52 protein-coding genes, 1 tRNA gene and 2 pseudogenes (2 of these 55 only partly in view) are annotated in these 56,937 nt (G+C 71.6%); 35 read left to right on the top strand and 20 right to left on the bottom strand.

What is annotated here, in order from left to right; all coding sequences use genetic code 11:
• From ACZ79I_RS14645 to ACZ79I_RS14660, 4 genes are all read right to left on the bottom strand, one after another.
• Positions 1–261, bottom strand: the start of a protein-coding gene (locus ACZ79I_RS14645) for a response regulator transcription factor (RefSeq protein ID WP_471504964.1). 489 nt of this gene lie to the left of the window's left edge; the window shows 261 of its 750 coding nt (coding positions 1–261); the start codon lies at positions 259–261; its stop codon lies beyond the left edge, outside the window.
• Positions 262–354: 93 nt separating this feature from the next.
• Complete coding sequence (locus ACZ79I_RS14650) at positions 355–1,068, bottom strand: peptidoglycan-binding domain-containing protein (RefSeq protein WP_471497652.1); 714 nt, start codon at positions 1,066–1,068, stop codon at positions 355–357.
• A 245-nt stretch (positions 1,069–1,313) separates the two neighbouring features.
• Positions 1,314–2,231 carry an FMN-binding protein gene (locus ACZ79I_RS14655; protein WP_471497654.1) on the bottom strand — a complete coding sequence of 306 codons (918 nt, stop codon included), beginning with the start codon at positions 2,229–2,231 and terminating at the stop codon, positions 1,314–1,316.
• Between the two features lie 68 nt (positions 2,232–2,299).
• A complete protein-coding gene (locus ACZ79I_RS14660; RefSeq protein WP_471497656.1) occupies positions 2,300–3,721 on the bottom strand; it encodes a ferredoxin reductase family protein in 1,422 nt (473 codons plus the stop codon).
• A 677-nt stretch (positions 3,722–4,398) separates the two neighbouring features.
• Between ACZ79I_RS14660 and ACZ79I_RS14665 the strand changes: the two genes are divergently transcribed.
• Complete coding sequence (locus ACZ79I_RS14665) at positions 4,399–5,469, top strand: PP2C family protein-serine/threonine phosphatase (protein WP_471497658.1); 1,071 nt, start codon at positions 4,399–4,401, stop codon at positions 5,467–5,469.
• Between the two features lie 48 nt (positions 5,470–5,517).
• On the opposite strand, the gene ACZ79I_RS14670 is transcribed toward ACZ79I_RS14665, so the two are convergent.
• The gene (locus ACZ79I_RS14670) at positions 5,518–6,378 is read right to left on the bottom strand and encodes a helix-turn-helix domain-containing protein (RefSeq protein WP_471497660.1); all 861 of its coding nucleotides are present in this window, start codon (positions 6,376–6,378) and stop codon (positions 5,518–5,520) included.
• Positions 6,375–7,139: a helix-turn-helix domain-containing protein gene (locus ACZ79I_RS14675; protein ID WP_471497662.1), complete on the bottom strand. Its 765-nt coding sequence runs from the start codon at positions 7,137–7,139 to the stop codon at positions 6,375–6,377. The genes ACZ79I_RS14670 and ACZ79I_RS14675 overlap by 4 nt, the downstream gene beginning before the upstream one ends.
• 352 nt (positions 7,140–7,491) lie before the next feature.
• On the opposite strand from ACZ79I_RS14675, the gene ACZ79I_RS14680 reads away from it, so the two are divergent.
• Complete coding sequence (locus tag ACZ79I_RS14680; protein ID WP_471497664.1) at positions 7,492–7,932, top strand: peptidoglycan-binding domain-containing protein; 441 nt, start codon at positions 7,492–7,494, stop codon at positions 7,930–7,932.
• A gap of 183 nt (positions 7,933–8,115) precedes the next feature.
• On the opposite strand, the gene speB is transcribed toward ACZ79I_RS14680, so the two are convergent.
• Positions 8,116–9,123, bottom strand: coding sequence for an agmatinase (gene speB, locus ACZ79I_RS14685; protein ID WP_471497666.1), 1,008 nt, complete (start codon positions 9,121–9,123; stop codon positions 8,116–8,118).
• A 269-nt stretch (positions 9,124–9,392) separates the two neighbouring features.
• Here speB and ACZ79I_RS14690 point away from each other — a divergent pair, with 269 nt between their 5' ends.
• Together ACZ79I_RS14690 and ACZ79I_RS14695 are read left to right on the top strand one after the other, a co-directional pair.
• Complete coding sequence (locus ACZ79I_RS14690) at positions 9,393–11,069, top strand: helix-turn-helix domain-containing protein (protein ID WP_471497668.1); 1,677 nt, start codon at positions 9,393–9,395, stop codon at positions 11,067–11,069.
• Positions 11,070–11,169: 100 nt separating this feature from the next.
• On the top strand, positions 11,170–11,967 hold the full coding sequence (locus ACZ79I_RS14695; protein WP_471497670.1) for a phosphatase: 798 nt from the start codon (positions 11,170–11,172) through the stop codon (positions 11,965–11,967).
• A gap of 32 nt (positions 11,968–11,999) precedes the next feature.
• Here the strand turns inward: ACZ79I_RS14695 and ACZ79I_RS14700 are convergent, their stop codons facing one another.
• From ACZ79I_RS14700 to ACZ79I_RS14710, 3 genes are all read right to left on the bottom strand, one after another.
• Positions 12,000–12,875: an acyl-CoA thioesterase gene (locus ACZ79I_RS14700; protein ID WP_471497672.1), complete on the bottom strand. Its 876-nt coding sequence runs from the start codon at positions 12,873–12,875 to the stop codon at positions 12,000–12,002.
• 34 nt (positions 12,876–12,909) lie between these two features.
• Positions 12,910–14,067, bottom strand: coding sequence for an acyl-CoA dehydrogenase family protein (locus ACZ79I_RS14705; protein WP_471497674.1), 1,158 nt, complete (start codon positions 14,065–14,067; stop codon positions 12,910–12,912).
• A gap of 130 nt (positions 14,068–14,197) precedes the next feature.
• On the bottom strand, positions 14,198–14,803 hold the full coding sequence (locus ACZ79I_RS14710) for an SACE_7040 family transcriptional regulator (RefSeq protein ID WP_471497676.1): 606 nt from the start codon (positions 14,801–14,803) through the stop codon (positions 14,198–14,200).
• 86 nt (positions 14,804–14,889) lie between these two features.
• Here ACZ79I_RS14710 and ACZ79I_RS14715 point away from each other — a divergent pair, with 86 nt between their 5' ends.
• From ACZ79I_RS14715 to ACZ79I_RS14760, 10 genes are all read left to right on the top strand, one after another.
• Complete coding sequence (locus ACZ79I_RS14715) at positions 14,890–16,521, top strand: carboxyl transferase domain-containing protein (RefSeq protein WP_471497678.1); 1,632 nt, start codon at positions 14,890–14,892, stop codon at positions 16,519–16,521.
• Positions 16,522–16,529: 8 nt separating this feature from the next.
• Complete coding sequence (locus ACZ79I_RS14720) at positions 16,530–18,569, top strand: acetyl/propionyl/methylcrotonyl-CoA carboxylase subunit alpha (RefSeq protein WP_471497680.1); 2,040 nt, start codon at positions 16,530–16,532, stop codon at positions 18,567–18,569.
• Complete coding sequence (locus tag ACZ79I_RS14725) at positions 18,566–19,504, top strand: hydroxymethylglutaryl-CoA lyase (protein WP_471497682.1); 939 nt, start codon at positions 18,566–18,568, stop codon at positions 19,502–19,504. Before ACZ79I_RS14720 ends, ACZ79I_RS14725 begins: the two co-directional genes overlap by 4 nt.
• A 5-nt stretch (positions 19,505–19,509) precedes the next feature.
• Complete coding sequence (locus tag ACZ79I_RS14730) at positions 19,510–20,670, top strand: acyl-CoA dehydrogenase family protein (RefSeq protein WP_471497684.1); 1,161 nt, start codon at positions 19,510–19,512, stop codon at positions 20,668–20,670.
• 387 nt (positions 20,671–21,057) lie between these two features.
• Entirely contained in the window at positions 21,058–22,113 is a 1,056-nt protein-coding gene (locus tag ACZ79I_RS14735) for an ABC transporter substrate-binding protein (RefSeq protein WP_471497686.1), read from the top strand.
• A gap of 1 nt (position 22,114) precedes the next feature.
• A complete protein-coding gene (locus tag ACZ79I_RS14740) occupies positions 22,115–22,990 on the top strand; it encodes a siderophore-interacting protein (RefSeq protein WP_471497688.1) in 876 nt (291 codons plus the stop codon).
• Between the two features lie 83 nt (positions 22,991–23,073).
• Positions 23,074–24,516 carry a pyridoxal phosphate-dependent decarboxylase family protein gene (locus ACZ79I_RS14745; RefSeq protein ID WP_471497690.1) on the top strand — a complete coding sequence of 481 codons (1,443 nt, stop codon included), beginning with the start codon at positions 23,074–23,076 and terminating at the stop codon, positions 24,514–24,516.
• A complete protein-coding gene (locus ACZ79I_RS14750) occupies positions 24,500–25,777 on the top strand; it encodes a lysine N(6)-hydroxylase/L-ornithine N(5)-oxygenase family protein (protein WP_471497692.1) in 1,278 nt (425 codons plus the stop codon). The genes ACZ79I_RS14745 and ACZ79I_RS14750 overlap by 17 nt, the downstream gene beginning before the upstream one ends.
• Complete coding sequence (locus ACZ79I_RS14755; RefSeq protein ID WP_471497694.1) at positions 25,774–26,322, top strand: GNAT family N-acetyltransferase; 549 nt, start codon at positions 25,774–25,776, stop codon at positions 26,320–26,322. Before ACZ79I_RS14750 ends, ACZ79I_RS14755 begins: the two co-directional genes overlap by 4 nt.
• Positions 26,319–28,091: an IucA/IucC family protein gene (locus ACZ79I_RS14760; protein ID WP_471497696.1), complete on the top strand. Its 1,773-nt coding sequence runs from the start codon at positions 26,319–26,321 to the stop codon at positions 28,089–28,091. The genes ACZ79I_RS14755 and ACZ79I_RS14760 overlap by 4 nt, the downstream gene beginning before the upstream one ends.
• Positions 28,092–28,150: 59 nt before the next feature.
• Here the strand turns inward: ACZ79I_RS14760 and ACZ79I_RS14765 are convergent, their stop codons facing one another.
• Positions 28,151–29,743, bottom strand: a complete 1,593-nt coding sequence (locus ACZ79I_RS14765) for a beta-N-acetylhexosaminidase (protein ID WP_471497698.1) — start codon at positions 29,741–29,743, stop codon at positions 28,151–28,153.
• 95 nt (positions 29,744–29,838) lie between these two features.
• Here ACZ79I_RS14765 and ACZ79I_RS14770 point away from each other — a divergent pair.
• The 3 genes and pseudogenes from ACZ79I_RS14770 (at position 29,839) to glmS (ending at position 32,972) form a co-directional block, all read left to right on the top strand.
• Positions 29,839–30,773 (top strand): annotated as a pseudogene (locus tag ACZ79I_RS14770) (DUF4429 domain-containing protein).
• A gap of 67 nt (positions 30,774–30,840) precedes the next feature.
• Entirely contained in the window at positions 30,841–31,098 is a 258-nt protein-coding gene (locus ACZ79I_RS14775; protein ID WP_471497700.1) for a hypothetical protein, read from the top strand.
• 56 nt (positions 31,099–31,154) lie between these two features.
• Positions 31,155–32,972 carry a glutamine--fructose-6-phosphate transaminase (isomerizing) gene (gene glmS, locus ACZ79I_RS14780; RefSeq protein WP_471497702.1) on the top strand — a complete coding sequence of 606 codons (1,818 nt, stop codon included), beginning with the start codon at positions 31,155–31,157 and terminating at the stop codon, positions 32,970–32,972.
• Positions 32,973–33,066: 94 nt separating this feature from the next.
• Here glmS and ACZ79I_RS14785 read toward each other — a convergent pair whose 3' ends face one another.
• Positions 33,067–33,633: a GPR1/FUN34/YaaH family transporter gene (locus ACZ79I_RS14785; protein WP_471497704.1), complete on the bottom strand. Its 567-nt coding sequence runs from the start codon at positions 33,631–33,633 to the stop codon at positions 33,067–33,069.
• A 270-nt stretch (positions 33,634–33,903) separates the two neighbouring features.
• The gene (locus ACZ79I_RS14790; RefSeq protein ID WP_471497706.1) at positions 33,904–34,431 is read right to left on the bottom strand and encodes a universal stress protein; all 528 of its coding nucleotides are present in this window, start codon (positions 34,429–34,431) and stop codon (positions 33,904–33,906) included.
• Between the two features lie 300 nt (positions 34,432–34,731).
• On the opposite strand from ACZ79I_RS14790, the gene ACZ79I_RS14795 reads away from it, so the two are divergent.
• The 14 genes and pseudogenes from ACZ79I_RS14795 to ACZ79I_RS14860 all read left to right on the top strand — a co-directional run bounded on the left by ACZ79I_RS14795 (position 34,732) and on the right by ACZ79I_RS14860 (position 47,931).
• The gene (locus tag ACZ79I_RS14795) at positions 34,732–35,052 is read left to right on the top strand and encodes a hypothetical protein (RefSeq protein WP_471497708.1); all 321 of its coding nucleotides are present in this window, start codon (positions 34,732–34,734) and stop codon (positions 35,050–35,052) included.
• Between the two features lie 379 nt (positions 35,053–35,431).
• Positions 35,432–36,664, top strand: coding sequence for a helix-turn-helix domain-containing protein (locus ACZ79I_RS14800; RefSeq protein ID WP_471497710.1), 1,233 nt, complete (start codon positions 35,432–35,434; stop codon positions 36,662–36,664).
• Between the two features lie 181 nt (positions 36,665–36,845).
• On the top strand, positions 36,846–37,448 hold the full coding sequence (gene orn / locus ACZ79I_RS14805) for an oligoribonuclease (protein WP_471497712.1): 603 nt from the start codon (positions 36,846–36,848) through the stop codon (positions 37,446–37,448).
• Between the two features lie 114 nt (positions 37,449–37,562).
• A tRNA-His gene (locus tag ACZ79I_RS14810) sits at positions 37,563–37,638 on the top strand.
• A gap of 520 nt (positions 37,639–38,158) precedes the next feature.
• The gene (locus ACZ79I_RS14815; protein ID WP_471497714.1) at positions 38,159–39,502 is read left to right on the top strand and encodes an endonuclease domain-containing protein; all 1,344 of its coding nucleotides are present in this window, start codon (positions 38,159–38,161) and stop codon (positions 39,500–39,502) included.
• 419 nt (positions 39,503–39,921) lie between these two features.
• Positions 39,922–41,253, top strand: coding sequence for a type III glutamate--ammonia ligase (glnT, locus tag ACZ79I_RS14820; RefSeq protein WP_471497716.1), 1,332 nt, complete (start codon positions 39,922–39,924; stop codon positions 41,251–41,253).
• 32 nt (positions 41,254–41,285) lie between these two features.
• Positions 41,286–42,197: a class II glutamine amidotransferase domain-containing protein gene (locus tag ACZ79I_RS14825; protein WP_471497718.1), complete on the top strand. Its 912-nt coding sequence runs from the start codon at positions 41,286–41,288 to the stop codon at positions 42,195–42,197.
• Positions 42,194–42,886: a glutamate synthase gene (locus ACZ79I_RS14830; protein ID WP_471497720.1), complete on the top strand. Its 693-nt coding sequence runs from the start codon at positions 42,194–42,196 to the stop codon at positions 42,884–42,886. Before ACZ79I_RS14825 ends, ACZ79I_RS14830 begins: the two co-directional genes overlap by 4 nt.
• Positions 42,887–42,897: 11 nt before the next feature.
• Positions 42,898–44,241, top strand: a complete 1,344-nt coding sequence (locus ACZ79I_RS14835) for an FMN-binding glutamate synthase family protein (RefSeq protein WP_471497722.1) — start codon at positions 42,898–42,900, stop codon at positions 44,239–44,241.
• On the top strand, positions 44,241–45,419 hold the full coding sequence (locus ACZ79I_RS14840; protein WP_471497724.1) for an NAD(P)/FAD-dependent oxidoreductase: 1,179 nt from the start codon (positions 44,241–44,243) through the stop codon (positions 45,417–45,419). The genes ACZ79I_RS14835 and ACZ79I_RS14840 overlap by 1 nt, the downstream gene beginning before the upstream one ends.
• A gap of 1 nt (position 45,420) precedes the next feature.
• Positions 45,421–45,867: a HutD/Ves family protein gene (locus ACZ79I_RS14845; protein WP_471497726.1), complete on the top strand. Its 447-nt coding sequence runs from the start codon at positions 45,421–45,423 to the stop codon at positions 45,865–45,867.
• Entirely contained in the window at positions 45,860–47,062 is a 1,203-nt protein-coding gene (locus ACZ79I_RS14850) for an allantoate amidohydrolase (RefSeq protein ID WP_471497728.1), read from the top strand. The genes ACZ79I_RS14845 and ACZ79I_RS14850 overlap by 8 nt, the downstream gene beginning before the upstream one ends.
• 26 nt (positions 47,063–47,088) lie before the next feature.
• Positions 47,089–47,289 (top strand): annotated as a pseudogene (locus ACZ79I_RS14855) (S-(hydroxymethyl)mycothiol dehydrogenase); the annotation flags it as partial.
• A 57-nt stretch (positions 47,290–47,346) separates the two neighbouring features.
• Positions 47,347–47,931: an MBL fold metallo-hydrolase gene (locus tag ACZ79I_RS14860; protein WP_471504966.1), complete on the top strand. Its 585-nt coding sequence runs from the start codon at positions 47,347–47,349 to the stop codon at positions 47,929–47,931.
• Here ACZ79I_RS14860 and ACZ79I_RS14865 read toward each other — a convergent pair.
• Positions 47,881–48,531 (bottom strand): helix-turn-helix domain-containing protein, encoded by a 651-nt coding sequence (locus tag ACZ79I_RS14865; RefSeq protein ID WP_471497730.1) that lies wholly within the window; start codon positions 48,529–48,531, stop codon positions 47,881–47,883. The genes ACZ79I_RS14860 and ACZ79I_RS14865 overlap by 51 nt on opposite strands.
• 189 nt (positions 48,532–48,720) lie before the next feature.
• On the bottom strand, positions 48,721–48,879 hold the full coding sequence (locus tag ACZ79I_RS14870; protein ID WP_471497732.1) for a hypothetical protein: 159 nt from the start codon (positions 48,877–48,879) through the stop codon (positions 48,721–48,723).
• Positions 48,880–49,247: 368 nt separating this feature from the next.
• Here ACZ79I_RS14870 and ACZ79I_RS14875 point away from each other — a divergent pair, with 368 nt between their 5' ends.
• Entirely contained in the window at positions 49,248–49,463 is a 216-nt protein-coding gene (locus ACZ79I_RS14875) for a hypothetical protein (protein ID WP_471504969.1), read from the top strand.
• Positions 49,464–49,576: 113 nt separating this feature from the next.
• Complete coding sequence (locus ACZ79I_RS14880) at positions 49,577–50,878, top strand: ammonium transporter (RefSeq protein ID WP_471497734.1); 1,302 nt, start codon at positions 49,577–49,579, stop codon at positions 50,876–50,878.
• Between the two features lie 257 nt (positions 50,879–51,135).
• On the opposite strand, the gene ACZ79I_RS14885 is transcribed toward ACZ79I_RS14880, so the two are convergent.
• The 5 genes from ACZ79I_RS14885 to ACZ79I_RS14905 form a co-directional block, all read right to left on the bottom strand.
• Positions 51,136–51,408, bottom strand: coding sequence for a hypothetical protein (locus ACZ79I_RS14885; protein ID WP_471497736.1), 273 nt, complete (start codon positions 51,406–51,408; stop codon positions 51,136–51,138).
• 134 nt (positions 51,409–51,542) lie between these two features.
• Complete coding sequence (locus ACZ79I_RS14890; protein ID WP_471497738.1) at positions 51,543–51,914, bottom strand: VOC family protein; 372 nt, start codon at positions 51,912–51,914, stop codon at positions 51,543–51,545.
• Entirely contained in the window at positions 51,908–52,744 is an 837-nt protein-coding gene (locus tag ACZ79I_RS14895; RefSeq protein ID WP_471497740.1) for a serine/threonine-protein kinase, read from the bottom strand. Before ACZ79I_RS14895 ends, ACZ79I_RS14890 begins: the two co-directional genes overlap by 7 nt.
• Before the next feature lie 21 nt (positions 52,745–52,765).
• Entirely contained in the window at positions 52,766–53,863 is a 1,098-nt protein-coding gene (locus tag ACZ79I_RS14900) for a hypothetical protein (RefSeq protein ID WP_471497742.1), read from the bottom strand.
• A gap of 171 nt (positions 53,864–54,034) precedes the next feature.
• Complete coding sequence (locus tag ACZ79I_RS14905) at positions 54,035–55,090, bottom strand: LacI family DNA-binding transcriptional regulator (protein WP_471497744.1); 1,056 nt, start codon at positions 55,088–55,090, stop codon at positions 54,035–54,037.
• Positions 55,091–55,449: 359 nt separating this feature from the next.
• On the opposite strand from ACZ79I_RS14905, the gene ACZ79I_RS14910 reads away from it, so the two are divergent.
• Together ACZ79I_RS14910 and ACZ79I_RS14915 are read left to right on the top strand one after the other, a co-directional pair.
• Complete coding sequence (locus ACZ79I_RS14910; RefSeq protein ID WP_471497746.1) at positions 55,450–56,775, top strand: ABC transporter substrate-binding protein; 1,326 nt, start codon at positions 55,450–55,452, stop codon at positions 56,773–56,775.
• Positions 56,772–56,937 carry the start of a carbohydrate ABC transporter permease gene (locus ACZ79I_RS14915; RefSeq protein WP_471497748.1) on the top strand. 863 nt of this gene lie beyond the right edge of the window, so 166 of the gene's 1,029 nt are visible here — the first part of the coding sequence; the start codon lies at positions 56,772–56,774; the stop codon falls past the right edge of the window. Before ACZ79I_RS14910 ends, ACZ79I_RS14915 begins: the two co-directional genes overlap by 4 nt.

Below are 56,937 nucleotides of genomic sequence, written 5' to 3' on the forward strand. Positions count from 1 at the left end.
CAGGCCGACGACGCGGTCGGCCTCGTCGGTCCGCGCCGTGATCATGATGATGGGGACCTCGGAGCGGGAGCGCAGCGCCTTGCAGACGTCGATGCCGTCCATGTCGGGCAGGCCGAGGTCCAGCAGGACGAGATCCGCAGCGGCCGCGGCGAGCGCGGCGGCCCCTGTGCGGGCCAGCTCCACGGCGAATCCGTAGCGGCCCAGGCCCTCGATCAGCGGACCGGCGATCCGGTCGTCGTCCTCGACGAGCAGAAGCCGCACGGCGTCAGGCCGGCACGGGTCCGCGTCGGCCGGCGGGGGATTCACAGCGATCATGGAACATGCCTGTCTGCCTCGGTGAGTCGGTCGGTGCGGTCACGCGCTCTCTTCCTGCTCCTCCTCGTGTCCGTGAGCCTCGTCGTCCGGCCGGCTCGGGGAGGGGCGGACGCTCAGTTGCCGGACACGGGTCTCCAGGGCGTACTGGGTCACGGGGCCGTACACCCCCGGCGCCTCGCTGCTGATCCCGGCCGTGCTCTGGAAGCGGGCGACCGCGCGGGCGACACCGGCGTCGAAGCGGCCGTCGGTCTCGCCGCTGCCGGCCCCGTACAGGCCGGGTATCCGGTGCAGGAGTGACTGGAGTTGCCGCACCCGCGGCCCGGTGTCCCCTTCGCGGAGCACCCCGCCGTCCGTCGCCGTGGGCGAACCACCGGACCCGGCCGGAGGCTGCGCCGACGGCCTCGCGGTGGCGGACGGGGCCGGCGAGGGACCGGCGAAACCGGTGGGCAGACTGATCGGTACGGTCCCCGGGCCCTGGGGATCGCCGGACGAGAGCGAGAAGCTGCTGCCGAAGAGCGACATGGCGAACAGGAAGCCGCCCACCGCGAGCAGTGCGACGACGGCGCCGATGACGGCCTTCGGCTTGTCCCTCAGCCCGCGCCGGACGGCCGCGTGGCCCCGCCGGGGCGCGGGCTGCAGCCAGTGGACACCGGTCACGTCGGGGTCCGCGGCGACCGCGGGGCCGATGCCACGGGAGCCCTGGGACGACGGTGCCGGCGTCTGGAGCGGGTTGCGCGCCTGCTTGAGCACCACGGGACTCCTCCTCGGTGTTCAGGTGAGCGGCCGCCTCCTGACCACACCTCGTTCCACGGCGCGGCCCCGCAGCAGCCGGTCCGTGGCGTGTCCACGGGCCAGAAGTGCGGACAACTGTAGAGGCTGATGGTGCATGACAAATGCGGAACGGCAGCAAGTGGCGCCGATTCGGGGCCCGGTGGGCCGTCGGTGACGCCCCGGGGCGGCCGCGTCCCCGGCCGCCCCGGACTCGCTCCTGTGCTGCCCTATGCCTTCGCCGCGTCGATGGCGGACTGCAGCGACTTCTTGTAGGAGCCGGTGGTGTACGTCGCGCCGGACACACTGTCGATGGTCGCGCTCTGCGCCGCCAGCGCCTCCTTGCGCAGGGTCGGTATGGCCCGGGCGTTGATCTGGGCGGTCGTCGCGGGTGTGGTGGGGTACGTGGCGGCGACTTCGGTGATCTTGCCGCCGGAGACGGTGATGGTGGTCTGGATGGTGCCGTACTGGTTCGTCGAGGCAGCGCCCTTGAAGGTGCCGTCCCGCAGACCGGTACCGGGCTTGGACGGCGCGGGCGGAGTGCCCGGCTTCGACGGCGCGGGCGGAGTGGCGGGCGCGGACGGCGCGGGCGCGGAGGGGGAGGCGCAGGAGCAGGGAGGCGGCGTGGACGGGGCGGGGCAGGAGGGAGCCGCCGGGCCGGTGGACGTACCGCCGGTGCCGTCGCCCGGCGTACCGGGGCCCTGCCCGCCGCCGCCCCGGCCGTCGTCGTCCCCGTCGCCGTCCTGCTCGCCCGCCTCCGGCTCGCCCGCTCGGCCGTCTTCCGTGGCCCTGCTGCGTTCATCGTTGCTCTTGGCACCGGTGCCGGTGCGTTGGCCGTCGCTCCCCGCGCCGGTGCCGGTGCGTTCGTCGTCGTCGGCGCGGCGCTCGTCGTCGTCCCCGTCCTCGCCGCGCCAGTCGACGGGTGCGGCGGGTATCGCTCGGCCGGCGGCGTTCCTGAACGTCGCCGGGCAGGGTGGTGCCGCGGGCGCGGGGTCGGCGGGGGCGGCGTTCGCGGGCGCTCCGCCGGCCGCGGGCGGCTCGCTGGTGACGGTGGTGGTGGATCCCACCGGGGCGATGCCCAGCTTCAGTGCGGTCAGCAGTGCGGTTCCGGCGACGGTGCCCGTGATCGCGACGATGGACTTGCGCATGGTGATCCTCCAGAGATGGGAGCGGAGAAGAGGGGGTGACGGGGAAGAACCCGGCCCCGGGGAGGGATTCAGAACTCGAACGGGTCGAGGTGGATCTGACGCTCGGGCACCCGAAGTTCCTTCAGGGCCCTCGACGCGGCGGCGATCAGCCCGGGGGGCCCGCACAGGTACACGTCCCGGAGCGTCACGTCCGGCACCAGCTCGACCAGGCCCTCGGGGGTGAACAGCCGGGCGGGCCCGGGGTCCTGGCGGGAGCCGGTGACGTAATGGACCGTGCAGTCCCGGTCATGGGCGATACAGTCCAGTTCGTCGCGGAAGACGATGTCCTCGGCGGAGCCGGCCCGGTAGATCAGGGCGGTGAACCGCGGCATCCGCTCCAGCACGGCCCGGACGGGGGCGATTCCGCTGCCGCCGGCGATCAGCAGGGTGCGCTTGCGCACGCGCCGCCCGGCTGTGAACGCTCCGTAGGGGCCCGACGCCACCACCCGGGTACCGGGCTTCAGCGAGCGCAGACGGGTGGTGTGGTCACCGATCGGGTTGACGGTCAGCCGCAGCCACTCGGAGTTGGGCGCGCTGGACAGGGAGAACGGGTGGGACTGCGACCAGTCCTCGCCGGTCAGGAAGCGCCAGCGGAAGAACTGTCCGGGCCGGGCCTTCAGCTTGTGCAGCTTCCGGCCGCTCACGTAGATCGAGAACATGCCCCGCGCCTCCGGCACCACGGCGGCGACCCGCAGCCGGTGCCGCAGGTTCAGCCACAGCGGCTCGACGATCCGCCCCTCGACCAGGCAGGTGATCACCAGCGCGTACAGGGCGATCCAGTAGGCGTGCGCCACCGGGGACTGCAGGTCCGCACCGGTGCTGAACTGATGCCCGTAACCGAGCAGAAGCGCCCCGTAGGTGGTCAGGTGCAGGACGTACCACACCTCGTAGCGCATACGCCGCCGCACGGCCCGGACGGCCATGAGGGAGATCACCACCAGGATGCCGGTCGCGGCGAACGCGTCGACCATGTCCTGGGAGGCGTTCAGCAGCGACAACGTCTGCGCTTCCACGGACATCCGCGCGGACAGTGCGTACCCGTAGACGATGAACACCGTATGGGCCAGGACCGTGACCAGTACCGGGGCCCCGAGCTGCCGGTGCCAGGCCATCAGGTGGTCGGCGCCCGCCCAGTCCTCCAGCCAGCCGACCCGGCTCATCACCAGGACCTGGGCGAGCAGGAGGAAGCCGGACACCATGCCGGTGACGCGGCCCACCGCGGTGAACAGCGTGGCCTCATCGGTGAGTGACCCGGCGGGCGTGTTGAACCACCACAGCGCCACGCTCGCGACCATCAGCACCCAGAACCCGGTCTCCACCAGCGATCTGTTGCCCTCGGCCTGGAGGCCGCGGGCCGGCTCCACGGCCGGCTGCGCGCCGGGACCGTCCGCACCGCCCTCGACGGGCGGCTTCCGGCCCGCGGCCGTCCACAGACGGTTCCTCCGCGGCACCGCACGATGCCGGCGGGGAGCTGAAGGACGATCCGATGCGAGTACGTCGCGGTGCGGAGAAGCGTCGCTGACGGGGAGGGCGCTCGATGGGTGCATGAGACTTCCTGTTCGCTGGTCTTCGCCGACGCCGGGTGCGGCGGGGTGCTGTCGCCGGGCCTCAGGGGGGAGCTACGGCCCGGCGACAGCGGTCGGTTGTCGCCTCCCCTCCTTCCTGGCGCGATGGCGCCGTCCTGGCTCCGGGCGGGGCACCGGCACGACGGCGGCACGCGTCGGAGCGCAGGGCTTGGGACGCCGGCGGTGGCTGTCGGCCGTCATGAACGGACGCGCTCCGCGTCAGGGGCTGCCGCGGAGGCCAACGCCGGGAAACGCCAACGACTTTAGGAGGGCCGGTCTAAGGGCGAAGACAGCGCTTCATCAGCAATCCGTTAGGGCTCGGCCAACCTTTCGCAGGGCGCGCGGGGCCCGGGAGGGCGGCAGCCGTCCGGAAGCCCGCGACGACGACCCGTGCGGCCTTCCCGTACGCCACTCCGTTTGACTGGTGCATCGACCTGCGACGGGGCAGGCTGGGAGCCATGTGGGCGCTCCTCCGCCCAGCTGCTCCGCCTGCCCCGGGTGGTCATGGCCGGGTACTCCTCGGACTCGCTCAGTGCGTTCCCTTCGCCCTGGCCCTCCTGGTCGTGGGGATCGAGCTCTCACCTGCGCACTTTCTGTACACGGGCCCGCTCCTCACTGCCACCCCGGCCCTGGCCGGGCTGACCATGGGGCCCGGGGGAACCCTGGCCGCCGCGGGAGTCGCGCTGGCCGTCAGCGTGACGACCGCCACGTTCAACCAGGCATGGGGCACCCAGCAGGTCTACACCAATTTTCTGGCGATCTTCCTGGTGTCCGCTGCCAGTGTCGCGATGAGCAAGACCATGCACACGTGCAGGCAGAGCGAGCTCAACCAGGTCCGCCGCATCGCGGTGGCGGCACAGAACGTCATCCTGCGGCCCGTCCCGCCTCGGCTGGGCCCCGTGCGGGCGGCCAGCCTCGGTCTCGCCGCCGAGACCGAGGCACAGGTGGGCGGGGATCTGTACGAGGCGGTCTCCACGAGGTACGGCGTCCGGCTGATCGTGGGGGACGTCAGAGGCAAGGGGCTCGGTGCCGTCCGCGCGGTCGCGGTCACGCTGGGTGCCTTCCGGGAGGCCGTGCACTACGAGGAAGACCTGGTGCAGGTCATGCACCACTGCGCGGCCGCACTGCGGCGGGAGCTCGCCGTGCCGGGGGCGGTCGATGAGGTGGTGCTGATGGAGGGGTTCACCACCGCCCTTCTGGCCCAGGTCCCGGACGAACCCGTGGTGCACCTGGTCAACCGCGGCCACCCGCCTCCGCTGCTGCTGCACCAGGGCAAGGTCCAGGCCCTGATGCCCACGTGCCCATGGCCGCCCTTCGGCCTGGAGGACCTCGTCACCGGCTCTCCCGCCGAGCCGGAAAGGCATCCGTTCGTCCCTGGTGACCGTCTGCTGCTGTACACCGACGGCGTGATCGAGGCCCGCAACCGAGACGACGAGTTCTTCCCCCTGCCGAAGGCCATGGAAGCGGTGCACGCCGACACCCCGGAGGAGTTTCTGGAAGAACTCCACCAGCGGATCGTCCGGCACACCGGCGGCCGCCTGGCCGACGACGTGGCCATGATCATGATCGACCGGGTCGGCAAGGAAGCCGACCGCCCCCGGCAGGCGGATGACTGCTCCCCGGCAGGCGGATGACGGCTCCCCGACCGCCCCTGCACGACTCCAGGCCCGGTGAGGATCTGTCTAGCGCCCCGTCCCCGTCCCGAAGCAGTGCCGCTCGCCCTGTCGCACGAGGCAGGCGCGGACCCGGCCCAGGTCGTCCTGGGTGGCGGCCGCCATGGGGGTGGAGATGGCGCCCTGGGCGTCGTACTTGTCCTTCACCAGCGTCTGCAGCGGGGCGTGGCGCGGCACGAGGATCTCGACCCGGTCCCCGACCTTGCCCAGATCGATGCGTGCCCACACCGCCCCGCAGACGGCGCCGCGCCGGATCTTGATCACGGTGCCGCCGGGGAAGCGCTCCTGGCGCAGGGTCTGCGGCGGGGGCGCCACACCGCAGCCGTAGACCTCCGGGTCCTTGCCCGTGCAGCCGCTGCCGTGGCATCCCTTCGCCGCGGCGGCGGGTGTCGAGGGCGCGTTCCCGGCACGTGCGCCGCCGTCCGTGCCGAAGGCGCCGGTGACCGCCAGTGAGACGCCGACCGCGACGACGGTGACAGCGCTCAGGACCGCCGCGAGCGTCCCCGGGCGCAGGCGCCGGTCCGCGCCACCGGCGTCATCGGGCGGGGACTCCCGGACCGGTGACGGCGCCGGCGCCGATGCCGTCGCGGTCCCGGCCGGCCGCCCGGCCGCCGCGCGTCCGCTCCACGTCGCCTCGGCCAGCTCCCACAGGGCGAGCGGCCGGCCGGACCGCTCGCCGGCCAGCTCGCACAGTTCCACGACGGCCTGCCGGGGCGGGACGGTCTTGCCGTTGAGATAGCGCTCCCAGGAGGACTTGCTGTACGGGGTCTTCGCCGACAGCGCGGCCAGGCTCAGCCCGGTCCGTGCGCGCAGCCCTCGCAGGGTCTCCGCCAACCGGTCGCACTCCACCGGCCGGTCACCGGTCTTCATTTGCGGAGTACCCCCCAGGTGTCCTCGCCGATCACACCGTCGACGGACAGGTGGGACTTCTCCTGCAGCCGTTTCACCGCCCGCTCGGTGTGGGTGCCGTACGCCCCGTCCGCGATGCCGGGCGAGAAGCCGTGGTGGCGCAGCAGGCACTGGGCCTCGACGACGGCCCACTGGGCGGATCCATTGCCGATCAGGTCGGTACGGGTCCTGCTGTACCCCGCGTACAGCAGGCCGTCCTTGTCGCGGCGCACCGTGCACGGGTGGTCCTTGCCGGCCTGGAACACGAACGCCCCCTTCCCCGGGGCCGCCCCGGTCGAGGCGCTCACCGGGACCGTTCGGTCCTTGCCCGCCCCACCGTCGTCCCAGGGCGCGGCCACCACCAGCGCGATGAGCCCCGCCGCGATCGCGGCCGCAGCGGCGACGGACGCGAGGACCCAGCGGCCCCGGCCGCGCCCCGGTACACCTAGGTCACCACCGCCGTCCTCCGCCTGCCCCGGGGGCTCCTCGGCGGGCGCCTGCCGCGGACCGGTCCCGGAGTCGTCGCCCGCCTCCGCGGCCACCTCGTGCAGCGCCAGCAGGCGGGCAGGGTCGGTGTCGCAGGCCCGCGCGAGCGCGGCCACCGCCTGCTGCGGCGGTATCGCCCTGCCGTTGAGGTAGCGGTCCCAGGAGGAGCGGCTGTAGCCGGTCTTGGCGGCCAGCGCCTCCAGGCTGAGTCCGCTGTGGTCCTTGACCCTGCGGAGCTGCACGACGAGTTGCCGCACCCGCGGATCCATCGAAGCCGGTAAGTGTTTCCAACGAGACATGTCCCACCCCATGTCTGCCTGCTCGCCACGTCTCAAGAAGGATGCCCCAGAATGCCGCGTCGGTTCCGGGGTCCGACCGCGCGAGCCACACTTTCGGCCGCCTCGCCGGCCTCCCGGCGTCCCGCCGGTGCCTCACCGCGCGAGACGTCCCCGCAGGTGGGACGGGGGGACGTCCCGCTTGCGTGGAATCTCGCGGGTGATCCTGGCGCACAGGTGGAGCCGGGGCGCACCGTCGGTGGTGCACGACGGGCGGCGCGGCCCACCCCGCGCCGCCCCCTCATCACAACGACCTGACAACGGGGAGCACCTCATGGCCATCGGCACAGCACGCACGTCCCTCGGTATCGGCGTCGCCACGCTCGCCCTGCTGGGCGGCGCGGCCACCGGCGTCGCCACCGCGTCCTCCGGCGCCGCGGCGGGCACCGTCCACGCCCGCGCCGCCGCTGTGCAGCAGAGCGCCGGCGGAGCGTCCGCCGCGGCGAAGACCTGCACCTACAAGAAGGGCTTCGGGTACTACTGCGGCTACTACAAGGGCCACAGGACGGTCCGTCAGGGCAGCAGCGGCGCGGCCGTCAAGGAGGTCCAGGCGCTGATCAACCAGACGACCGTCTACAAGCCCAAGCTGGCCGTCGACGGCAAGTTCGGGTCGAAGACCAAGAAGGCCGTGGTCTGGTTCCAGAAGAGGTACCACGTCAAGCCCTACGACGGCATCGTCGGCCCGAAGACCTGGAAGGAGTTCCGGCTGAAGTAGCGCGCCCGGAGCTGCCGCACCGCGCGGCGGTCCGTCCTTCTCGGGGGGAGGACGGACCGCCGCTTCACCGTGGCGGCCCGCCGGCCGACTCTTGGCCGAAAATTGACGGCCCGTCAGCCAGCCCTGCCGGCGCCGGTCGGGCAAGGAGTCCGGCAGGGAGTCCGGCACTCCGCGCCGCGTGGGTCACTTCGTACCGGTCTCCCCGCCGGTGCGGGCCGCCGCGATGCGGCGGGACATGAGGGTCGTCAGCTCGTAGGCCGTGTGGGACGCGGCGATCGAGGTGATCTCCGCGTGGTCGTAGGCGGGCGCCACTTCGACGACGTCCGCGGAAACCACGTCGCAGGACGCGAGGCCACGCAGGATCTCCAGGAGTTCGCGTGAGGTCATGCCGCCTGCCTCGGGCGTGCCGGTGCCGGGGGCGTGCGCCGGGTCCAGCACGTCGATGTCGATGGAGATGTAGAGCGGGCGGTCGCCGATGCGCTGCCGCAGCTGGTCGGCGACCTCGTCCGCACCGCGCCGGTAGACGTCGGAGGACGTGACGATGCCGAAGCCCATCTTCTCGTCGTCGGTGAGGTCCTGCTTGCCGTACAGCGGGCCGCGGGTGCCGACGTGGGAGAGCGCGGAGGTGTCGAGGATGCCCTCCTCGACGGCGCGGCGGAAGGGGGTGCCGTGGGTGTACTCGGCGCCGAAGTACGTGTCCCAGGTGTCGAGGTGGGCGTCGAAGTGCAGCAGCGCCACCGGGCCGTGCCTCTTCGCCACCGAGCGCAGCAGCGGCAGGGCGATGGTGTGGTCGCCGCCGAGCGTCATCAGGCGGGCTCCCGTGCCGAGCAGTTCGTCGGCCGCGGCCTCGACGGTCTCCACGGCCTCGTGGATGTCGAACGGGTTGACGGCGATGTCGCCGCCGTCCGCGACCTGCGCCAGGGCGAAGGGGGAGGCGTCCTGCGCCGGGTTGTACGGCCGCAGCAGACGGGACGCCTCGCGGATCGCGTTGCCGCCGAAGCGGGCGCCCGGGCGGTAGGAGACGCCCGCGTCGAAGGGCACGCCGACGACGGCGACGTCCGCGGTGCCGACCTCGTCGAGGCGGGGCAGCCGGGCGAAGGTCGCCGGTCCCGCGTACCGCGGGATGCGCGAGGAGTCGACGGGGCCGCGGGGCCGGCTGCCGCCTGATGCGGAGTTCTCGGTGCTGCTCATCGTCGGACTCCTCCGGTCATGGGTGTCTCCTCCAGTGTCGCGGCCCCGGGGCCGGGGCCCGCCGGGCGCGGCCGCCGTGCGGGGGCCGGGCCGGGGCATCGGGGTCGGAGGCCCCGGTCGCGGGCTCCTGCGCGGACGTCGCGCCGCGGCCCGTGAGCGGCTCGCGCCCGGCGTCCGGCAGTGCCTCTCGGCCGGGCGTCCGAGAGTCGACCCTAGGTGTCCGCGAGACGCCGCGGAAGTGTACGTTTCATCCATCGTGACCCCATGAGATGGAGGAAACGTCCATCGTGCCGGACCCATCGCCGCAGACGTCCGCGCCCGCGGTGCCGCCCACCCCGCCGGTACCGCTGTCGGCCCTGCTCGCCCGGGAGGACCTGGCCCTGCGGCAGATCGCCGGACCGAAGGACCCCGGCATCGTGATCCACGGGGCGCACGCATCGGAGATGGCGGACCCGACCCCGTATCTGCTGGGCGGCGAGCTACTGCTGTCGGCGGGCGCGCACATCCCGGAGGTTGCCGGGCCCGGACCGGGAGGGCCCGGATCGGGACCGGGCCCCGAACCGGGACCGGGCCCCGAACCGGGACCGGGGCCCGGAGCGGGACCAGGGCCCGGAGCGGGGCATGGACCAATGCCTGGACCAGACCCTGGACCGGGGGACTATGTCGACGCATACGTCTCACGGATCGTGGCGGTGGGCGGCGCGGCACTGGGTTTCGGGGTGGCGCCGGTGCACGACACGGTGCCGGAGGCACTGGCCGCGGCCTGCGACCGCCATGGGCTGCCGCTCCTTGAGGTCCCGCCGCAGACGACGTTCTCGGGCGTGGCCCGGGCCGTGGGGCAGCTGATGGCCCAGGCGCGCGTGGCGGAGCTGCGTCGCGTCAGCGAGGCCCAGCAGAGCCTCGCCGCGGCGGCGGCCCGCCCCGCCCCGGTCCCGGCGGTGCTGCGCCGGCTGGCCCGGTGGGTGGGCGGCCGGGCCGTCCTGTACGGGCCGGACGGCGTGGAAGCGGCGGGAGCGGGCCGGGCTCCGCGGACGGCGGTCCTGGCACTGGGCGAGCTGGCGGGCGTGGTGCGGCCGCAGGGCCGGGGGCCGGGGCCGAAGAGTCCGGCCGGGCACCCGCGCACCCCCTCCTCCGCCACCGACACTGTTGACGACACCCATCTCGCCGCCTACGCCCTCGGCACCGGCCAGGGCTTCGTGCTCGGAGTGGCCTCCCCGCGGCGCGATCCGGGCGACCACACCATTTCCTCGCTCGCCGCGGTGCTGCTGTCGCTGCTCACCGGCGAGCACCAGGGCGCCGGCGGCACGGCCCGCGCGTCGGCGCTCGTCCGGCTGCTGCTCGGGGCCCCGCCGACGGCGGTCGCACCGCTGCTCGGCGCGGAGCGGTGGGTCGTGGTGCACGCGCGGCCCGCCGGGGAGGGGCCGGCGCCGGACGCGATCGCCGCCTCGACACTCGGCGCGGCGCTGGGCTCGACGCTCGTGGACATGGCCGGTGACGTGGTACGGGTCCTGGTGCCCGCCGACCGGGAACCCTCCGCGCAGCCGGGCTGGATCCTCGGCGTCAGCACCGCGGCGGGGCCCCGGGACTGGCCCTCGGCCGACGCGCAGGCGTCCCACGCGCTGGCCCGTGCCCGCGCGACCCGTACACCGCTGGTGCGCCACGGGGAGCGCACGGTGCTGGCCGACCTGGTGCCGCCCGCGCAGGCGGAACTGCACGCCCGGACGCTGCTCGCGCCGCTCGCCGCGGCGCCCGCGCTGACCGAGACGCTGCGTACCTGGCTCTCGCTGCACGGCAGTTGGGACCGTACGGCCGTGGCGCTCGCCGTCCACCGCAACACGGTCCGTCAACGCATCGGCCGCTGCGCGGCGTTGCTGGGGACGGACCTGGACGACCCGGACGTGCGCATGGAGCTGTGGTTCGCGCTGAAACGGGCGGGGCGGGGCTGACGGCGGGACACGCCCCGGCGTGCTGCTTCCGCCGAGTGACGCGCGTCCCACGCCGCGGAACATCGGCTGCTCCGGCTCGGTGCGACGGCAGAATGGGGCCATGCCGATACCCGGGACGCCCAGCCGCGCCGAGCTCGTCGACCACCTCGTACGCACCCGTATCGCGGGCGACGTCGCCACGCCGCGCGAGAACAACCTCTCCCACTACCGCAAGCTCGCGAACGGCGACCGCGCCTTCTGGCTCGGCCTGGAGTTCGGCGACCGGTGGAGCGACGAGCAGGACGTCCTCGCGGTGATGGCGGAGCGCTGCGGCGTCAACGACGATCCCGAGTACCGCTACGGCCTCGACACCATCGACCCGGAGCTGACGGTCGACGCCCTGGAACGGCTGGCGGCCCGCCTGCGCAAGGCCGCCGAGGGCGAACAGCGCGTCCTGTTCGCCACCGGTCACCCGGGCGGTCTCCTCGACGTCCACCGCGCCACCGCCGCGGCCCTGCGCGCGGCCGGCTGCGAGATCGTGGTCATTCCGGACGGACTGCAGACGGACGAGGGGTACGTCATGCAGTTCGCGGACGTCGCCGTGCTGGAGCACGGGGCGAGCCTCTGGCACACCCACTCGCCCGAGCCGATGCGCGCGATCCTGACCGGGCTGGAACGCGAGGGCCGCCCGCTGCCCGACCTGGTGGTCGCCGACCACGGCTGGACGGGCTGCGCGGGCCGGCTCGGCATCGACTCCGTCGGGTACGCCGACTGCAACGACCCGGCGCTGTTCCTCGGCGAGGCCGAGGGGACCGTCCAGGTGACGGTTCCCCTCGACGACCACGTCGTGAGCCCCCGCCACTACGACCCGCTGACGGCGTACCTGCTGACCGCGGCGGGGCTGGGGGCCGCGGGCTGAGGACGGGGGCTGAGGCCGCGGGCCGACGGACGTCAGCGGGGAACGCGGACCACGCCCTCCTGGATCACCGATATGGCCAGCCGCCCGTCCTGTGTGTAGATGCGGGCCTGGCCCAGCCCGCGACCGCCGTACGCCGACGGCGACTCCTGGTCGTACAGCAGCCACTCGTCGGCCCGGAACGGGCGGTGGAACCACATCGCGTGGTCCAGGGAGGCCCCGACGACGTCGCCGACGGCCCAGCCGCCGCGCCCGTGCGCGAGCAGGACGGAGTCGAGGAGGGTCATGTCGGAGACATAGGTGGCGAGCACGACGTGCAGCAGCGGCTCGTCGATGGCGCCCTCGAGCTTGCCGTTGGTGCGGAACCACACCTGGGAGTGCGGCTCCCGCGGCTCGCCGAACCTCCCGTAGGGAGGCTCGTCGACATAGCGCAGGTCGATCGCCTCGCGCGCCTGGAGGAACCGCTCCACCACGTCGGGGGCGAGGTGGCCGTAGCCGCGCAGCCGCTCCTGGGAGGTGGGCAGGGTGGCGGGGTCGGGTGCGGGCGGCATGGGGGCCTGGTGGTCGAGGCCCTCCTCGTCCGTCTGGAAGGACGCGGACAGGCCGAAGATCGGCTTGCCGTGCTGCACGGCGACCACCCTGCGGGTGGTGAAGGAGCGGCCGTCGCGGATGCGGTCGACCTCGTAGACGATGGGCGCGCCCGGGTCGCCCATCCGCAGGAAGTACGCGTGCAGGGAGTGGGCGTGCCGGTCCGCGGGGACCGTGCGCCCGGCGGCGACCAGCGCCTGGGCCGCCACCTGCCCGCCGAAGACGCGCGGGACGACGGCGGACCGGGACTGCCCGCGGTAGATGTTCTCCTCGATCTGCTCCAGGTCGAGCAGATCGAGGAGCTCCTGTAGTGCCTGGCTCATGGGTCGGTCGTGTCGGCCGGTGCTGTCGCCCGGTCTACAGGCCCATGTCCTTGGCGATGATCGTCTTCATGATCTCGTTGGTGCCGCCGTAGATGCGGTTGACGCGGTTGTCGGCGTACAGGCGGGCGATCGGGTACTCGTTCATGAAGCCGTAGCCGCCGTGCAGCTGGAGGCAGCGGTCGATCACGCGGTGGGCGACCTCGGTGCAGAACAGCTTGGCGCTGGCGGCCTCCGCGGGGGTCAGCTCGCCCGCGTCCAGGGCCTCCAGGGCACGGTCGGCGACCGCCTCGGCGGCGTCCACCTCGGCCTGGCAGGCGGCCAGTTCGAACTTGGTGTTCTGGAAGTGCGCGACCGGCTTGCCGAAGACGGTGCGCTCCTGGACGTACTGCTTGGCGAACCGGACGGCCGCCTTGGCCTGTGCGTAGGCGCCGAACGCGATTCCCCAGCGCTCGGAGGCCAGGTTGTGGCCGAGGTAGGAGAAGCCCTTGTTCTCCTCGCCGAGCAGGTCCTCGACCGGGACCTTGACGTCGACGAACGCCAGCTCGGCGGTGTCGGAGGTCTTCAGGCCGAGCTTGTCGAGCTTGCGGCCGACGGAGTAGCCCTCGGACTTGGTGTCGACGGCGAACAGGGATATGCCGTGGCGGCGGTCCTCGGCGGTGGGCGCGGAGGTACGGGCGCACACGATGACCCGGTCGGCGTGCACACCGCCGGTGATGAAGGTCTTGGCGCCGTTGAGGACGTAGTGCGTGCCGTCCTCGGAGAGCCTGGCGGTGGTCTTCATGCCCGCGAGGTCGGAACCGGTGCCCGGCTCGGTCATCGCGAGGGCCCACATCTCCTCGCCGGTGACGAACTTCGGCAGATAGCGCTTCTTCTGCTCGTCGGTGGCGAGCATCTTGATGTACGGCAGGCCGAGCAGGACGTGCACCCCGGAGCCGCCGAAGTGGACGCCCGCGCGGGCGGTCTCCTCGTAGATGATCGCCTCGAACTTGTACGAGTCGATGCCGGCGCCGCCGTACTCCTCGTCGACGCGGATGCCGAAGACGCCCAGCTCGGCGAGCTTGTAGTAGAAGTCGCGCGGCGCCTGGCCCGCGGCGAACCACTCGTCGTAGACCGGCACGACCTCGGCCTCGATGAAGGCGCGCAGGGTCTCCCGGAACGCCTCGTGATCCTCGTTGAACACCGTACGGCGCACCGCGCCACCTCCACCTGGGCTATGTCTAAGCGCTTGCTCAGAAAGCACCGTACCGGCGGGTAGCGAGAGTCGTCCAGAGCCGCCGGCCCGTAACGCTCGTCACGTGGGGCCCACCCCGGCAGGGGCCAGGTCACGCCCGGGCGGCGGCGAACGCGCCCCTGGCCATCCGGTGCAGCAGCGCCGCCGTCGCGGCCCGTCCCGGCAGCGAGCCGGGGCGCCCCAGGTGCGGTGTCGAGTTGAGCAGTCCGAACACCGAGTGCACCGCCGAGCGGGCGGTCGGCTCGGCCAGGCCCGGATACACCTGGCGGACGACCTCCACCCACAGCTCGACGTACTGCCGCTGCAGCTGCCGTACGAGCTTGCGGTCGCTGTCCCGGAGGCGGTCCAGCTCCCGGTCGTGCAGGGTGATCAGGGGACGGTCGTCGAGCGCGAAGTCGATATGCCCCTCGATCAGCGAGTCGAGGACCGCCTCCGGATCCCGCCCCGCGGGGTTCCCGTCGGCCTCGGCGACCCGCCGCCTGGCCCCGGTCAGCAGCTGCCCGCTGATCCCCACGAGCAGCTCGGCGAGCATCGCGTCCTTGCCCGCGAAGTGCCGGTACAGGCCGGGTCCGCTGATGCCGACCGCCGCTCCTATCTCGTCGACCCCGACGCCGTGGAAGCCGCGCTCGGCGAACAGCCGCGCGGCCTCCTTGAGGATCTGCTCGCGACGGGTGACGGCATCGGTTCTGGGGGCCATGGAGGCAATTCTAGACAGGGAGGTTAGCGCTCGTTAACCTGAAGGAAATGCGTTAACGCTCATTAACTAGGTGAGGGGACCGCGGGATGCAGGAGGCACCGGAGCTGACGAGCGCGGCAGACCCCGCGTCGGAGGCCTGGCGGGCCAACGAGGCGGCGCACCGCGCACTGGCCGAGGAGTTGCGCGCCAAGCTGGCCGCGGCCCGGCTGGGCGGCGGCGAGAGGGCCCGTGCGCGCCACACGGCGCGCGGCAAGCTGCTGCCCCGCGACCGCGTGGACACCCTGCTGGACGCGGGCTCGCCCTTCCTGGAGCTGGCGCCCCTGGCGGCCGACGGGATGTACGACGGCCAGGCGCCGGCCGCCGGGGTGATCGCCGGGATCGGGCGGATCAGCGGCCGCGAGTGCGTGGTCGTCGCCAACGACGCCACCGTCAAGGGCGGCACCTACTACCCGATGACCGTGAAGAAGCACCTGCGCGCCCAGGAGGTCGCCCTGGAGAACCGCCTCCCGTGCGTCTACCTCGTCGACTCCGGGGGCGCCTTCCTGCCCATGCAGGACGAGGTCTTCCCCGACCGCGAGCACTTCGGGCGGATCTTCTACAACCAGGCGCGGATGTCCGGGGCCGGCATCCCCCAGATCGCGGCGGTGCTCGGCTCCTGCACGGCGGGCGGGGCGTACGTCCCGGCGATGAGCGACGAGGCCGTGATCGTGCGCAACCAGGGCACGATCTTCCTGGGCGGCCCGCCCCTGGTGAAGGCGGCCACCGGCGAGGTGGTGACCGCGGAGGAGCTCGGCGGCGGCGAGGTGCACGCGCGCGTGTCGGGCGTGACGGACCACCTGGCCGAGGACGACGCGCACGCGCTGCGGATCGTGCGGACCATCGTCTCCACGCTCCCCGCGCGCGGGCCGCTGCCCTGGGAGGTCGTGCCGTCGGTGGAGCCGAAGGCGGACCCCTCCGGGTTGTACGGCGCGGTGCCGGCCGACTCCCGTACGCCCTACGACGTGCGCGAGGTCATCGCGCGCGTGGTGGACGGGTCGCGGTTCGCGGAGTTCAAGGCGGAGTTCGGGCAGACCCTGGTCACCGGGTTCGCCCGCATCCACGGCCACCCGGTCGGGATCGTGGCGAACAACGGCATCCTGTTCTCCGAGTCCGCCCAGAAGGGCGCCCACTTCATCGAGCTGTGCGACCAGCGCGGCATTCCGCTGGTGTTCCTGCAGAACATCTCCGGCTTCATGGTGGGGCGCGACTACGAGGCGGGCGGCATCGCCAAGCACGGCGCCAAGATGGTGACCGCCGTGGCCTGCACGCGGGTGCCCAAGCTCACGGTCGTCGTCGGCGGCTCCTTCGGCGCGGGCAACTACTCGATGTGCGGCCGGGCCTATTCGCCGCGGTTCCTGTGGATGTGGCCGAACGCCAAGATCTCGGTGATGGGCGGCGAGCAGGCCGCCTCGGTCCTCGCGACCGTCAAGCGCGACCAGCTTCAGGCGCGCGGGGAGTCCTGGCCGGCCGAGGACGAGGACGCGTTCAAGGCCCCGATCCGCGCCCAGTACGAGCGCCAGGGGAATGCCTACTACGCGACGGCCCGCCTGTGGGACGACGGTGTGATCGACCCGCTGGAGACCCGGCAGGTGCTGGGCCTGGCCCTGACCGCGTGCGCCAACGCGCCGCTGCCCCAGCGGGACCGCACGGCGCCCGGCTTCGGCGTCTTCCGGATGTGAGGGTGGGAATGTTCGAGACAGTCCTTGTCGCCAACCGGGGCGAGATCGCCGTCCGGGTCATCCGCACGCTGCGCGCGCTCGGGGTGCGCTCGGCGGCCGTGTTCTCCGACGCGGACGCCGGCGCACGGCACGTCCGGGAGGCCGACACCGCGGTACGGATCGGGCCGGCGCCGGCGGCGGAGAGCTATCTGTCCGCCGACCGGATCCTTCGGGCGGCCGCCGAGACCGGTGCCGAGGCGGTGCACCCGGGGTACGGCTTCCTCGCGGAGAACGCCGCGTTCGCACGTGCCTGCGCGGACGCCGGGCTGGTGTTCATCGGCCCGCCGGCGGATGCCATCGCTCTCATGGGCGACAAGATCCGGGCCAAGGAGACGGTCCGGGCGGCCGGGGTACCGGTCGTGCCCGGGTCGGACGGGAGCGGGCTGTCGGACGCGGAGCTGGCCGACGCCGCCCACGCCATCGGCATGCCGGTGCTGCTCAAGCCGTCGGCAGGCGGCGGCGGCAAGGGCATGCGGCTGGTGCGGGACGCGTCCGCGCTGGCCGACGAGATCGCCGCCGCCCGCCGTGAGGCCCGCGCCTCCTTCGGCGACGACACGCTCCTCGTGGAGCGCTGGGTCGAGCGCCCCCGGCACATCGAGATCCAGGTCCTGGCGGACGGCCACGGGAACGTGGTGCACCTGGGCGAGCGCGAGTGCTCGCTCCAGCGCCGCCACCAGAAGATCATCGAGGAGGCGCCGAGCGTGCTCCTCGACGAGGCCACCCGCGCGGCGATGGGCGAGGCGGCGGTCCAGGCGGCCCGCTCCTGCGGCTACCGGGGCGCGGGCACGGTGGAGTTCATCGTCCCGGGCGGCGACCCTTCCGCGTACTACTTCATGGAGATGAACACCCGCCTCCAGGTGGAGCACCCGGTGACCGAGCTGGTCACCGGACTGGACCTGGTCGAGTGGCAGTTGCGGGTCGCGGCGGGCGAGCGGCTGTCCTTCACGCAGGACGACGTCACGCTCACCGGGCACGCGGTGGAGGCCCGCGTCTGCGCCGAGACCGTGTCCGTCAAAGAGGGGTCCCGCGGGTTCCTGCCCTCCGGCGGCACGGTGCTGTCGTTGCGCGAACCGCAGGGCGACGGAGTGCGCACCGATTCGGGGCTGTCCGAGGGCACCGAGGTCGGCAGCCTGTACGACCCGATGCTGTCCAAGGTCATCGCGCACGGCCCCGACCGCGCGACCGCGCTGCGGAAGCTGCGGGCCGCCCTCGCCGGCACCGTCACCCTGGGCGTGCGGACCAACGCGGGCTTCCTGCGCCGCCTGCTGGCCCATCCCGCCGTCGTGGCGGGCGAGCTGGACACGGGCCTGGTGGAGCGGGAGGTGGACGGCCTCGTACGGGACGAGGTCCCGGAGGAGATCTGGGCCGCGGCGGCGCTGCTGCGCCAGGCCGCCCTCGCCGCCCCGGCGCCGGGCTGGGTCGATCCGTTCTCGGTGCCCAGCGGCTGGCGGCTGGGCGGTGAGCACGCCTGGACGGCGTTCCACCTGCGGATGCCGGGGCACGACCCGGTGACCGTCCGGGTGCGGGGCACGGCGGACGGCGCGGCGGAGCTGCTGCTGCCGGGCGCGGACCGGCCGGTGCCCGCGGCCTGGGGCCCGCCGCCGGGCACGGGGGAGGCGTCCCGTTTCACCTTCCGCCTGGACGGCGTCACCCACACGGTCGCCGCGCTGCCGGACGGCACCTGGCTCGGGCGCGACGGCGACGCCTGGCACGTGCGCGACCACGACCCGGTCGCCGCGTCGCTGACCGGCGCCGCCCGCGCGGGCACCGACTCGCTGACCGCGCCCATGCCCGGCACGGTGACGGTGGTGAAGGTGGCCGTCGGGGACGAGGTGACGGCCGGGCAGAGCCTGCTGGTGGTCGAGGCGATGAAGATGGAGCACGTCATCTCCGCCCCGCACGCCGGGACCGTCGCCGAGCTGGACGTCACACCCGGCACGACGGTCGCCATGGACCAGGTGCTGGCCGTGATCGCGGCGCACGAGGAGCACACGGAGGCGGAGGAATGACGGATCGTCGGCTGCCCATGGTCGTACCGGCCCCGGGACTGCCCGCACGGGTCAGGATCCACGAGGTCGGCGCGCGCGACGGCCTGCAGAACGAGAAGGCGGCCGTCCCGACGGAGGTGAAGGCGGAGTTCATCCGTCGGCTCGCCGACGCGGGTCTGACCACCATCGAGGCCACCAGTTTCGTCCATCCCAAGTGGGTGCCCCAGCTCGCCGACGCCGAGGAGCTGTTCCCGCTCGTCGGCGAGCTGCCGGTGGAGCTTCCGGTGCTCGTGCCGAACGAACGCGGCCTGGACCGCGCCCTCGCGCTGGGCGCCCGCCGGGTCGCCGTCTTCGCCAGCGCCACCGAGTCCTTCGCCAAGGCCAACCTCAACCGCACGGTGGACGAGGCCCTGGGGATGTTCGAGCCGGTGGTCGAGCGCGCGAAGTCCCAGGGCGTGCACGTCCGCGGCTATCTGTCGATGTGCTTCGGCGACCCCTGGGAGGGCCCGGTGCCCCTCCACCAGGTCGTCCGGGTCAGCAAGGCGCTCATGGACATGGGCTGCGACGAACTGAGCCTGGGCGACACCATCGGGGTGGCGACGCCGGGCCACGTCCAGGCCCTGCTGGCCGGGCTGAACGCGCAGGGCGTGCCGACGGGCGCGATCGGCGTGCACTTCCACGACACCTACGGCCAGGCCCTCGCCAACACACTGGCCGCGCTCCAGCACGGTGTGACGACCGTCGACGCCTCCGCGGGCGGCCTCGGCGGCTGCCCGTACGCCAAGTCCGCCACCGGAAACCTCGCCACCGAAGACCTCGTGTGGATGCTTCAGGGCCTCGGCATCGACACCGGGGTCGACCTCGGCCGGCTCACCGCCACGAGCGTGTGGATGGCCGCGCACCTGGACCGGCCCAGTCCGTCCCGAACCGTCCGAGCCCTCTCCCACAAGGAATGATCCCCATGGACCACCACCTCTCCCCCGAACTCGAGGAACTCCGGCGCACGGTCGAGGAGTTCGCCCACGACGTCGTGGCGCCCAAGATCGGCGACTTCTACGAGCGCCACGAGTTCCCCTACGAGATCGTCCGCGAGATGGGCCGCATGGGCCTGTTCGGGCTGCCGTTCCCCGAGGAGTACGGCGGCATGGGCGGCGACTACCTGGCGCTCGGCATCGTGCTGGAGGAACTGGCCCGCGTCGACTCGTCGATCGCCATCACTCTGGAGGCGGGCGTCTCCCTGGGGGCGATGCCGGTCTACCGCTTCGGCACCCAGGAGCAGAAACAGGAGTGGCTGCCGCGCCTGTGCTCCGGGGAGATACTGGGCGCGTTCGGCCTCACCGAGCCGGACGGCGGCTCGGACGCCGGTGCGACGCGCACGACGGCCCGGCTGGACGAGTCGACGAACGAGTGGGTGATCAACGGCACGAAGTGCTTCATCACCAACTCGGGCACGGACATCACGGGCCTGGTGACGGTCACGGCGGTCACCGGCCGCACGGAGTCCGGCCGTCCGCTGATCTCCTCGATCATCGTCCCGTCCGGCACGCCGGGCTTCACGGTGGCTGCCCCGTACTCGAAGGTCGGCTGGAACGCCTCGGACACCCGTGAACTGTCCTTCTCGGACGTGCGCGTCCCGGCGGCGAACCTGCTCGGCGAGGAGGGCCGCGGCTACGCGCAGTTCCTCCGCATCCTGGACGAGGGCCGCATCGCGATCTCGGCCCTCGCCACGGGCCTGGCCCAGGGCTGCGTGGACGAGTCGGTGAAGTACGCGAAGGAACGGCACGCCTTCGGCCGGAACATCGGCGCGTACCAGGCGATCCAGTTCAAGATCGCGGACATGGAGATGAAGGCCCACACGTCCCGCCTGGCCTGGCGCGACGCCGCGTCCCGGCTGGTCTCCGGCGAGCCCTTCAAGAAGGAGGCGGCGCTGGCGAAGCTGTACTCCTCCACGGTCGCGGTCGACAACGCCCGCGAGGCCACCCAGATCCACGGCGGCTACGGCTTCATGAACGAGTACCCGGTGGCCCGCATGTGGCGCGACTCCAAGATCCTGGAGATCGGCGAGGGCACCAGCGAGGTGCAGCGGATGCTGATCGCGAGGGAACTGGGCCTGGCGGGCTGACGCCTCGTCCGAAGGGTCTCGGCTGTGCCCGTCCGTGAGGCCGGGCACAGCCCGTAGGGGCGGTGCCGATTCCGGCGGTTGGGCACGCCGGTGGAAACACGTAAGAGCCCTCCTCCCCGAACATCTCGGGGAGGAGGGCCATTTGAGCGCCGGGCAGGCCTTGCACCTGCATCTTCCCGCAGGAAGCGGGACGTCTTTCCTTGGACCACCAACGCGGGGGCGCCCGGTGGAACCGGCCGCAACCTCAAGATCGACTCTAGCCCACCGGTCGCCATGGGCACAACTTCCGGCCGCCCGCCGCCGACCAGGAGCGTGCGATTTATTAGGTTAGGCTAACCTAAATTCCATCGAAGTCGGTGGTCCCTTCGCACGAAAGCAGGCACACCCATGCCCAAGCCGCGACCCGCCCTCCCCTCCCGCCGTGGCATCCTCACCGCCGGCGGCGCCCTGGGACTCGGCGCCCTGCTGGCCGCCTGCGGCGACGGCGAAGACCCGGGGAACGGCGGCCCGGGCGGCGGCTCGACCGCGGACAAGGGCTCCGGCCCCTGGTCCTTCGAGGACGACCGCGGCCGGACCGCGAAGTCCGGCCGGACCCCGTCCGCCATCGTCGCGTTCGTCGGTGCCGCCGCGGCGCTGCACGACTACGGCATCGAGGTGAAGGGCGTCTTCGGGCCGACGAAGACCGAGGACGGCGGGGCGGACGTGCAGGCCGGCGACCTCGACGTCGGCAAGGTCGCGGTCCTCGGCAACGCATGGGGCCAGTTCAACGTCGAGCAGTACGCGGCGCTCGCTCCCGACCTGCTCGTCACGACCCTGTTCGACGACGCCGGCACGCTCTGGTACGTGCCCGAGGAGTCCCGCGGGAAGATCCTCGCGGTCGGCGCCCCGAGCGTCGGGATCTCCGTCTACGACCGGCAGTTGACCGAGCCGCTGCAGCGCATGCTGGAACTCGCGAAGTCGCTCGGCGCGGACACCGGCTCCGCCGGGATCACCCGGGCGAAGAAGCGGTTCGAGGACGCGGCCGCGCGACTGCGCGCGGCCGCCGGGGCCAAGCCCGGCATCAAGGTGCTGGCGGGCTCCGCGAGCCAGGACGTCTTCTACGTCTCCGGCACGAACCTCTCCGTCGACCTGGAGTACTTCAAGGCGCTCGGGGTGAACTTCGTGGAGCCGCCCGCCTCCGCCCTGAAGGCGAGCGGCGGCTGGTTCGAGAACCTGAGCTGGGAGAACGCCGACAGGTACCCCGCCGACATCATCATGATGGACAACCGCACCTCGGCCATCCAGCCCGCCGCCATCACCGAGGCGACCTGGAAGAAGCTGCCCGCGGTCAGGGCGGGCCAGGTCATCGCCCGCAACCCCGAGCCCGTCCTGTCGTACGACAAGTGCGCCCCGCTGCTCGACGACCTCGCGCAGGCGATCGAGACGGCGAAGCGGGTGAGCTGACATGACGACGGCCGTGGCCGCCCCGTTCCGTTTCTTCTCCCTCCAGGTCGTACGGACGAGGCGGCTCGGCCCCTCCCTCGTCCGCGTCACCTTCGCGGGCGACGACCTGCGCGCGTTCCGCTCCGGCGGACACGACCAGAGCCTGTCCCTCTTCCTGCCGCAGCCGGGCCGGAGCGAGCCCGCCGTCCCGGTCCACCTGGGCGACCGGTGGTGGCGAGGATGGCGCGAACTCCCCGACGACGTACGGGCGGTGATGCGTTCGTACACGCTCCGGGCGCTGCGGCGGGATCCCGCCGAGATCGACATCGACTTCGTGCTGCACGGCGTGCAACCGGGCGCGACCGCCCCCGCGGGCCCCGCCTCGCGCTGGGCCTCCCGGGCCGCCCCCGGCGACCGGGTCGTGGTGCTCGGGCCGGCGGTCGCGGACAACCGGGCGATCCGCTTCCGGCCGCCCGGGGACACCGACCTGGTGGTCCTCTGGGCCGACACGACCGCCGTGCCCGCCGCCTGCGCGATCCTCGAACGGCTGCCCGCGGACACCCGCGTCCGCGTCTGGCTGGAGATCGGGCACGCCGGCGACATCCAGGATCCGGTGACCGAGGCCGACGCCGAGATCACCTGGCTGGTGCGCGGCGGACTCCCCCACGGCCCCGGGGACGCCGGGGGTGTCTCCGCCTCCCCGGCCCTGGCCGCGCTGCGCGCCGCCCGGTTCCCCGAGGCGCGCGCCCCGTATGTCTGGATCGCGGGCGAGGCCGGGCAGGTCAAGGAGGTGCGCCGGCACTTCGTCGGGGAGCGCGGCATCGACCGCCGGCGCGTCACCTTCGCCGGTTACTGGCGGCGCGGGCTGAGCGAGGAGCAGTTGCGCACGCACGGGTGACAGCGGTCACGGGGGGGGCGACACCACACATGGAAACTTAGGTTAGGCTAACCTAAGTTCACCGCCCTCATCGGAGGTCCCGCATGCGCCAGCACCTGCTCAATGACCTGACCGCGGAGCACTACCGCCGCTCCGTGGTCGAAGGAGTCGAGCGGGTGGCCGCCCAACTCGCCGCCACCGACCGCCCGTTCACCGGGGCCACGGTCGACTCCCTCGCATCCCGCATCGAGCGGATCGATCTGGACCGCCCGCTGCACGACACCACCGCGGTCCTGGACGAACTGGAGGACGTCTACCTCCGCGACGCCGTCTACTTCCACCACCCCCGCTACCTCGCCCACCTCAACTGCCCCGTCGTCATCCCCGCCGTGCTCGGCGAGGCCGTGCTGTCCGCCGTCAACTCCTCCCTGGACACCTGGGACCAGTCGGCCGGAGGCACCCTCATCGAGCGCAGACTCATCGACTGGACCGCCCAGCGCATCGGCCTCGGCCCCGCCGCCGACGGCGTGTTCACCAGCGGCGGCACCCAGTCCAACCTCCAGGCGCTGCTGCTGGCCCGTGAGGAGGCCGGCACCGGCACCCTCGCCAGGCTGCGGATCCTCGCCTCCGAGGCCGGCCACTTCAGTGTGCGGAAGTCGGCGAAACTCCTCGGTCTGGGCGCCGACGCCGTCATCCCGGTCCCCGTCGGCCACGACAAGCGCATGCAGCCCCTCGCCCTCGCCCACGAACTGGAGCGCTGCACACGGGACGGCCTGGTCCCCATGGCCGTCGTCGCCACCGCCGGCACGACCGACTTCGGCTCCATCGACCCGCTGCCCGGGATCGCCGAGCTGTGCACGCGGTTCGGCACCTGGCTGCACGTCGACGCCGCCTACGGCTGCGGGCTGCTCCTCTCGCCCCGCCGCCGCGGCCTGCTCGACGGCATCGAACGCGCCGACTCCGTCACCGTCGACTACCACAAGTCCTTCTTCCAGCCCGTGAGTTCGTCCGCCGTGCTGGTGCGGGACGGCGCCACCCTGCGCCACGCCACCTACCACGCGGAGTACCTCAACCCGCGCCGGATGGTGCGGGAACGCATCCCCAACCAGGTCGACAAGTCCCTCCAGACCACCCGCCGCTTCGACGCCCTCAAGCTGTGGACGACCCTGCGCATGATGGGTGCCGACGGCATCGGCGCCCTCTTCGACGAGGTGTGCGACCTGGCCGGGGAGGGCTGGAAGCTGCTGGCCGCCGACCCGCGCTTCGACGTGGTGGTCGAGCCGCAGCTGTCCACCCTCGTCTTCCGCTGCGTCCCCCCGTCCGCCGCCGACCCGGCCGAGACCGACCGCGCCAACCTGCACGCCCGCAACGCCCTGTTCGCCTCCGGGGACGCCGTGGTCGCGAGCACCGAGGTCGACGGCCGCCACTACCTGAAGTTCACCCTGCTCAACCCCGAGACCACGACGGACGACATCGCCGCCGTGCTCGAACTGATCGCCCGCCACGCCGGGCAGTACCTGGGAGAGTCCCTTGACCGCGCTTCCTGAAGCCCCCACCCGGACGTACGACGTCGTGGGGATCGGGCTCGGCCCCTTCAACCTCGGCCTCGCCTGCCTCGTCGAACCCATCGCCGCGCTCGACGGCGTCTTCCTGGAGTCGAAGCCCGCCTTCGAGTGGCACTCCGGGATGTTCCTGGACGGCGCCCACCTCCAGACGCCGTTCCTGTCGGACCTGGTCACCCTGGCCGACCCGACGTCCCCGTACTCCTTCCTGGCCTATCTGAAGGAGCAGGGCAGGCTGTACTCCTTCTACATCCGCGAGAACTTCTACCCGCTGCGCGTCGAGTACGACGACTACTGCCGCTGGGCCGCCTCCCGGCTCGGCAGCGTCCGCTTCGGAGCCACGGTCACGGACGTGACGTACGAGGACGAGCTGTATGTCGTACGGACACGGGACGGGGACGCCTACCGGGCGCGCCATCTGGTCCTCGGCACGGGAACGACCCCGTATGTCCCGGAGCCCTGCCGCGGCCTCGACGGCGATGCCGTCCACTCCTCCCACTACCTGGACCACAAGCACCGACTGCAGACCCTGGAGTCGATCACCGTGGTCGGCAGCGGCCAGTCCGCCGCCGAGATCTACCGGGACCTGCTCGGCGGGATCGACGTCCACGGCTACCGGTTGAACTGGATCACGCGCTCACCGCGCTTCTTCCCGCTGGAGTACACCAAGCTCACCCTCGAGATGACCTCCCCGGACTACATCGACTACTTCCACGCCCTGCCCGAGCCCACCCGCTACCGTCTCGCACGGCAGCAGAAGCCCCTGTTCAAGGGCATCGACGGCGCCCTCGTCAACGAGATCTTCGACCTGCTGTACCAGAAGAACCTCGACGGCCCCCCGCCCACGCGTCTGCTCGCCAACTCCTCGCTGAACGGCGTACACCGCGAGGACGGCGGCTACCGGCTGGACCTGCGCCAGGAGGAGCAGGAGAAGGACTACGAGCTGCGCACCCAGGGCCTGGTCCTCGCCACCGGCTACCGGTACACCGAACCGGGCTTCCTGCGGCCGATCCGCGACCGTCTGCGCTACGACGCGCACGGCAACCTCGACGTGGCCCGCAACTACGCCGTCGACACCACGGGCCGGGGCGTCTTCCTGCAGAACGGCGGCCTCCACACGCACAGCGTCACCAGCCCCGACCTGGGCATGGGCCCCTACCGCAACGCGTACATCATCCGGGAACTGCTCGGCAGCGAGTACTACCCCGTCGAGAAGTCCATCGCCTTCCAGGAGTTCGCCGCATGAGCACCACCACCGGCGCCCCCGGCACCTTCGCCTTCCGCCCCCTCGACCCGGCCGGGGACGCCGGGCTGCTGCACACCTGGGTGACCCACCCCAAGGCGGCCTTCTGGATGATGCGGGACGCCGGGCCGGCCGACGTCGAGCGCGCCTATCGGGCGATCGAGGCCGACGAGCACCACCATGCCCTCCTCGGACTGCACGACGGCACACCCGCCTTCCTGATGGAGAGGTACGACCCCGCCCACCGCGAACTGGCCGGCCTGTACCGGCCCGAACCGGGTGACGTCGGCATGCACTTCCTCGTCGCGCCGTCCCAGACGCCCGTGCACGGCTTCACCCGCGCCGTCCTCACCGCGGTGATGCGGCACCTGTTCGACGACCCGGCGACCGCCCGCGTGGTCGTCGAACCCGATGTGCGCAACACCGCCGTGCACGCCCTGAACGCGGCGGTCGGGTTCGTGCCCGAACGGGAGGTCCGGAAGCCGGAGAAGAGGGCACTGCTGAGTTTCTGCTCCCGCGAGCGGTTCGAGCGGGCGATGGCGGCATGAACCTCGCCGACGCCGTCTCCCATCTGTCCCCCGGACGCTGGGAGCACGCCAACCGCCTCCTCGTCCGCAAGGCCCTCGCCGAGTTCGCCCACGAGCGGCTGATCACGCCCGAGCGGGACGGGGAGGGCCGGTACGTCGTCCGCAGCGACGACGGCCACACCGTCTACCGGTTCGCCGCCACCCGCCGCGCCCTCGACCACTGGCAGGTGGACCCCGGTTCCCTCACCCGGCACCGCGACGGCCGTGCGCTGCCCCTCTCGGCCCTGGACCTCATCACCGAGCTGCGGACGTCCCTGGGGCTGGGCGACGAGGTGCTCCCGGTCTATCTGGAGGAGATCTCCGCCACCCTCTCCGGCACCTGCTACAAGCTCGCCAAGCCGAAGGTCACCGCCGCCGAGCTGGCCGGGAGCGGGTTCCAGGACATCGAGACCGGCATGACCGAGGGCCACCCCTGCTTCGTCGCCAACAACGGACGGCTGGGCTTCGGCATCCACGACCACCACGCGTACGCCCCCGAGAGCGCGAGCCCCGTCCGGCTGGTGTGGCTGGCCGCGCACCGTTCGCGGGCGGTGTTCACGGCGGGGGCCGGTATCACGTACCCGTCGTTCGTCCGGGAGGAGCTGGGCGAGGAGGCGGTCGAGCGCTTCCACCGGCAGCTGACCGGACAGGGCCTGGACCCCGCCGACTACCTCCTCATACCCGTCCACCCCTGGCAGTGGCGCAACAAGCTCGCCGTCGCCTTCGCCGCCGACATCGCCCGGCGGCACCTCGTGTGCCTGGGCGAGGGAGACGACGAGTACCTGGCCCAGCAGTCCGTGCGGACCTTCTTCAACCGGAGCAGCCCCGAGAAGCACTATGTGAAGACGGCCCTGTCCGTCCTCAACATGGGCTTCATGCGCGGGCTGTCGGCCGCCTACATGGAGGCGACCCCGGCGATCAACGACTGGCTGGCGGGGCTCATCGAGAACGACCCGGTACTGACGGAGACGGGTCTGACGATCATCCGGGAGCGGGCGGCGGTCGGTTACCGCCACCTGGAGTACGAGGCGGCCACGGACCACCACTCGCCCTACCGGAAGATGCTCGCCGCGCTGTGGCGGGAGAGCCCGGTGGCCTCGCTCCGGGAGGGCGAGAGCCTGGCCACCATGGCCTCCCTCCTCCATGTGGACCAGGAGGGCGCCTCCTTCGCCGGTGCGCTGATCGAACGGTCGGGCCTCGCGCCGGACCAGTGGCTGCGCCGCTACGCGCGGGCGTACCTCGTCCCGGTGCTGCACAGCTTCTACGCCCACGGCCTGGTCTTCATGCCGCACGGCGAGAACGTCATCCTCGTCCTGGCGGACGGTGCCGTGCGGCGCGCGGTCTTCAAGGACATCGCGGAGGAGGTCGCGGTCCTGGACCCGCGTACGGCGCTGCCCCCGCAGGCCGCGCGGATCCGTGCCGAGGTGCCGGAGGAGAAGCGGCTGCTGTCGGTCTTCACGGACGTCTTCGACTGCTTCCTGCGCTTCCTGGCCGCCCACCTCGCCGCCGAAGGGGTGCTGCGGGAGGAGGAGTTCTGGCGGACGGTCGCGGAGGTCGTCCACGCCTACCAGGACGAGCACCCCGAACTGGCCGGCAGGTTCCGGCAGTACGACCTGTTCGCCCCTCGGTTCCCGCTGTCGTGCCTCAACCGGCTCCAGTTGCGCGACAACCGGCAGATGGTGGACCTGGCGGACCCGTCGGGGGCGCTTCAGCTGGCCGGGACCCTGAGGAACCCGATCGCCGGACTCTAGGCCCGGAGTGGGGGCGGGCACCCCGGAGTACGGTCCTCCGGGGTGCCCGCCAGCGGTGTTCAGCCCGCCGGCCAGGGCACCTGCGGCGACCGGTAGAACCCGATCCCCAGCGCCTGCCAGCGCGGCCCCTGCGCGGCGAGCCGCGTCCGGTAGGCGTCCCAGTCGTGCGTGGCGGCCGGTGACCAGCCCAGCTCGGCCACGCCCGGCAGCCTCGGGAAGGTCATGTAGTCGATGTCGGCGTCCGTGACGATCGTCTCCGACCACAGGGGCGCCTCGACACCGGCGATCGCCGAACCCGGCGCGCCCTGAAGGTAGGTGCCCGGATCCCAGTCGTAGGAGCGGCGCACCTCCACCAGTCCCGCCCAGTCCTGTCCCAGCGGGGTGTCCTCGGTGTACTTCATGTCGAGGTAGATCCGGTCGGCCGGGGACAGGATCAGCCGGGTGCCGTTCTGCGCCGCGCGGGCGACCTGGGCCTTCTCCGCGGCGCTGGTGCCGTCCAGCCCCCAGTACTGGGCCAGGGCGCCCTTCACCGGGTGCGCGCCGGTGAGCTGGTGCCAGCCGATCACGGTCTTGCCGTACCGGCCCACGACGGGCTGCACCCGGTCCATGAACGTCACGTAGTCGTCGTGGCTCGTGGAGTGCGCCTCGTCGCCGCCGATGTGGAGGTAGCGGCCCGGTGTGAGGGCGGCCAGTTCGCGGATGACGTCGTCCACGAAGTCGTACGTCACCGGCTTGGGCACGCACAGCGAGCTGAAGCCGACGTTCGTGCCGGTGTAGAGCGGGGGTGCGACGCCGTCGCAGTTGAGTCCGGCGTACGAGGCGAGGGCGGCGTTGGTGTGGCCCGGCATGTCGATCTCGGGGACGACCTCCAGATAGCGGGAGGCCGCGTAGCGCACGATGTCCTGGTACTGCGCCTTGGTGTAGAAGCCGCCGCTGCCGCCGCCGACCTGGGTCGAGCCGCCGTAGGCCGCCAGGCGCGGCCAGGAGTCGATCGCGATGCGCCAGCCCTGGTCGTCGCTCAGGTGCAGATGCAGCATGTTGATCTTGTAGAGCGCCAACTCGTCGATGTAGCGCTTGACCTGGGCGACGGTGAAGAAGTGACGGGAGACGTCGAGCATCGCGCCGCGGTAGGCGTAGCGCGGAAGGTCCTCGATGGTCCCGCCCGCGACGACCCAGGGCCCGGGCTGCACGGTCTTCCGCTCGACCGCGGCGGGCAGGAGCTGACGCAGGGTCTGCACGCCGTGGAAGAGTCCCGCGGGCCCGCGGGCGGTGATGGTGACGCCCCGGGCGCCGCTGTCCAGGCGGTAGCCCTCGCCGCCGAGCGGGCCGCCGCCCAGGCGGAGCCGGATGCCGCCGGTGCCGTGCGTGGTGACCGGCAGGCGGTAGCCGGTCGAGGGACGCAGGATGCGCGCGAGGTACTCGCCGACCCGGCGGGCCTCGCGCGATCCGTCGACGCGGATCCGTGTGCCGGGCGTGATCCGGTACGGGGAGCCGCCCGCCTCGACCGAGGCGGGCGCCGGGACCACCTGGGTCAGGGGGGTGGCGGGGGTCGCGGGCGCGGCGGGCGCGGCGCCGGCGCTCAGGGTGAGTCCGGCGGCCGCGACGAGCAGCAGCGTTCCGAGGAGGCGGGGCGTTCTGTGGTGCCGTGTCACATGCGCTCCCTTCCATGAGGTCCCACGGGCCTGTCCGGTGCGGCGCCGATGGGTATAGACCACTCTCTCGCACCGCGGGTGGAACAATCCCCCTCATGGCGGAAATCATCCAGAAGGACGGTACGTGGACCTTCGACGGCGACACGCTGCGGCTGACTCCGGGGCGCGACAAGAACGTCGGCCTGCTCCGCAGAACCCTGGGTGAACTCGCCGTCCCGCTCGGTGCGTTGGCGGGCATCTCCCTGGAGCAGGGCAAGAAGGCCGGACGGCTGAGGCTGCGGCTGCGGCTGCGCGACGGCGCCGACCCTCCCCCACTGCCTGAACGGCGTGGGGGGACCCCCTGCTCCAGGCGACCGGCGGCAGGCTCGGCGAGTCCGACGACCCCTACCGGCTGGTCGTCGAGCCCGACCGCTACGGCGTCGCCGAGTACCTGGCCGACGAGGTCCGCCACGCGCTCCTGCTGGAGCAGGTGCCGTCCGGCCCGGTCGACCGCTATCTGCTGCCCGGCCCCGCGGTGCCGCTGTCCGCGTCCGCCGGGGACGGCTCGGCGAGCTTCGACGGTGAGCGCATACGCCTGGAGTGGAACTGGAAGACCGAGGACTCGAAGGCGTCCACGGGCGTCCGCACGCTGCCCGTGGCCACCGTCACCGCCGTGGACTGGCAGCCGGCGGTGGGCCTGGAGAACGGCTATCTCCGCTTCGTCGTGCGCGGCGCTCCGACCACGACGCCACCGAAGTACGATCCCCACTCCGTCGTGCTGTGGGGCTTCAAGAAGGACCCGCTGATGGCGCTCGTCGCGGCGGCCGTACAGGCCCGGCTGCCGCACCCGTCGGCTCCCGCGGCGGCCGCGCCGGCCGGCGCACTGCCCGCCGACGAGCTCACCGTGCCCGCCCCTCGGCCAGCTCCCGCCGAGCACGACCATGACGCGCTGCTGCGCCGGCTGCGCGAACTGGGCGAGCTGCACCGGGCGGGCGTGCTGACCGAGGAGGAGTTCACCCTGGCCAAGCAGGCGGTTCTCAGACGGATGTGACCCATCCCCTGCCCGGAATCGGGCAGGATTCTTGCACTTTAGACGCCTGTACACCATGATCTAGCGGGTGCACGACGAACTCGTTGATCATCTGGAGCGGTCCACACCCCTCAGCCGGGGCGAGGCGCTGCGCGTGATCCAGGACGTGCTCGCCTACTTCGACGAGACGACCGAGGAGTTCGTCCGCCGCCGCCATCGCGAGCTGCAGACCCAGGGCCTGGTGAACGCGACGATCTTCGACCGGATCGAGGCGGATCTGAAGTACCGCGCGGTCGCGCCGCCCGAGCTCACGCTCCGACAGCTGCGCCGCATCGTCTATGGCTGAGCCGCCGGACGACATCACGTCACCGAGTACAGGACAAAAGGGACTCAAGGACTCATATGTGCGGAATCGTCGGATACATCGGTAAGCGCGATGTGGCCCCGCTGCTGCTGGAGGGCCTGCAGCGGCTGGAGTACCGCGGCTACGACTCGGCGGGCATCGTCGTCACATCCCCCAAGTCGGCCGGCCTGAAGATGGTCAAGGCCAAGGGCCGGGTCCGCGACCTGGAGGCGAAGGTCCCCGCGCGCTTCAAGGGCACCACCGGCATCGCCCACACCCGCTGGGCCACCCACGGCGCCCCCTCCGACGTCAACGCCCACCCGCACCTGTCGGCCGACGGCACGGTGGCCGTCGTCCACAACGGGATCATCGACAACGCCGCCGACCTCAGGAAGAAACTGGAGGCGGACGGCGTCGAGTTCCTGTCCGAGACCGACACCGAGGTCCTCACCCACCTCATCGCCCGTTCCCCGGCCGAGACCCTGGAGGAGAAGGTCCGCCAGGCGCTGCGTTCGGTGGAGGGCACCTACGGCATCGCCGTGATGCACGCGGACTTCGCCGACCGGATCGTGGTGGCCCGCAACGGCTCCCCCGTCGTCCTCGGCATCGGCGAGAAGGAGATGTTCGTCGCCTCCGACGTCGCCGCGCTGGTCACCCACACCCGGCAGATAGTGACCCTCGACGACGGCGAGATGGCCACCCTCAAGGCCGACGACTTCCGCACGTACACCACCGAGGGCACCCGTACGACGGCCGAGCCGACCACCGTCGAGTGGGAGGCCGAGTCCTACGACATGGGCGGCCACGACACCTATATGCACAAGGAGATCCACGAGCAGGCCGAGGCCGTGGACCGCGTGCTGCGCGGCCGCATCGACGACCGGTTCTCCACCGTGCACCTGGGCGGCCTCAACCTGGACGCCCGTGAGGCGCGCGCCGTGCGCCGGGTGAAGATCCTCGGCTGCGGCACCTCGTACCACGCGGGCATGATCGGCGCCCAGATGATCGAGGAGCTGGCGCGCATCCCCGCCGACGCCGAGCCGGCCTCCGAGTTCCGCTACCGCAACGCGGTGGTCGACCCGGACACGCTCTACGTCGCGGTCTCGCAGTCCGGTGAGACCTATGACGTCCTGGCCGCCGTGCAGGAGCTCAAGCGCAAGGGCGCCCGGGTGCTGGGCATCGTCAACGTGGTCGGCTCGGCGATCGCGCGCGAGGCCGACGGCGGCATGTACGTGCACGCCGGCCCCGAGGTGTGCGTGGTGTCCACCAAGTGCTTCACCAACACCACCGTCGCCTTCGCGCTGCTCGCCCTGCACCTCGGCCGCACCCGGGACCTGTCGGTGCGCGACGGCAAGCGGATCATCGAGGGCCTGCGCAGGCTGCCCGGGCAGATCGCCGAGATCCTCAAGCAGGAGGAGGAGATCAAGAAGCTGGCGCACCAGTTCGCCGAGGCCCGCTCGATGCTCTTCATCGGGCGTGTGCGCGGCTACCCGGTGGCCCGTGAGGCCTCCCTGAAGCTGAAGGAGGTCTCCTACATCCACGCCGAGGCGTACCCGGCCTCCGAGCTCAAGCACGGCCCGCTGGCGCTGATCGAGCCCGCCCTGCCGACGGTCGCGATCGTGCCGGACGACGACCTGCTGGAGAAGAACCGCGCGGCCATGGAGGAGATCAAGGCGCGCAGCGGCAGGATCCTCGCGGTCGCCCACCAGGAGCAGGAGAAGGCAGACCACACGGTCCTGGTGCCGAAGAACGAGGACGAGCTGGACCCGATCCTGATGGGCATCCCGCTGCAACTCCTCGCCTACCACACGGCGTTGGCCCTGGGCCGGGACATCGACAAGCCGCGGAACCTCGCCAAGTCGGTGACGGTGGAATAAGCACGTCCGCGAAGAGGCGACCCCCTGTGTGCCACCTGCACAGGGGGTCGCTCTTTTCGGGGGCCGGGGACCCGCGTCCCGGCCCGGCGCTGCGTCAGCCTGCGGCCGTCACTCCGCGGCCGGCAGCGCGTCGGGGAAGGGCGGTGGGCCACTTGGCCAGCGCCGCCGTGGCCGCGTACCAGGCGACCGCGCCCGCGGCGACCGCGAACCAGCCGCCGGCCTTGCCCAGCGAGTCGCTGCCCGCGAACCGCGCGACGGCGAGCAGCAGCAGCGAGACGAAGAACAGGCCGTAGGTGCCCTGGTCGAGGACACCGCCGGCGGCTCCGAGCGTCAGGCTCAGCGCCACCAGGGCGAACAGCAGGAGGAAGAGTCCGGCGGCGTTGTCGGACATCTGGCTGCCTGCCGTGACCGCCCAGGTGAACCAGAGGGCGCCGAGCGCGCAGAAGGCCGTCCCCGTGGCGGTGTCACGGTCGCGGAAGGCGAACAGGCCGGCGAGGAACAGGGCCACGCCGCCGAGATAGTGGGCCAGTGACACGGCGTCGGCCGTCGTCACGCCGTCGATCACCCTGGTGGTTCCGAGGCCGAAGGCCAGCAATGTGATGCCGAGTGCGAGCCGTCCGACGGTCGAGGTGGTGCTTCCCGCAGAGACGTCGTTGTCCACGGCGGGCTCCCTTCTTGTCCTGCATGCACGGTTGTGCGGTGACCGATATATGCCCTTCACAAGGGCACAAACACCTCTACGCGCAAGTAGGTTGCGGAAGATTCCCCGCGATGCCACCGGCAGGCGGCCGCCGGCCGTGGCTCATCTCACCTGGGACGACGGGGAGTTGCGGAACGGCGACGCCGGGACGACGGAGCGGGGCGCCGCCGGGCGCGCGTGCGGGACGGCGCGGTGACCGTAATCATGCGGCGGGACGGCGGCCCGGAGGACTCAGGGAATGACGATCACGGGCCGCTGCGCGCGCTTGGCGAGCCGGCCGGCGACCGAGCCGAAGATGCGGCCGACGATGCCGTGCGTGGAGCCGACCACGATGGCGTCCGCCTCGTACTCCCGGCCCACCTCTTCGAGTTCGTGGCAGATGTCGCCGCCGCGCTCGACCAGGATCCACGGCACCTCGGCGAGATGGTCGGCACAGGCGAGTTCGAGCCCGAGGACCTCGGTGCGGTGGTCCGGCACGTCGACGAAGACCGGGGGTTCACAGCCCGCCCACACCGTGGTGGGCAGCCGGTTGGCGACATGGACGATGATCAGCCCCGAGCGGGAGCGGTGGGCCATGCCGATCGCGTACGCGAGGGCGCGCTCGCTGGAGGTGGAGCCGTCGAAGCCGACCACCACGCCGTGCTTGAAGGCGGGGTCGCAGGACGGGCGTGACTCTTCCGCCGCCTCGGGCCCGGCCGCCGTGGGGTCGGCGACGCGGCGCTTGCGGTCCGCGGGATCGAAGAATTCGTGACCGGCCATGGGTGTCTCGGCGTTGTGATCCTCTGGGTGGGACGACACTGTACGGCGGAGCTGTGTCCGGGAAACATCTTCCCAACCCCATACCCCCAAGGGTACGGCGGCACGCCTCCTTAGCCCAGATCCCGCGCACCCTGCACGGGGGTTCCAGGGAGCATGCACGAGGGGACGCCCGTAACGCAACGGTTGCTGCCCCGTACAGCCGGTTCGCACGGGGTTCGACCACCGCCGGGGTCCGTCCGGCAGTGACCGGGCGGTCGGGCGCGCGTTGAATCCGGTGACCACAGCCCCAGGGAGCACGCCGTGTCCGGACCCCGCACCGCCCCTCCGCAGCGCCCCGCACCGGACACCGCGAGCGACGTGGTCCGCTGGGCCGCCTTCAGTTGCGTGCTCGTGCCCGTGGTCCTCGTCTGGTACGGCACCTCGCCCGCCGGCGCCATCAGCACCGCGCTGGGCCTGGCGACCATCACCTGGGTGTGCCGGCTGCTGCTGCGGGAATCCGAGCGGCATGCCGCCCGGTTGGCCGCCGAGGAGCGCGCGCCCCACCGCGGACGGCACAGCAGGACCGGAACGGGGGCGCACAGGGGCGGTCGGCACAGCGGGGGAAACACTCCGGTCGACTGACCGGTTTCCGCGCACGCCCCCGCTTCTTTTCAGCCAACTTCTACCCCTTGTGCATCACCCGCTCGAACGCCCCCTCACCCCCCGTTCGACCTGCACCGAAAGGGTCCTGAAGGGCGTACGCACCCTATGGGGATTGGCCACCGGGGCGAGGCGCACTTCCCTGCACGGCCCACGAGTGCAACGCTTCGTGATCGAATGCTTCACGCCAAGTTGCCATGTCGACAATGTGCCGGATGGTGAACTGGTCACCCCGGCACCACGGGAACACAGTAGATTCGATCATGACTGTCTTACGGCGGGGGACTCGTGCAGGACCGAGGGGAAACGTGCAGGAGCGACACAACCGAGGAGCCGCGACCACCGAGGGGGGCTTAGCAGGATGAGCCACGACTCCACTGCCGCGCCGGACGCCGCGGCCCGGAAGCTTTCCGGGCGACGCCGCAAGGAGATCGTCGCGGTGCTGCTGTTCAGCGGCGGCCCCATCTTCGAGAGTTCCATACCGCTTTCGGTGTTCGGGATTGACCGCCAGGACGCCGGAGTGCCGCGCTACCGACTGCTGGTGGCCGGTGGCGAGGAAGGCCCGCTGCGGACCACAGGGGGCCTGGAACTCACCGCACCGTACGGGCTGGAGGCGATCTCGCGGGCGGGCACCGTCGTGGTGCCGGCGTGGCGGTCGATCACCTCGCCGCCGCCGGAGGAATCGCTCGACGCGCTGCGCCGGGCGCACGAAGAGGGCGCCAGAATCGTCGGGCTGTGCACCGGCGCCTTCGTACTGGCCGCCGCCGGACTGCTGGACGGACGGCCGGCCACCACCCACTGGATGTACGCGCCGACGCTGGCCAAGCGCTATCCGTCGGTGCACGTCGATCCACGCGAGCTGTTCGTGGACGACGGAGACGTCCTGACGTCGGCCGGCACGGCGGCCGGCATCGACCTCTGCCTCCACATCGTGCGCTCGGACCACGGCAACGAGGCGGCGGGCGCGCTCGCCCGGCGCCTGGTGGTCCCGCCGCGCCGCAGCGGCGGCCAGGAGCGCTACCTCGACAGGTCTTTACCCGAGGAGATCGGCGCCGACCCGCTCGCGGAGGTCGTCGCCTGGGCGCTGGAGCACCTCCACGAGCAGTTCGACGTGGAGACGCTGGCCGCCCGCGCGTACATGAGCCGGCGGACGTTCGACCGGCGCTTCCGCTCTCTCACCGGGAGCGCACCGCTGCAGTGGCTGATCACCCAGCGGGTGCTGCAGGCCCAGCGGCTGCTGGAGACCTCCGACTACTCGGTCGACGAGGTCGCCGGGCGCTGCGGCTTCCGCTCACCGGTCGCGCTGCGCGGGCACTTCCGGCGCCAGCTCGGCTCGTCGCCGGCCGCGTACCGGGCCGCGTACCGGGCGCGCCGCCCGCAGGGTGACCGGTCCGGGGACGCCGACGGTCCCACGGGCCCGTCGGCGCCGCAGGTCGCGCAGGAGGCCGCCCCCGTCCCGCTGCAGGCCCGCCGCACGGCCGCCGCGAGCGCGCTCGGCCCCACGGCGTCCCTGTCCACGGACCACGGCAGACACGTTCCGGAGCTGTACGTGGCCGGCCGCCCGAGCGTGCCCGGCCAGCGCAGCGCGCCGTAGCACCGTAGCGCCGCCGCACCGCCGAGGACGGGCGGGATCCGCAAGGCCGTACGCAGGTCGTACGCGCGGCGGAGCCCGCCCGTCCTTCGTGTCCCCGGGAGAGCGTCGCGCGTGCCCCGGGCGATCTTCCCGGTGCGCAGGGGCGGTCCGCCCGGCCCGGGCGGGCCATAAGGTGGGACACATGAACGATCGCATGGTGTGGATCGACTGCGAGATGACCGGTCTCTCGCTGTCCGACGACGCGCTCATCGAGGTGGCCGCGCTGGTCACCGACTCCGAGCTGAACGTACTCGGCGAAGGGGTGGACATCGTGATCCGGCCGCCGGACGCGGCGCTGGAGACGATGCCGGAGGTGGTGCGTCAGATGCACACCGCCTCGGGACTGCTCGACGAGCTGACGGCCGGCACGACGCTCGCCGACGCCGAGGAGCAGGTCCTGGCGTATGTGCGGGAGCACGTCAAGGAACCGGGCAAGGCCCCGCTGTGCGGCAACTCGGTCGGTACCGACCGCGGCTTCCTGAGCCGCGACATGCCGACCCTGGAGGACTACCTCCACTACCGGATCGTGGACGTCAGTTCGATCAAGGAACTGGCCCGGCGCTGGTATCCACGGGCGTACTTCAACAGCCCCGAGAAGAACGGCAACCACCGGGCACTGGCCGACATCCGCGAGTCGATCGCGGAGTTGCGCTACTACCGGGAGGCGATCTTCGTCCCGCAGCCGGGCCCCGACTCGGACACGGCGCGCGCGATCGCGGCCAGACACGTGCTGCCGGCGCGGTAGCGGCCCCGGCAGGGCCCACCGGGCCCCCGGGAAAGCCTGGCGCGAGCACCCCTTCGGACCCTGTACACTTTTTCTCGGCCGGTAGGGGAAACCATTGCAAGAATGCCGGTCGTGGTGGGTGTAGCTCAGCTGGTAGAGCACCTGGTTGTGGTCCAGGATGTCGCGGGTTCGAGTCCCGTCACTCACCCCACGAAACAGGCCCATGACCTGCGGAAACGCAGGTCATGGGCCTGTCTGCCGTTTGGCCACGGCCGAACCACGGCCCATCCACCCGCGATTCGAGTCGTCCGGGAAGGAGCGATAGCCGTAAGTTCGCATGGAACCTCGCTCAACGTATGCGTACAGTCACATATTGTGCAGCTTTCGGGCATCGATGGTGCATGGTTGAGAAGTGCCGCCGTAACCCGCCGGCGCCCGAACGCATAGAGTGCGGGATCGATGAACCAACGGCAGAAGCTGGCCTCAGGGCCATAGACGGCTGCGGCCATCAACGGCGCGAAGAACTCCTCGGGCAGGGTGCCGCGTTCGAGTAGTGGCTCGCGCACCGCATGGGCCAGGTACCGCGCGCCGGTCTTCCGGCACGCTCGCCGCGTTGTCGAGGGCCGGCAGCCGAGCCACCTCAGCTGCGGCCGACAGGAATGTCGGTGCCTCTGCGCTGACCGAGGGGCTTGGAGAACCGTTCGCTCGTTGCAGGCCGTTAGCCTGTCGGTATGTCAGAGCGCGTCATGCCCGGTCGCACGGACGATCTGATCACCCTGGGTGCCGCGGACGCTCTATGGGTCAATTTGACGGCCGACAGTGCTGTGCCGACGGCTTCTGGGGCATTCACCTGCTCTCCTGCCCATGCCCGGGTGGGGTACGTCCTGCTCGGCGGCCACGTGGTGGCAACGGTGAAGGCGAGCGGCGGTCAGTGGAGTGTTCCGGAGGTTGAGGTGCGCCGGGCGGGCGCGGAACTGAACGCGGTGAGGATGGATCCGCAGGACCTGGTCCGCATCGGTCCGTTTCGTAGGGCGCCGGGGCAGGAGTGCAACGAGGAAACGCCGCTGCGCTGGCGCCAGCGCATCACGAGGGAACTACAGGAGCGGGGCGGCCCCGAGCGGGCAGCACGACGTGAAGTCGACCGCCCGCACCATCTGGCGGGGATCGACTGGCGACAGATACTCGTGGAGCGGACCCGCGACGGGACGCAGCGGACGTGGTGGCTGCCGCGCGCTGTGGTCAGACTGCTGGATGCGGCCGAGCACACCGAAACGCAGTGGGTGCAAGCCGCGCGGACCCGCCAGGCAGGCGCAGCCGTCACCGAGCCGCCCTCCCGCCCCCGGCGGGTTCGAGCCGCCGACGGCCGGCGGACGACGGGCCCCGAGGGCCCCAACGCCTCACCGCGCCCGTACAACAAAGAGCTGGAAGGCCAGCTGTACTCGGTACTCAGCAGGAAGCCCGGTACCTCCCGCAGGGTGGCCGGGTGGACGTGCGCCGTCTGCCGCGCCGCGCCCGCCGCCGTCCTCGACCACTGCCACGAACACGGCTACGTCCGCGCCCCCGTCTGCCAGTCCTGCAACACACAAGAACGCCCCGACCACCTGTACCCCAACGACATCCGCGTGGCGAACCGCTACACGCGCCTCTTTGACACCGACACCGACGACTGGCTCCGCCACTGGCACCGCTGCCCCGGCTGCCGCGCCCGCACCACCCTGCCCCTGCCACATCTCGCCGCATGGACCGCCCACATAGCCTGCCGACCGCTGCGCCCGACCCACCCCGCCCCCCGCGGGCGCAAGCCCTGCGGCGTCCTGCGCGTGTCCTGGACCGGCAGCCAGAACGCACCCCGTTCCTGCCTTCTCACCGTCGCCGTCGACTTCTGCCCATCCGGCGAGCACCGCGTCCTGGCACAAGTCCCCTACCGCGAAGCCGCCGAGCGGTTTCGTGCCTGGTTGGCCGAGACGGCCCCTGCCGTGGCCACCGCGGCCGGCCCTGAGCGCCTGGACGGCCTCCCCGCCCAGTCCCGGCCGGTCATCGCGGACACCAGCGGCAAGGATCTAGAACTGTTCTGAGCGGGCACCGGAGCCGTCGAAGATCTACGGGTTGCTTCCGGTACTTCGACTCGCCGACATGGTATGGGGCGTTTCGATGAGTTGATCGGTCCGTTGCGGGCGAAGCCGGGAACGGTGCCACCGCATCTGAACGAGTGTCAGCGTCGACTGCTGTACGGGGCGGAGGCCCTGCAACTCGGTCACGGTGGAATCGCCGCCATCGCACAAGCGGTGGGGTGTTGGCTCGGCGCGAGCCGCGGTCGACGACGGCGACTCGTCGCACGGCCGCCGCAACGCGCATCGACCGTGCGATCCGTAAGACCGGATCCGAGACCGGCGAGATCCAGACCTAACTACTCAGAAACGACATCGAAACATCCCCTCTGTCTACTCAGCGGAGACACTGATTCATTTCAGTGAACCCGACTTGAGGAGTCATCATGACCGACAACCTCGACCTGGCCGCTCTCTGCGAGGCCAGCGGCACCAAGTTCCTCCTGGCGCTCTTCGTCGACCTCAACGGCAAGCCGTGTGCCAAGCTCGTGCCTGTCGAGGCTGTCGACGAGCTGGCGACGGAGGGCGTCGGCTTCGCCGGGTACGCCGTCGGCGCGATCGGGCAGGAGCCCAAGGACCCCGATCTGATGGCGATCCCGGATGCCGCCTCCTTCACGCCCGTCCCGTTCGTCAAGGAACACCTGGCGATCGTCCACTGCGACCCCCACGTGGAGGGCGAGCCGTGGCCCTTCGCTCCCCGCGTGATCCTCAAGCAGGTCGTCGCCAAAGCGGCCGCCGCAGGCTTCGCTCCCTATGTCGGCGCCGAGGTGGAGTACTTCCTCCTCAAGCGCGACGCGGCGGGTGCCCTGGTCCCGGCGGACAGCGACGACGTCGCGGCCCAGCCGTGCTACGACGCGCGTGGCGTCACCCGGATGTATGACCACCTGACCTCGATCAGCACCGCGATGAACCAGCTCGGCTGGGGAAACTACGCCAACGACCACGAGGACGGCAACGGCCAGTTCGAGCAGAACTTCCGATACGCCGATGCCCTGACGACGGCCGATCGAGTCGTCACCCTCCGCTACCTGCTGAACGTGCTCGCCCGGGAGCGGGGCATGATCGCGACCTTCATGCCGAAGCCGTTCGCCAACCGCACCGGCTCCGGCCTCCACCTCCACCTCTCCCTGCGCGACACCGCGACCGACACCTCGGTCTTCCCGGCGAGCAGCGCGGGCGACGAGGACTCGGTCGGTCTGGGGTTGTCGAAGACGGCGTACTCCTTCGTCGCCGGCATCCTGGAGCACGCGACCGCTCTACAGGCGGTCATCGCACCGACGGTCAACTCCTACAAGCGGACCGGCGCGGTCGCCTCCAGTGCGAGCGGTGCGACCTGGGCGCCCAAGCTGCCGACGTACGGGGGCAACGACCGCACCCACTACGTGCGCATCCCGGACAACCAGCGCATCGAGCTGCGCGGTGGTGACGGCGCGGCCAATCCGTATCTCGCCATCGCCGCGGCCGTGGACGCCGGCCTCGACGGCATCGCCAGCGGCCTCTCCCTCGGCGAGGTCGGCACCGGTCCCGAGACCCCCTTCCCGCTGACGCTGCTGCACGCCGTCGAGGCCTTCGAGGCAGACGACATCGTCAAGGGAACCCTCGACATCGCGGGCCCGGGGGTCGCCGACTACTTCGCGAGCCTGAAGAAGGACGAGTTCTTCGCCTACCACGCGGCCGTCTCCGGCTGGGAGCACGACCGCTACCTCACCGCCTTCTGAGGCCCGTCACCCCCGAGAAAGGGACTCAACCCATGTGTGGAATCGTCGGGTTGCACCTGCGCAGCCCCGAGCTCTACTCCCGGCTCGGTGAGCTCCTCACCGGGATGCTGTGCGAGATGGAGGACCGCGGCGCGGACTCGGCGGGCATCGCCGTCTACGGCAACGAGGACTGGTCGCCGCGCGGCAGGGGCTCGGTCTCACTGATCGACATCGACCTGTCCGGCGAGACGGTCGCGGCGGCGCTCGGCGCCGAGGCCGGCACCGAGGTGACGGCCGTCACCGTCGACAACGTGGTGCTCGCCAGCGCCGACATCGACTCGGAGGTGCTGCTGGCCGCCGCGAAGAAGGCCTACCCGCACGTCCTCATCGGCGGCTTCGGCGAGGACCTCGCCGTCCTCAAGGGCGTCGGCGCCCCCCGGGCGCTGGCCGAGAGCTGGGGCCTTGCGAAGGCGCAGGGCTGGCAGGGCGTGGGCCACACCCGGATGGCGACCGAGTCGGCGGTCACGTCGTCGGGCGCGCACCCCTACGCCGTGGGCCCGGGCGAGTGCCTGGTGCACAACGGCTCCTTCTCCAACCACGCCACGATCCGCCGCGACCTGCGGTCCGCCGGCGTCGAGTTCGACTCCGAGAACGACACCGAGGTCGGCGCCCGCTTCGTCGCGCACCAACTCGCGGACGGCAAGGGCGTCGACGAGGCGCTCACCGAGCTGACCAGGACCTTCGACGGTTTCTACACCCTGCTGGTCTCCAACCGTGACAGCTTCGCGGTCGTCCGCGACGCCGTCGCCTGCAAGCCGGCCGTCATCGCCGAGACCGACGACTGGGTGGCGATGGCGTCGGAGTATCGCGCACTCGCCCACCTGCCCGGCGTCGAGAACGCCCGGATCTGGGAGCCCGAGCCCGAGGTCATCTACCACTGGAACCGTCAGGAGGTGTCGGCATGAGCTCCGCCGACGAGGCAGTGCCCGCGTTCGACCTGAGCACCACGCCCCTACGCGAGGTCAACCAGGCGCTCCACGCCGCGGGCCTCGAAGGTGAGTACGTGATCGAGAACCCCCGCGGCGCCCACAACGTCGCCGTCGGCCTCGACGCGCCGGTCAAGGTCACCGTCAACGGTCACCTCGGCTACTACGCCGCCGGCATGAACCAGCAGGCCGAGGTCGTCATCAACGGCAACGCCGGCCAGGGCCTGGCCGAGAACATGATGAGCGGCACCGTCCATGTCACGGGCTCGGCCTCACAGTCGGCCGGGGCCACCGGCCGCGGCGGTCTGCTGGTCATCGACGGTGACGCCGGCGCCCGCTGCGGCATCTCGATGAAGGGCATCGACATCGTCGTCGGCGGCGACGCCGGGCACATGAGCGCCTTCATGGCGCAGAAGGGCCGCCTGGTGGTCCGCGGGGACGCGGGGGACGCGCTCGGCGACTCGCTCTACGAGGCCCGCATCTACCTGCGCGGCACCGCCAAGTCGCTCGGGGCCGACTGCGTCGAGAAGGAGATGCGGCCCGAGCACCTCGAGGAGCTGGCAGGCCTGCTCAAGGCGGCCGGCTTCGAGGACGACGACCCGGCGTCGTACAAGCGCTACGGCTCGGCACGCACGCTCTACCACTTCACCTACGAGAACGAGTACTGAGGCAGGATCCGATGACCCTCACCTCCGATGATCGGGCCCGGCTCGGCCTGCGCGAGTCCGCGACCTTCGACCGGGCCACCATCGCCGCGATCCAGCGTGCCGCCGAGACCGGCATCTACGACATCCGCGGCGGGGGCGCCAAACGCGCCCTGCCCCACTTCGACGACCTGCTCTTCCTGGGCGCCTCGGTGTCGCGCTACCCGCTGGAGGGCTACCGCGAGCGGTGCGGCACCGACGTGGTGCTGGGCGCACGCAACGCCAAGTACCCCCTCCGCCTCGACATCCCGGTGACGATCGCCGGCATGAGCTTCGGGGCCCTCGGAGCCAACGCCAAGGAGGCCCTCGGCCGCGCGGCCTCGGCCACCGGCACCTCCACCACCACCGGCGACGGCGGCATGACCCCGGAGGAGCGCGGCCACTCCAAGACGCTGGTCTACCAGTACCTGCCCAACCGCTACGGCATGAACCCGGACGACCTGCGCCGTGCCGACGCCATCGAGATCGTCCTCGGCCAGGGCGCCAAGCCGGGCGGCGGCGGCATGCTGCTCGGCCAGAAGGTCTCCGAGCGGGTCGCCGGCATGCGGGACCTGCCCGCCGGCATCGACCAGCGCTCGGCCTCGCGCCACCCCGACTGGACCGGCCCGGACGACCTCACCATCAAGATCAACGAGATCCGCGAGATCACCGACTGGGAGAAGCCGGTCTACGTCAAGGTCGGCGCCTCGCGCACCTACTACGACGTCAAGCTCGCCGTGCACGCCGGCGCGGACGTCGTGGTGGTGGACGGCATGCAGGGCGGCACCGCCGCCACCCAGGACGTCTTCATCGAGCACGTCGGCATCCCGACCCTCGCCGCCGTTCCGCAGGCGGTGCAGGCGCTCCAGGAACTCGGCGTCCACAAGAAGCCGGACGGCGTCCAGCTCATCGTCTCCGGCGGCATCCGCTCCGGCGCCGACGTCGCCAAGGCGCTCGCCCTCGGTGCCGACGCCGTCGCCGTCGGCACCGCCGCCCTCATCGCGCTGGGCGACAACGACCCGAAGTACGCCGCCGAGTACGAGAAGCTCGGCTCGGCGGCCGGGTTCTACGACCAGTTCCAGGCGGGCCAGGACCCCGCGGGCATCACCACCCAGGACCCGGAGCTGCAACAGCGGCTCGACCCGGTCGAGGGCGGCCGCCGAGTCGCCAACTACCTGCGGGTACTCACCATGGAGGCCCAGACGATCGCCCGCGCCTGCGGCAAGGCCCACGTCACCCACCTCGAACCCGAGGACATGGTCGCCACCTCCATCGAGGCGGCCGCCATGGCCCGCGTCCCGCTCGCCGGTACCTCCTGGATCCCGGGCCGGGGGTTCTGATGGCGACGAAGGCAGTGGTCGTCGGAGGCGGCCTGATCGGACTCTCGATCGCCCGGGCACTGACGCAGCGCGGACTCACCGACGTGCTCGTCCTGGAGCGGCACCAGCTCGCCGGCGGCGGCACCGGCAAGTCCAGCGGGATCGTCCGCGCGCACTACGGCGTGCCCTCGATCGCCGCGATGGCGTGGCGGAGCCTGCCGGTCTTCGAGGAGCTCGGCGACCGGGTCGGCTTCCGCCAGGTCGGCTACACCGTCATCGTCGGTGAGGAGAACGCCGAGCCGCTCAGGGCCAACACCGCCATGCACCAGGGCCTCGGCATCGACGTCGACCTGATCGACAACGACCGGCTGGCCGGGCTGTGGCCGATGATGGAGGTCGGCGACGTCGCGCTGGCGTCGTACGAACCGCGTGGCGGGTTCGCGGACGCCACCCAACTCGCCCTGTACTACGGGCAGGTGGCCCGTGACCAAGGCGCGCGCATCCGGCAGAACACCCCCGTCGCCCGCGTCCTCACCGCGGGCGACAAGGTGACGGGTGTCCTGCTCGACGCCGGTGAGGTGGTCGATGCCGACATCGTCGTCGTCGCCTCGGGCTGGTGGTCGGCGAAGCTGCTCGCCGGCCTCGGGATCGACTTCCCGGTCGAGGCCTACCGCTCGGAGCTCCTCATCGTCGACGCCGGCGAGCCGCTGCCGAACCTCCCGGTCGTCTCCGACCTGGTGAGCCTGCAGTACTGCCGACTGGAGGGAGCGGGCCAGTTCCTCGTCGGCAACAGCGACCACGCCGACTTCCAGAAGAAGTTCGTCGACCCCGACAACTACTCCAACATCGCCGGCGAGGCCAGTATCGAGAAGTACGCGGAGAAGGTGATGCACCGCTTCCCGGGTTTCCCCGACCCGTCGGTCACCCACGCCTACGCCGGTGTGTACGACGTCCCGCCGGACTGGAACCCCGTGATCGCCCCGGTCGGAGGCGTCGACGGCCTGATCCTCTCCGCCGGCTTCGCCGGTCACGGCTTCAAGATCAGCCCGGCCGTGGGCGACCTCGTCGCCGACCTGGTGTTCGAGGGCGACAGCACCGACCCCGACATCCCCGCCTCGGACTTCCGCCTCGAACGGTTCGCCGAGGGCAAACCGCTGAACAGCCTGCACCCCTATGTCGGTGCCGGCGAGATGCGGTGACGTGACCGGGTTGCTCGGCCCCTCCCGGGTGGCCCCGACCCCCTGGCGCAACGGTGCCGGAGCCACCCGGGAGCTCGCGACCGGGACAGAAGCGGCCGGCCGGGTCCTGTGGCGCATCAGCGTGGCCGATCTGGACCGCGACGCGCCGTTCTCGACGTTCCCGGGGCTCGATGGCCTCTTCGTCGCGCTCGGCCCCCTGCGGCTGACGGTCAACGGGCGGCAGCAGCGGCTCGCGGCCGGCGACCAGGCGCGGTTCGCCGGCGAGGCGCCGGTCGCGGTGGCCCTCGACACGCCCACCCGGGCACTCAACGTGATGACGCGACGGGGCGTGTGCCGGGCGCAGGTGACCCTCCGGCTGGCGGCCGCCCCTCGCCTCGCGGCCGACGCCACCGTCCCGCTGGACAAGCTGGCCGCCGACGTACGACTCTTCAAGGAACCCGATGACTGACACCGTTTCCTCCCTGCTCGCCGAAATCGCAGACGTCGGCACGGACCCCCAGCGCGGCGGCTACACCCGGCCCGTCTACTCCAGTGCCGAACTCGACCTGCGCTCGTGGTTCGTCGCCCACGCGCAAAAGCGCGGGCTCGACGTCGAAACCGACCGCAACGGCATCATCTGGGCCTGGCACGGCGGCGTCGGGGACGGGGCCGTCGTGACCGGCAGCCACCTCGACTCCGTCCCGGGCGGCGGCGCGTACGACGGCCCCCTCGGCGTGGCCTCGGCGCTGGTCGCCTTCGACCAACTTGACGCCCGCGGCGCTGCCGGGCGGCGCGCGATCGCCGTCTTCCCCGAGGAGGAGGGCTCCCGCTTCGGCGTGGCCTGCCTCGGGTCACGGCTCCTGACGGGCGCGATCGACCCCGCTCGGGCCCGGTCGCTGACCGACACCGACGGCGTCACCTTCGCAGAGGCGGCCCGGCGCACTGGCCTCGACCCCGCACACCTCGGCCCGGACCCCGAGACGCTGGCGCGGATCGGCACCTTCGTCGAGCTGCACATCGAGCAGGGGCGCGGCCTCGTCGACCTCGACCGGCCGGTGGCAGTCGCCTCCTCGGTCCTCGGGCACGGACGCTGGCGCATCGCCATGTCCGGCGAGGGCAACCACGCCGGCACCACCCTCATGGCCGACCGGCGTGACCCCATGGTGGCCGCGGCACTGCTGGTGACCGAGGTGCAACGCCTCGCCCGCGCCGTCCCCGACGCCCGGGCCACCGTCGGCCGGCTCGTGCCCGTGCCCGGCGGCACCAATGTCATCGCCTCCCGGGTCGACCTCTGGCTCGACGTACGCCATCCCGACGACGCCGTCACCCGCCACCTCGTCGACGAGGTCGGGCGGGCCGCCGGCAGGCTCGCGACGGAGGAGGGCTGCACCGCGGAGGTGACCGAGGAGTCCTTCAGCTCCACCGTCGACTTCGATCCAGGGCTGCGCGACCGGCTCGCCGGCGTGCTCGACGCGGCGCCGCAGCTGGGCACCGGCGCCGGCCACGACGCCGGCGTCCTCAAGGACCACGTGCCGACCGCGATGCTCTTCGTACGCAACCCCACGGGGGTCTCGCACGCCCCCGCCGAGCAGGTGGAGGACGCCGACGCCGAGATCGGCGCCGCGGCGCTCGCCGGCAGCCTGGAGTCACTGCTCCGCCGGTGAGACGGAGGCGCAGCCCGAGGATGGGCGGGGAGTGCCGGGCGTGCCGCCGCGGCGAGCCCGAGTACTGCTTCCACACACGCCATGCGACCCAGAAGATGACGCCGGCCGACGGGCCGGACGCCGGCACCGAGCTGTCACCGGCCCTGGGCATCGGGGCGTTCGCGGAGAAGACCCTGGTGGCGGCCGGGCAGTGCACCAAGGTCGGCCCGGCGGCATGTCCCGCCGCGGTGAGGTGGTGGACCTCTGCCGGCAGGGCCGCCTGCCACCGCATGGTCACGGCGATCATGTGCACGCACGCCCACGACGACCACGTACGCGTCGCGCCGGCACTGCGGGAGCGGACCAAGGCTCCGGTCCTGCTGCACCCCGGCGACCGGCCGCTGTGGGAGCTCACGCACGGCACCGGTGAGCAGGGCGAGCTCTGGGACGGGGACCTGGCCGACGGGCAGCTCCATCGAGGTCGCCGGACGACACTGCGGATCCTGCACACACCCGGGCACGCCCGCAGCGCGGTCTGCCTCCACGCCCCGACCTGGGCTGCGTGTTCACCGGCGACACCCGGTTCAACGGCGGCCCCGGCACGACCGGCCGGTCCTACTCCGGCCGGCCCGTTCTCGAAGACTCCATCCGGCCCGCTTCACCCTCCCCGAGGAGACCGTCGTCCACTCCGGACAACGGCACCGTCGTCCACTCCGGACACGGCGAGGACACCACCATCGGCGACGAACGCGACTCGTTCCAGGTTGCGACGGCAGGAGCCTCGAACTGTCTCCGCGCGGCTGAGGTTGCTGCCTTCCGCAGTGACCTGGACGGCGGCCTCAGTTGGTGCCGTCGGGGAAAGCAATCACGGAGAGGAAGCGGATCGGTAGGTCCACCAGTTCGACGGGGCCGTGGGCTCCCTCGCCGTCGAGGATCAGGGTATCGCCCGGCTTGAGGCGGTAGACACTGCGTCCGTGGCCGTAGTCCATCACGCCTTCCAGCATGTAGATGAACTCGGTGCCGGGGTGCTGGAAGAGTGGATAGGTCTGGCTCTTCGCGGTGAGAGTCACGAGCAGGCACTCGAGACGCTTGTGCTCACCGCGAAGGGACCCGAGGAGCTTGTAGTCATGCCCCACCTGGCTGCCGTTCCGAACGATCGGTGTGCCTCGCCCGGCCTTCACATAGGAGGCCGGGCGCTCGGCGTCGGCTCCGCGGAACAGCGAGGTCACTGGAATGTCGAGGCCTTTGGCCAGCAGGGAGAGCGTGCTGAGGCTGCACGAGGTCTGGGCATTCTCGATCTTGGAAAGCATCGCTTTGGAGATACCGACCTTGGCCGCCAGGTCGGTGACCGAAAGCCCGCGCTGACGGCGCAGTTCACGTACGTTGCGGGCGATCGCTGCCTCGAGTTCGAGTGTCTCGATCGGCTCGTCGGCATGGCGGTCGCGTGCCGTGCCGACGTTGCGCAGCAGCGCGTTCGCATCTTCTCCCATATGTACACCCTAACGTCACAGCGTCCACTGCCAGTGGCCGCGGCTCTGCCGGCCCGCACCGTAACGGGAGTCGTGCCCACTGCGGTTGTCAGGCCGACGAAGGCGTGGACACGGCCGCCGCCGCCTCGAAGAGTGCCCGCCGGAACAACCGCGCGGCCGGGGTGAGCGTCCGTGGTTCGGCGACGTGCATCACGGTGGTCGGGGAGGGGCGATCCGGGCCACTCGGACCGACGAGGGCATGAGTGACGAGACCGACTCCGGCAGCAGCGTGAATCCCACGCCCGCGGCGATGAAGCCGAGCGCCGTCTCCTGGTGGACGACACGGGTCCGCACGCGAGGGAACGGCATACCGTTGAAGATCGATCGGCCCGACCTCCGCCACGAAGCCGGGCATTCCTTCGGTAGGCAGGCGACGATCTGTTCTACGCAGATTAGCCGTTCGAGACCCTCGACCTCGCCGAACTCGGCCTGGAGGCCGGCCAGGTCGGCCTCTCGGGGGCGTGGACCACCGTCAGGGCCGCCGACGCCGGCCCGGCGCGGACCGCCGGTGACATCGTGCAGGACGAGCACGGCCCGGGCGCCAAGGCGCTGGCCGACTTCCTCGCGTCGAAGAAGTTCATCTGGGGCAGGGGGAGTCAAAGAACAATGACTGAGACTGGATTCTCCTCGACCACGTCGTCGGCGCTGCCGGGAAGCCGAGCTTCGAGCTGCTGACCATAGCCAGACGGCTTGGCGAGCCCTCTGCCGCCTTCATCGGCGACGCCGATCAGGCCGCCACCGCCGCCGAGGCCGTCAAGATGTACGGCGCCGGCAAGGTCTGTGCGATCGAGAACACCGAGATGATGGGCTGCCTCGTGGCCCCGAAGGCCGAGGCCGCAGCAGCTCGCCGCCGCCACCGGGCGGGCGGAGCAGTGACCGAAACCCGCCCTTAATTCGGCGTGTGAGCGTCCCGTAACACCCGACCGGTCTACTGCAGTGAAACTTCGTTTCCTTCTGTGGGCCCGCCGCCTGTGGGACCCACCGATCCACTCCGCGGAGCGTGCGCATGGACACCGGAAGTACCGCCTGGATGCTCGCGAGCACGGCACTCGTCTGTCTGATGGTGCCGGGGCTGGCCCTCTTCTACGGCGGGATGGTCGCCGCGAAGAGCGTCCTGAATATGATCATGATGACATTCGGAGCCGTCTCCCTCGTCGGCTGCATCTGGGTGGTCTACGGCTTCTCGGCCTCCTTCGGCGACTCGATCGGCGGCGCCGGACTACTCGGTGACGTCACCGAGTACTTCGGTCTGAGCGGTGTGATGAAGGACGACCCGAAGGCGGTCATCCCGCTCTCGGTGTTCGCCGCCTTCCAGGCCCTGTTCGCGGCCCTGACCGCCGCCCTGATCTGCGGGGCGATCTCGGACCGCATCAAGTTCGGCGCCTGGATGGCCTTCACCGGGATCTGGGTGACCTTGGTCTATCTGCCGGTCGCCCACTGGGTGTTCGCCTTCAACGGCAAGGGCGTCGTCGGCGGCTGGATCGTCAACAGGCTCGGCGCCATCGACTACGCCGGCGGCACGGCCGTCCACATCAACTCAGGTGCCGCGGCACTGGCAGTGATCCTCGTCCTCGGCAAGCGCCTGGGCTGGAAGAAGGACGGAGGGGCGGAACGGCCCCACAACCTGCCCCTGGTGATGCTCGGCGCGGGCCTGTTGTGGTTCGGCTGGTTCGGCTTCAACGGCGGCTCCGCCCTCACCTCCTCCAACGCCGCGTCCGTCGTCGTCCTCAACACCTTCACCGCGACCTGCTCGGCGATGCTCGGCTGGCTCCTCGTCGAAAAGCTCCGCGATGGCCACTCCACGAGCTTGGGCGCCGCGTCGGGCGCGATCGCCGGACTGGTCGCCATCACCCCGTCCTGCGGGGCGGTGTCCCCGGTCGGCGCGCTTGTCCTCGGAGCGATCGGCGGTGCGGTCTGTGCGCTCGCCGTCGGCCTGAAGTACAAGTTCGGCTACGACGACTCCCTGGACGTGGTCGGCATCCACCTCGTCGGCGGCATCACCGGAACCCTGCTGGTCGGCGTCCTGGCCACCTCGGACGCCCCCAACGGCGTCGACGGCCTGCTCTACGGCGGCGGCTCCTCCTTGCTGGGCAAGCAGGCCGTGGGCGCCTTCGCCGTCCTGCTGTACTCCTTCGCCGTCACCTGGCTCATCGCCAAGGCGCTGGACAGGACGATGGGCCTGCGGGTGCGGCCCGAGGTCGAGGAGGGTGGCGTCGACGTCCATCTGCACGCCGAGAGCGCCTACGACCTCCTCCACCCCGTGGCCACCGGTTCAGCGCCCGCCGTCTCCTCGTCTCCGACGCTCTAGGAGCATGCCACTGCCGTGGCACGCCCGCAGTCTGCCCCGAGGGTTTGCCGCACGGTGTCAGCTCCGTGTTCTCGGCCTGCTGCGCCCAGGCCCTCGTACTGGATGTACTTGGACCTGGGCCAGTGTGCGGCGAGGCTGTGTACATGGTGTCTCCGGGGCAGCCCGGCAACCAGCAGCAGGCCGCGCCCGCCGATGACCTGCTGTGACGGGGTCATCGGCCTCTTGCGTACGGCTCATGGCCCGGGCCGGGTCCTGAGTCAGGCCGAGGTGGCCGTCGGGTTGTTGTTCCTGCCCTCCAGCCATTCCACGTAGTTCCTGGAGGCACTGCTGCCCTGCTTGCCGGGCGAGAGCTTCACGACGGCGTGGTCCTTCTCGGGGTTCCCACTGAGGTACGCCTCGGTCAGGACGTAGGGCAGGCCGTCCACCCGGAACCTGATGCTCCCGTCGGGATACGCGCTGACCCGGACCCTCCGCCCGTCGGGAAGATCGACGTCTTGGGCGAAGTGCGCCTTGACGGGCTGATCAGCCATACAGACCTCCGGGTCATACAGGCTCGATGGGGGCGGTCAGCGTACCGTCAGCGCCCAGTAGCCCACTGGGACTTGAGGCAACTCCCGGCAACCGGCAGGAGACCCTCTTCAGCGGGTCACCGGCCGAGTGCTTCTCAGGCGCCCCCGGTGTCGATGACGCAGAACCGGTTGCCGTCCGGATCGGCCAGCACGACGAAGTCGGCGTCCTCCGGGTACAGGTCCCAGTCGACCCGCCGCGCGCCGAGCCCCAGCAGTCGCCGCACCTCGGCGGCCTGGTCGGCGGCATCGCCCGCGTACAGATCGAGATGCACCCGCGGGTGCTCCTGGAGAGGTGTCTCGCTCAGCCCCAGCGACAGCCGCGGCCCGGCGGCCCCGTCCGGCGGCACGAGCACGGCCCAGTCGTCCTCGATCCCGTCCCTCGCCACATAGCCCAGCGCCTTCATCCAGAAGGCGGCGGCCCGCCCCACGTCGGACACACCCAGCACGACGGACCCGATACTCAGCACCCCCCGATTGTGTCCGCCCCGGCCACGGCCCGCCACGCGTCCACGAACTCGCCCACACCGCCGAACCGTCCACCCGGCACCGGGCGGGTGGCCCGCCGTACCACGTCCCGCTGGGCCGGCGTTCCCCGCCACGCGCGTTCCTCGTCGCCCGCGTCCAGCAGCAGCCGTATGGCGCGGCCCAGCACGAAGACGGTCGTCCGCACATCGACGACCGCCCCGCGCCGGAACTCCTCGGGCGCCATGAACCGCCGGGAGCCCGGCAGCCGCTCCTCGCGCAGGACGAACGGGCAGGGCCGGTACTCGTCGAGGTCGACCAGGTGCACCGCCCGCCCGGCGAAGTCGTACAGCAGACACCCGTCGTAGAAGTCGACCGCGACGTACCCGGCCGCCTCCACCGCGAGGTGGGCGTCCAGCACCCGGTCCAGGACGCGCAGGACCTCGGGAACCGGCAGCGCGCGAAAGCGCGCCATCGCACTGCCCGGGCTCGTACGGTCGCCGCGTCCGTCCACCGTCGCGTGGTACAGCACCTCGCCCTCCCGCCACGGCATCACGGCGGCGACCCGGCCCCCGTCCACCGCGATGCGGTGGACCTGGGGCACGATCACCGGATGACACACCGCGCGGTGGAACGCCCAGGCGCGCTCCAGCGAGCGGCACGCCCCCTCGGTGACCGCCTCCTTGACGAACCACCGCTCGCCGTCCGGCAGCCGCACCCCGTACGACACACACCCGGAGTCCTGCCGGCGGAACGCGCGGAAGACCTCGCCCACACGGCGCAGACACGGCTCCAGGACGTCGATCGCGGACAGGCCGAGCAGCGGATGCCCCATGCCGGGCTCAGGCTCAGGACACTAGGACCGTGTGGCGGTCCCGCACCCGTCACCCGCGGCCCGAATGTGTTGGTCGATCGGTGTGCTGCGGTCGTACGGATCGACCTCGGCGCCGGGTGTGCCGGTCGGCTGTTCCGCCCCGAATGCCGGCGCGAAGTAGCCGGTGTGGGTGCCGCAGCCGCCGTTGGTCATGTCGAGTTTGTAGGAGACGAGCGAGAACGTTCCCGGCTTTGTGATCACCTTGGCCGGATCGTCCCAACTCATCACCACCTCGCGCCGTACGATCGTGCGCACGACCTCACCGCTGCCCGGCGCTGCGCGTGTGACCGGGTAGACAAAGGTGACGTCGGCGGTCACCTGGAGCGCACCGCGCTCGCCCTCCCGATAGGTGATCCGGCCCCGGGTCTTGACCACGTCTCCGACCAGGCGTGCTTGCGAGGTCTGGAAGCGGCTGAACAGCAAGAGCGGGTCGTTCTCTTCGCCGGGTGTCCGGAACGCGGCCTTCAGGAAGGCCTGGACGTCCTGTTGATGCGGGTTGATCAGCGTGATCGCCTTCTCGGGGCGCTCGCCCCGCAGTACTCCGGGATCCAGGCTGGAAGCGACCAGGAAGGCCCGGCTCTGTTCAAGAGCCCGTTCCACCTGGGCCGCACTCATCCATCCGACCGCTTTGGCCTCCGGCACCGTGATCCCTGCCGAACCGCTCGCCCAGCGCGCCGCCGGTGATCCCCTGAACGGTTCGTCGAGGGTAGGCCGTAGGGCCGGCTCTGCCCCAGGCGCGTGTTCCGGGCGCCCGGTCTCGGCCCCCAGCGGCCGAGCGTCCGAACTTTCCCCGCCGAACAATCCGACGATCCGCGCCGGGGCGAGCGCCACGGCCAGCAGCAGTCCCAAAGCCAGAAGTCCGGCCACGTACCAGCCCTTCCGCCGCCCGGACCGGGCGGGCGTGTAGGTACGCCAGCCCGCTGGGCGGTCGGGCTCCTCACGCAGGCGGTTCGCCACGCTGCGGGCGCGCGCCGACGGCTCCGTGGGCGCATCGGTGACACCCGTCACCGACTCGCGCAGGAACCGCTCCCATTCTTCGTCGGATATGAACGAACCATCTTTTCCCCCACCCGCGCCCACGCCGAACTCCCCGTCCTGCAGCCACTGCAGCCCCTCCTCAGAGCCACGTCGGCATGATTGCACAGCGTCATCGGGAACAACGAGGGGACGGCCAGGGACGGCACTTCACGAATCTCGAGATCCCCGGCATCTCCAGCCGCTTGACGATCCATAGGAGCTTCAGAGTCAAGCTCAGGACGAGTCGCGCTGCACCAGCCGCGTGGGCAGGACCACCTGACGCCGCTCCAGGCTCCGTGAGGCCGCCGGGCGGCGGTCGGCTATCTCGTCGAGGAGCAGGTCGATCATCGCGCGGCCCATCTCCTCGATCGGCTGGCGCACGCTCGTCAGGGGCGGGTCCATGTGGCGGGCTATCGCCGAGTCGTCGTAGCCGACCAGCGCCACGTCGTCGGGAATGCGGCGGCCCGCCTCGCGCAGCACCTGGCGCGCGCCCGCCGCCATCACGTCCGACTCCGCGAACACCGCGTCCAGGTCCGGGCAGCGGGCCAGGAGTTCGGTCATGGCGCGGCGGCCGCCCTCCTCCGTGAAGTCACCGGGCGCGATCAGGGCCTCGTCCACCTCGCGGCCGGCGTCCCGCAGCGCGTCCCGGTAGCCCTCCACGCGCCGCTGCGCGCCGTACACGTCGAGCCGGCCCGCGATCGTGGCGATGCGCGAACGGCCCCGGGCGATCAGGTGCTCGACGGCCGAGCGGCCGCCGCCGTGGTTGTCGGAGTCCACCGACGGCAGGGGCTCGTCCTGCGAACGCGGGCCGCTGATCACCGCCGGGATCTCCAGCTGGGCGAGAAGGTCGGGCAGCGGGTCGTCGGCGTGCACCGAGACCAGCAGGACGCCGTCCACCCGGTGGGCCGCCAGGTACTGGGCCAGCCTGCGGCGTTCCCGGTCGTTGCCCGCGAAGATCAGCAGCAGTTGCATCTCCGTGTCGGACAACGCGGCACCCACACCGCGCAACATGTCCGAGAAGTACGGTTCTGCGAAGAATCGGGTCTCCGGCTCGGGGACGACGAGGGCGATCGCGTCGGTGCGGTTGGCGGCCAGCGCCCGTGCCGCGGTGTTGGGCACATAGCCCAGCTCCGCGACGGCGGCCTCGACGGCGGCGCGCGTCGCATCGCTCACCCGCGGGGAGCCGTTGATCACCCGGGAGACCGTGCCGCGGCCGACGCCTGCGCGCGCGGCCACCTCTTCGAGGGTCGGCCGGCCCCCGCTGCGGCCCCGCACTCCGTGGCTTGCCATTGGCCCCGCCTCCCGTCGTCACCACCCCGGCCTGGAATGTAACAGCCCCGTCCGACACCGCCGATCGCCCCGGGGGCCGCCGGGCCCGGAGCCGGGCCCGGCCGAGGCGGTCGCCCGGCCGAGGCGGTCACCCGCCGGCCCAGTTAACGTCCCGATAACTGAACACATCTCCCCCCGTCCGCTCCCTTGACACCCCCGCACGAACCCGCGACTCTTCAACACATCACTTGTGGGAGCGCTCCCACAGTACCTGACACATACACGTCCCGCACGTTCCCCGCCCGAGCCGCAGCGAGTACGAACGGGCCCAACCAATGCAGTTGGCCGGGGGGTCGGCACGTCAGGCAACAGGAGGACACATGCGCACGAGTACCCGCCGGTCCCACAGGCTGGCGGCCTTCGCGGCCGTCGCCGCGCTGGCCACGGGGCTGCTGGCCGGCTGCGCCAATGACTCGGGCGACAGCTCGTCGGACTCGAACGGTGGTGGAGGCGGCAAGGGCAAGACGACGCTGACGATAGGCACCTTCGGCGTCTTCGGCTACAAGCAGGCCGGCCTGTATGACGAGTACATGAAGCTCCACCCGGACATCACCATCAAGGAGAACGTCACCACCCGCACCGACGTGTACTGGCCCAAGGTCCTCACCCGCCTGCAGGCCGGCTCCGGCACCGACGACATCCAGGCGATCGAGGTCGGCAACATCACCGAGGCCGTGCAGACGCAGGCCGCGAAGTTCGTCGACCTCGGCAAGGAAGTCGACACCTCCCAGTGGCTGCCGTGGAAGACGGCGCAGGCCACCACCAAGGACGGCAAGACGATCGGGCTCGGCACCGACATCGGCCCGATGGCCATCTGCTACCGCAAGGACCTCTTCCAGAAGGCCGGCCTGGAGACGGACCGCACCAAGCTCGCCGCGCAGTGGAAGGGCGACTGGGCCAAGTACGTCGGCCTCGGCAGGCAGTACATGAAGAAGGCGCCGAAGGGCACCAAGTTCGTGGACTCCGCGTCCTCCGTCTACAACGCGGCCCTCGGCGGCGCGACCGAGCGGTACTACGACAAGGACGGCAACGTCATCTGGGACAAGTCCTCGGGTGTGAAGACGTCCTGGAACGTCGCCATGGACGTGGCGACGAGCACCATGTCGGCCAAGCTGAAGCAGTTCGACCCCACGTGGGACCAGGGCTTCGCCAACGGCACCTTCGCGACGGTGGCCTGCCCGGCCTGGATGATCGGCTACATCGAGCAGAAGTCCGGTGAATCCGGCAAGGGCAAGTGGGACGTGGCGGCTGCGCCGACCGCGGCCAACTGGGGCGGCTCCTTCCTCGGCGTGCCGACGGCGGGCAAGCACCAGAAGGAGTCCATCGCCCTGGCGAAGTGGCTGACCGCGCCCGAGCAGCAGGCGAAGGTCTTCGCCAAGCAGGCCAGCTTCCCGTCGACCCCGTCGGCGTACGCGAACCTGAAGCCGCAGGCCGACACCACGGCGTACTTCTCGAACGCGCCGATCACGCAGATCTTCTCCGACTCGGCGAAGACCATCCCGACCCAGCACTTCGGTATCAAGGACCAGCCGATCGGCTCCGCGATCACCGACGTCGGCATCCTCCAGGTCGAGCAGAAGGGCAAGACCCCGGCCCAGGGATGGAGCGCGGCCACCAAGGAGATCAAGGACGTGCTCGGCCAGTGACCAGCTCCAAAGAGGCTCTCGCGCACCCCGCGTCGAGCGCCGAGACCGCGTCCGGCAGGCAGCCGGGCGCGGTCCGGGGCGCTCAGGGTCGCGGTACGCCGCCGGCCGGCCCCGGCTCCTGGCGCAGCCGGCTGTACCGCTGGGACATGAAGGCGTCACCGT

It is taken from the genome of Streptomyces sp. PSU-S4-23 (genome assembly GCF_055632315.1).

Coding starts and splice junctions, on each gene's coding strand:
- ACZ79I_RS14680 (WP_471497664.1), top strand. CDS start 7,492: ATGGCCATCGGCACAGCACGCACGTCCCTCGGTATCGGCGTCGCCACG.
- speB (WP_471497666.1), bottom strand. CDS start 9,123: ATGAGCAGCACCGAGAACTCCGCATCAGGCGGCAGCCGGCCCCGCGGC.
- ACZ79I_RS14885 (WP_471497736.1), bottom strand. CDS start 51,408: ATGGCTGATCAGCCCGTCAAGGCGCACTTCGCCCAAGACGTCGATCTT.
- ACZ79I_RS14840 (WP_471497724.1), top strand. CDS start 44,241: ATGGCGACGAAGGCAGTGGTCGTCGGAGGCGGCCTGATCGGACTCTCG.
- ACZ79I_RS14830 (WP_471497720.1), top strand. CDS start 42,194: ATGAGCTCCGCCGACGAGGCAGTGCCCGCGTTCGACCTGAGCACCACG.
- ACZ79I_RS14755 (WP_471497694.1), top strand. CDS start 25,774: ATGAGCACCACCACCGGCGCCCCCGGCACCTTCGCCTTCCGCCCCCTC.
- ACZ79I_RS14835 (WP_471497722.1), top strand. CDS start 42,898: ATGACCCTCACCTCCGATGATCGGGCCCGGCTCGGCCTGCGCGAGTCC.
- ACZ79I_RS14730 (WP_471497684.1), top strand. CDS start 19,510: ATGGACCACCACCTCTCCCCCGAACTCGAGGAACTCCGGCGCACGGTC.
- ACZ79I_RS14895 (WP_471497740.1), bottom strand. CDS start 52,744: ATGGGGCATCCGCTGCTCGGCCTGTCCGCGATCGACGTCCTGGAGCCG.
- glmS (WP_471497702.1), top strand. CDS start 31,155: ATGTGCGGAATCGTCGGATACATCGGTAAGCGCGATGTGGCCCCGCTG.
- ACZ79I_RS14865 (WP_471497730.1), bottom strand. CDS start 48,531: ATGGGAGAAGATGCGAACGCGCTGCTGCGCAACGTCGGCACGGCACGC.
- ACZ79I_RS14815 (WP_471497714.1), top strand. CDS start 38,159: ATGTCAGAGCGCGTCATGCCCGGTCGCACGGACGATCTGATCACCCTG.
- ACZ79I_RS14720 (WP_471497680.1), top strand. CDS start 16,530: ATGTTCGAGACAGTCCTTGTCGCCAACCGGGGCGAGATCGCCGTCCGG.
- ACZ79I_RS14760 (WP_471497696.1), top strand. CDS start 26,319: ATGAACCTCGCCGACGCCGTCTCCCATCTGTCCCCCGGACGCTGGGAG.
- ACZ79I_RS14725 (WP_471497682.1), top strand. CDS start 18,566: ATGACGGATCGTCGGCTGCCCATGGTCGTACCGGCCCCGGGACTGCCC.
- ACZ79I_RS14740 (WP_471497688.1), top strand. CDS start 22,115: ATGACGACGGCCGTGGCCGCCCCGTTCCGTTTCTTCTCCCTCCAGGTC.
- ACZ79I_RS14695 (WP_471497670.1), top strand. CDS start 11,170: ATGCCGATACCCGGGACGCCCAGCCGCGCCGAGCTCGTCGACCACCTC.
- ACZ79I_RS14850 (WP_471497728.1), top strand. CDS start 45,860: ATGACTGACACCGTTTCCTCCCTGCTCGCCGAAATCGCAGACGTCGGC.
- ACZ79I_RS14880 (WP_471497734.1), top strand. CDS start 49,577: ATGGACACCGGAAGTACCGCCTGGATGCTCGCGAGCACGGCACTCGTC.
- ACZ79I_RS14825 (WP_471497718.1), top strand. CDS start 41,286: ATGTGTGGAATCGTCGGGTTGCACCTGCGCAGCCCCGAGCTCTACTCC.
- glnT (WP_471497716.1), top strand. CDS start 39,922: ATGACCGACAACCTCGACCTGGCCGCTCTCTGCGAGGCCAGCGGCACC.
- ACZ79I_RS14710 (WP_471497676.1), bottom strand. CDS start 14,803: ATGGCCCCCAGAACCGATGCCGTCACCCGTCGCGAGCAGATCCTCAAG.
- ACZ79I_RS14690 (WP_471497668.1), top strand. CDS start 9,393: ATGGAGGAAACGTCCATCGTGCCGGACCCATCGCCGCAGACGTCCGCG.
- ACZ79I_RS14905 (WP_471497744.1), bottom strand. CDS start 55,090: ATGGCAAGCCACGGAGTGCGGGGCCGCAGCGGGGGCCGGCCGACCCTC.
- ACZ79I_RS14910 (WP_471497746.1), top strand. CDS start 55,450: ATGCGCACGAGTACCCGCCGGTCCCACAGGCTGGCGGCCTTCGCGGCC.
- ACZ79I_RS14735 (WP_471497686.1), top strand. CDS start 21,058: ATGCCCAAGCCGCGACCCGCCCTCCCCTCCCGCCGTGGCATCCTCACC.
- ACZ79I_RS14670 (WP_471497660.1), bottom strand. CDS start 6,378: ATGAAGACCGGTGACCGGCCGGTGGAGTGCGACCGGTTGGCGGAGACC.
- ACZ79I_RS14860 (WP_471504966.1), top strand. CDS start 47,347: ATGTGCACGCACGCCCACGACGACCACGTACGCGTCGCGCCGGCACTG.
- ACZ79I_RS14715 (WP_471497678.1), top strand. CDS start 14,890: ATGCAGGAGGCACCGGAGCTGACGAGCGCGGCAGACCCCGCGTCGGAG.
- ACZ79I_RS14800 (WP_471497710.1), top strand. CDS start 35,432: ATGAGCCACGACTCCACTGCCGCGCCGGACGCCGCGGCCCGGAAGCTT.
- ACZ79I_RS14700 (WP_471497672.1), bottom strand. CDS start 12,875: ATGAGCCAGGCACTACAGGAGCTCCTCGATCTGCTCGACCTGGAGCAG.
- ACZ79I_RS14870 (WP_471497732.1), bottom strand. CDS start 48,879: ATGCCGTTCCCTCGCGTGCGGACCCGTGTCGTCCACCAGGAGACGGCG.
- ACZ79I_RS14745 (WP_471497690.1), top strand. CDS start 23,074: ATGCGCCAGCACCTGCTCAATGACCTGACCGCGGAGCACTACCGCCGC.
- ACZ79I_RS14655 (WP_471497654.1), bottom strand. CDS start 2,231: ATGCGCAAGTCCATCGTCGCGATCACGGGCACCGTCGCCGGAACCGCA.
- orn (WP_471497712.1), top strand. CDS start 36,846: ATGAACGATCGCATGGTGTGGATCGACTGCGAGATGACCGGTCTCTCG.
- ACZ79I_RS14790 (WP_471497706.1), bottom strand. CDS start 34,431: ATGGCCGGTCACGAATTCTTCGATCCCGCGGACCGCAAGCGCCGCGTC.